This is a genomic window from Streptomyces sp. NPDC049837 (assembly GCF_040674455.1).
In the GTDB taxonomy this organism is placed as follows: Bacteria; Actinomycetota; Actinomycetes; order Streptomycetales; family Streptomycetaceae; genus Streptomyces.
The window spans coordinates 1-41,576 of the sequence record NZ_JBFAMP010000022.1 but is presented as its reverse complement, the minus strand read 5'-3'; the positions used below and the strand labels follow the sequence as shown (position 1 = coordinate 41,576).

At 70.0% G+C, this 41,576-nt stretch carries 31 protein-coding genes and 2 pseudogenes; 17 read left to right on the top strand and 16 right to left on the bottom strand.

Annotation, left to right across the window (positions count from 1 at the left end):
* Nucleotides 1-373: 373 nt before the first annotated feature.
* The 5 genes from AB0J57_RS34295 to AB0J57_RS34275 form a co-directional block, all read right to left on the bottom strand.
* Nucleotides 374-598 carry a hypothetical protein gene (locus AB0J57_RS34295; protein WP_366132330.1) on the bottom strand — a complete coding sequence of 75 codons (225 nt, stop codon included), beginning with the start codon at nt 596-598 and terminating at the stop codon, nt 374-376.
* A 104-nt stretch (nt 599-702) separates the two neighbouring features.
* Entirely contained in the window at nt 703-1,371 is a 669-nt protein-coding gene (locus tag AB0J57_RS34290) for a DUF5825 family protein (protein WP_366132328.1), read from the bottom strand.
* A 26-nt stretch (nt 1,372-1,397) separates the two neighbouring features.
* A complete protein-coding gene (locus AB0J57_RS34285) occupies nt 1,398-3,323 on the bottom strand; it encodes a RiPP maturation radical SAM C-methyltransferase (RefSeq protein ID WP_366132327.1) in 1,926 nt (641 codons plus the stop codon).
* Between the two features lie 143 nt (nt 3,324-3,466).
* Nucleotides 3,467-5,404, bottom strand: coding sequence for an alpha/beta fold hydrolase (locus AB0J57_RS34280; RefSeq protein ID WP_366132333.1), 1,938 nt, complete (start codon nt 5,402-5,404; stop codon nt 3,467-3,469).
* A gap of 62 nt (nt 5,405-5,466) precedes the next feature.
* Nucleotides 5,467-6,708, bottom strand: a complete 1,242-nt coding sequence (locus AB0J57_RS34275; RefSeq protein ID WP_366132326.1) for an MFS transporter — start codon at nt 6,706-6,708, stop codon at nt 5,467-5,469.
* Between the two features lie 1,807 nt (nt 6,709-8,515).
* Here AB0J57_RS34275 and AB0J57_RS34270 point away from each other — a divergent pair.
* Nucleotides 8,516-9,100 (top strand): DUF4232 domain-containing protein, encoded by a 585-nt coding sequence (locus AB0J57_RS34270; protein ID WP_366132325.1) that lies wholly within the window; start codon nt 8,516-8,518, stop codon nt 9,098-9,100.
* Nucleotides 9,101-9,442: 342 nt separating this feature from the next.
* Here AB0J57_RS34270 and AB0J57_RS34265 read toward each other — a convergent pair whose 3' ends face one another.
* The 3 genes from AB0J57_RS34265 to AB0J57_RS34255 all read right to left on the bottom strand — a co-directional run bounded on the left by AB0J57_RS34265 (nt 9,443) and on the right by AB0J57_RS34255 (nt 14,314).
* Nucleotides 9,443-10,150 carry a DUF4344 domain-containing metallopeptidase gene (locus tag AB0J57_RS34265; protein ID WP_366132324.1) on the bottom strand — a complete coding sequence of 236 codons (708 nt, stop codon included), beginning with the start codon at nt 10,148-10,150 and terminating at the stop codon, nt 9,443-9,445.
* 872 nt (nt 10,151-11,022) lie between these two features.
* Nucleotides 11,023-12,615, bottom strand: a complete 1,593-nt coding sequence (locus AB0J57_RS34260; protein WP_366132323.1) for an alpha/beta fold hydrolase — start codon at nt 12,613-12,615, stop codon at nt 11,023-11,025.
* A 1,087-nt stretch (nt 12,616-13,702) separates the two neighbouring features.
* Nucleotides 13,703-14,314 (bottom strand): DUF4232 domain-containing protein, encoded by a 612-nt coding sequence (locus tag AB0J57_RS34255; protein WP_366132322.1) that lies wholly within the window; start codon nt 14,312-14,314, stop codon nt 13,703-13,705.
* A 597-nt stretch (nt 14,315-14,911) separates the two neighbouring features.
* Here AB0J57_RS34255 and AB0J57_RS34250 point away from each other — a divergent pair.
* Entirely contained in the window at nt 14,912-15,751 is an 840-nt protein-coding gene (locus AB0J57_RS34250; protein WP_366132321.1) for a hypothetical protein, read from the top strand.
* Nucleotides 15,752-15,894: 143 nt separating this feature from the next.
* On the opposite strand, the gene AB0J57_RS34245 is transcribed toward AB0J57_RS34250, so the two are convergent.
* Nucleotides 15,895-16,098 carry a cold-shock protein gene (locus AB0J57_RS34245; protein ID WP_366132320.1) on the bottom strand — a complete coding sequence of 68 codons (204 nt, stop codon included), beginning with the start codon at nt 16,096-16,098 and terminating at the stop codon, nt 15,895-15,897.
* Nucleotides 16,099-16,299: 201 nt separating this feature from the next.
* Between AB0J57_RS34245 and AB0J57_RS34240 the strand changes: the two genes are divergently transcribed.
* Nucleotides 16,300-16,956: a maleylpyruvate isomerase family mycothiol-dependent enzyme gene (locus AB0J57_RS34240; protein ID WP_366132319.1), complete on the top strand. Its 657-nt coding sequence runs from the start codon at nt 16,300-16,302 to the stop codon at nt 16,954-16,956.
* A gap of 451 nt (nt 16,957-17,407) precedes the next feature.
* Here AB0J57_RS34240 and AB0J57_RS34235 read toward each other — a convergent pair whose 3' ends face one another.
* Nucleotides 17,408-17,545, bottom strand: coding sequence for a hypothetical protein (locus AB0J57_RS34235; RefSeq protein ID WP_366132318.1), 138 nt, complete (start codon nt 17,543-17,545; stop codon nt 17,408-17,410).
* Nucleotides 17,546-17,824: 279 nt separating this feature from the next.
* Between AB0J57_RS34235 and AB0J57_RS34230 the strand changes: the two genes are divergently transcribed.
* Both AB0J57_RS34230 and AB0J57_RS34225 read left to right on the top strand, forming a co-directional pair.
* On the top strand, nt 17,825-18,847 hold the full coding sequence (locus AB0J57_RS34230; RefSeq protein WP_366132331.1) for an alpha/beta hydrolase: 1,023 nt from the start codon (nt 17,825-17,827) through the stop codon (nt 18,845-18,847).
* A 76-nt stretch (nt 18,848-18,923) separates the two neighbouring features.
* Nucleotides 18,924-19,148 carry a hypothetical protein gene (locus tag AB0J57_RS34225; RefSeq protein ID WP_366132317.1) on the top strand — a complete coding sequence of 75 codons (225 nt, stop codon included), beginning with the start codon at nt 18,924-18,926 and terminating at the stop codon, nt 19,146-19,148.
* Between the two features lie 183 nt (nt 19,149-19,331).
* On the opposite strand, the gene AB0J57_RS34220 is transcribed toward AB0J57_RS34225, so the two are convergent.
* Nucleotides 19,332-20,189 (bottom strand): hypothetical protein, encoded by an 858-nt coding sequence (locus tag AB0J57_RS34220; RefSeq protein ID WP_366132316.1) that lies wholly within the window; start codon nt 20,187-20,189, stop codon nt 19,332-19,334.
* Nucleotides 20,190-20,902: 713 nt separating this feature from the next.
* Here AB0J57_RS34220 and AB0J57_RS34215 point away from each other — a divergent pair.
* Entirely contained in the window at nt 20,903-21,061 is a 159-nt protein-coding gene (locus AB0J57_RS34215) for a hypothetical protein (RefSeq protein ID WP_366132315.1), read from the top strand.
* Here the strand turns inward: AB0J57_RS34215 and AB0J57_RS34210 are convergent.
* Nucleotides 21,031-21,849: pseudogene (locus tag AB0J57_RS34210) on the bottom strand (IS5 family transposase). The gene AB0J57_RS34215 and the pseudogene AB0J57_RS34210 sit on opposite strands and share 31 nt — an antisense overlap.
* A 438-nt stretch (nt 21,850-22,287) precedes the next feature.
* Here AB0J57_RS34210 and AB0J57_RS34205 point away from each other — a divergent pair.
* The 3 genes and pseudogenes from AB0J57_RS34205 to AB0J57_RS34195 form a co-directional block, all read left to right on the top strand.
* Nucleotides 22,288-23,589 carry a hypothetical protein gene (locus AB0J57_RS34205; protein ID WP_366132314.1) on the top strand — a complete coding sequence of 434 codons (1,302 nt, stop codon included), beginning with the start codon at nt 22,288-22,290 and terminating at the stop codon, nt 23,587-23,589.
* Between the two features lie 75 nt (nt 23,590-23,664).
* Nucleotides 23,665-24,282 (top strand): hypothetical protein, encoded by a 618-nt coding sequence (locus AB0J57_RS34200; RefSeq protein WP_366132313.1) that lies wholly within the window; start codon nt 23,665-23,667, stop codon nt 24,280-24,282.
* A 71-nt stretch (nt 24,283-24,353) separates the two neighbouring features.
* Nucleotides 24,354-25,156, top strand: a pseudogene (locus AB0J57_RS34195) (IS5 family transposase); the annotation flags it as partial.
* Between the two features lie 116 nt (nt 25,157-25,272).
* Here the strand turns inward: AB0J57_RS34195 and AB0J57_RS34190 are convergent.
* A complete protein-coding gene (locus tag AB0J57_RS34190) occupies nt 25,273-25,563 on the bottom strand; it encodes a hypothetical protein (protein WP_366132312.1) in 291 nt (96 codons plus the stop codon).
* Nucleotides 25,564-26,488: 925 nt separating this feature from the next.
* Here AB0J57_RS34190 and AB0J57_RS34185 point away from each other — a divergent pair.
* Together AB0J57_RS34185 and AB0J57_RS34180 are read left to right on the top strand one after the other, a co-directional pair.
* Nucleotides 26,489-26,686, top strand: coding sequence for a hypothetical protein (locus AB0J57_RS34185; protein ID WP_366132311.1), 198 nt, complete (start codon nt 26,489-26,491; stop codon nt 26,684-26,686).
* A 694-nt stretch (nt 26,687-27,380) separates the two neighbouring features.
* The gene (locus AB0J57_RS34180; RefSeq protein WP_366132310.1) at nt 27,381-28,910 is read left to right on the top strand and encodes an APC family permease; all 1,530 of its coding nucleotides are present in this window, start codon (nt 27,381-27,383) and stop codon (nt 28,908-28,910) included.
* A 203-nt stretch (nt 28,911-29,113) separates the two neighbouring features.
* Here the strand turns inward: AB0J57_RS34180 and AB0J57_RS34175 are convergent, their stop codons facing one another.
* On the bottom strand, nt 29,114-29,311 hold the full coding sequence (locus tag AB0J57_RS34175; RefSeq protein ID WP_366132309.1) for a hypothetical protein: 198 nt from the start codon (nt 29,309-29,311) through the stop codon (nt 29,114-29,116).
* 666 nt (nt 29,312-29,977) lie between these two features.
* On the bottom strand, nt 29,978-30,601 hold the full coding sequence (locus AB0J57_RS34170; protein WP_366132308.1) for a hypothetical protein: 624 nt from the start codon (nt 30,599-30,601) through the stop codon (nt 29,978-29,980).
* A 235-nt stretch (nt 30,602-30,836) separates the two neighbouring features.
* Between AB0J57_RS34170 and AB0J57_RS34165 the strand changes: the two genes are divergently transcribed.
* The 6 genes from AB0J57_RS34165 to AB0J57_RS34140 all read left to right on the top strand — a co-directional run bounded on the left by AB0J57_RS34165 (nt 30,837) and on the right by AB0J57_RS34140 (nt 40,975).
* A complete protein-coding gene (locus AB0J57_RS34165; protein ID WP_366132307.1) occupies nt 30,837-32,321 on the top strand; it encodes a helix-turn-helix domain-containing protein in 1,485 nt (494 codons plus the stop codon).
* A gap of 238 nt (nt 32,322-32,559) precedes the next feature.
* Nucleotides 32,560-33,129, top strand: a complete 570-nt coding sequence (locus tag AB0J57_RS34160) for a hypothetical protein (protein WP_366132305.1) — start codon at nt 32,560-32,562, stop codon at nt 33,127-33,129.
* A 296-nt stretch (nt 33,130-33,425) separates the two neighbouring features.
* Complete coding sequence (locus AB0J57_RS34155) at nt 33,426-34,805, top strand: hypothetical protein (RefSeq protein ID WP_366132304.1); 1,380 nt, start codon at nt 33,426-33,428, stop codon at nt 34,803-34,805.
* 327 nt (nt 34,806-35,132) lie between these two features.
* Complete coding sequence (locus AB0J57_RS34150; protein WP_366132303.1) at nt 35,133-39,296, top strand: CHAT domain-containing protein; 4,164 nt, start codon at nt 35,133-35,135, stop codon at nt 39,294-39,296.
* The gene (locus AB0J57_RS34145) at nt 39,293-39,898 is read left to right on the top strand and encodes a hypothetical protein (RefSeq protein WP_366132302.1); all 606 of its coding nucleotides are present in this window, start codon (nt 39,293-39,295) and stop codon (nt 39,896-39,898) included. The genes AB0J57_RS34150 and AB0J57_RS34145 overlap by 4 nt, the downstream gene beginning before the upstream one ends.
* A gap of 21 nt (nt 39,899-39,919) precedes the next feature.
* Nucleotides 39,920-40,975 carry a hypothetical protein gene (locus AB0J57_RS34140; protein ID WP_366132301.1) on the top strand — a complete coding sequence of 352 codons (1,056 nt, stop codon included), beginning with the start codon at nt 39,920-39,922 and terminating at the stop codon, nt 40,973-40,975.
* Nucleotides 40,976-41,184: 209 nt separating this feature from the next.
* On the opposite strand, the gene AB0J57_RS34135 is transcribed toward AB0J57_RS34140, so the two are convergent.
* A partial coding sequence (locus AB0J57_RS34135) for a TetR-like C-terminal domain-containing protein (protein WP_366132300.1) occupies nt 41,185-41,576 on the bottom strand: 392 nt, incomplete at its 5' end.

Here is a 41,576-nt window from a genome sequence, read left to right as displayed (position 1 = left end):
CGGAACCCGCGCCGCGGGTTCCGCAGCGCTGCGCGCTGCGCCAGCGAACTGCCCCGCTTCGCGGGGCAGTAGGACGCCTCCGCTTCGCGGGGCTAAGGCCACCTCGCTTCGCTCGGTGGCGTGGCCCCGCTTCGCGGGTGGCCGGCTCGCTTCGCTCCCCGGCCAGTGCGGCCCTCTGACTGGGCTCTTCTCCCATTGGTGGTGGGTGGTTGAGCCTACGTCAGGTACCCGGTCCGCTTCGCTCCCCGGGTGTACCCGCTGACGCGGGTAGCAGCGGAGCCAGGGGTGACTGCTGGCCGGTTTCAGTCCTTGGGTTGCGGAGCTCTCGAGTAGCCTTGGAGTGACGGGTTGCTCGTCGCTCAGAGAGCGTGCTTCATTTTTGTAGTTCGGATGGATTCTGGGGCCCGGCGGGCGCAGCGCTGGCGGTGAGCCGGGCCCAGTTTCGGAAGTTGCGGTGTGCGGCGTGCCGGTCGGCAAAGGCGATGTCCGTGGGATCGGCTCTGGCCCAGATCGGGTGGTCGAGCGGGATGACCTGCTGAACCTCTTCCAAGGTGAGCTTGGTGATGCGCTGCCAGATAAAGGAGCGGGAGGAGAGCATCGGCTCCTTCCGCAACACGGTGCGCGCCCCCTCCCTGTCGGCACTGAAACCAAAACACCGACCACCGAACACCACCTGCCTGCCGCAGCGCGCCGCGTGCGGCGTCAGATCGCCATCGACTCCTGGAGCCAGCGGCTGATCCGGTACGGCAGCCACCAGGCGAGCGGCCCGACGTCCAGGACGAGCTTCTCGCTCCGGAAGTCGTCGATAACGGCGCGGGGCACCGCCGGCGCCGGCACTCCGTACGCGAGCCGCTCGATCGCCTTCTCGTACTCCGGTTCGTCGGCGGTGAACCGGCGCAGCTCGCCCCAGCGGCGGTCCCGGATCTGGACGAAGTCGGGGCCCTTGCGCCACACGCACTTGCACAGGTAGTGGCCGCGTCGCCAGGCGGTGAGCGCCTCGTCGGAGCCGGCGGGGCCGTCGAGATTCCGGGGCGGCTGGAGGTGGCTGAGGGCCTGCCAGTCGTCCACGGCCGCCGCCGGGTCGAGCCGGAGGTCCCACTCGACGAGGACGGCGCGGGCGGTCAGGTCCCGCACCAGGCTCAGCGCGCCCACGGTCGCCGCGGCGCGGGCAGGGTCCGCGCCGCCCGTGAGGTCGACCGGCCCGGAAAGCCGTACGCGTCGGGCGCCGAGGCGCCACACCTGGTCGCTCGCGCTCTCCGGCGGTCCGGGCAGGGTTAGTTCGCCGAGGAACATGCCGGGCAGCTCGCAGGCGGCGGGGTCGTAGTCGCGCCAGGCGAGGACGGCGGGCGGTTTGAGGGCGGTGGTGCTCATGGGGCGTACTCCTCCTGTGAACGCGGTCATACGTGGACGGGCTCGGCAAGCGTGGCCGTCTCCGCGTGCGCGTGGCGCATGAAGTCCAGCCGCAGCAGGTCCTCGTTGACGGCGGCGGGGGCGATGTGGACGTACTGTCCTCCGTCGGTGAAGACGAGCCCGAGGGCGAGCCAGGAGTCGAGGAGCCGGCGCACGGCACCCTCGTCGCGGGCGGGGCCCGGGACCGTGCCGGTGGCCTCGCGGGTGGTCTTCCTCGTGAGGGCGGCCGGTGTGTGCGGCTGGTCGAGGAGGCGGAAGACGGCAAGCTCGAAGGGGTCGGTGAGTTCGATGGCCCGCCAGTCGAAGGCGCGGCGGCGCGAGACGAGGACGATCCGGTCGCCCAGGTCGGCGTGGGTGAGCCGGGCGCCGGCGTGGTGCTTCTTCCAGGCGGCCAGCGCGTCGTTCAGCGCGGTGACGGTGGGCTCGCCGATGCCCCGGGCCGGGGCCTCGAAGACGTACGCGAGGTCATACAGCTCCTCCTCGGGCAGGTCGTAGGTGAAGCGGTAGTGCTCCTCGGGCCGCAGTCCGGTGAAGCCGAGCTCGGGGCGCTCGAAGTAGGGGCTGAAACGTTCGATGGCGATCCGGGCCGACAGGTCGACGGGCGGGTCGAGGTGCTCCAGCGCCGGGATCTGGGCGATCACGGGCTCGTAGTCCTGGGCGGTCTCGCCGGGGAAGCCGTGAAGGTAGTTCCAGGCGACGGAGAGCCCGGTCTCGGCGCCGTCGCGGAGCATGCGGACGTTCTGGCAGCCGCTGACGCCCTTGTCCATCAGGTCCAGGACCCGGTCGTTGAGCGACTCGATGCCCGGCTGGACGTAGATCATCCCCGCTTCGGCGAGCGTCCGGAGTTGCGCCCGGCGCATGTTGGCCTTGATCTCGATGTGCAGCCGCAGGTCGTACCCGCTGTCGATGATCCGGGGCAGCACGGTGGTGAGGTAGCCCATGTCGAGGATGTTGTCGACGACGTACATGTCCAGGACCCGGTGGCGGCGGGCCAGTTCCATGATCTCGTCGTAGAAGGTGTCCGGGCTCTTCGAGCGGAACTCCATGAAGGAGCCGTTGAGCCCGCAGAAGGTGCAGTGGTGCTTCTCGCCCCACCAGCAGCCGCGGGCGCCCTCGACGACGAGTTTGGGCTCGACCCAGTGGCAGGCGGCGGAAGCGGCGAGGCGCTCGAAGTAGCCGCTGTAGTCGGGCGGCAGGATCGCGGCGGGCGGCAGGGGGCGGGTGGCCATGGGATTGGCGATGCTCTCACCGCCGGGCCCTCGGTGGCACAGGCCGGGTACGCCGGAGAGATCGGAGCCGTCGGTGAGGGCCGTGAGCAACTGCGGGAAGGCGGCCTCGCCCTCTCCGCGTACGACGTGGTCGACGAAGGGGAAGTTGCGGTGCACGGCGGCGCCCTGAGCACCGTCACAGTTGGCGCCGCCCATGACGGTGACGATGTGCGGGGCGAGTTGCCGGACCCTGCGGGCGGCTGCGAGCGCGGCGGTGTTCTGCTGGAAGGTGGAGGTGAACCCGACGACGTCGGGGGCGTACTCCACGATCCGCCGGGCGATCTCGTCGACGAACTCGGGTACCACCTGGTGCAGCGCCCGCGTCATGGTCATGCGGGACTTCTTGAGCTTCCCGCGCATCACCGCGGTGAACTCCTCCTCGCGCCAGTGCGGATCGTCGTAAAGGGCGGAGGAGAACACCCAGTCGCCGCAGCCCAGGAAGTAGGACGACAGGGCGTAGTACTCGTAGTCGTCGGCGGTGAATCCGGTGCGCGCGGTGATCCAGTCGGTGAATTCGAGATTGGCGTGCAGGACCTCGGCCTCGGCGCCGGGCACACGCTCGTCCACGCTCCGTTTGAGTATTCCCAGCGCCAGGGAGGGAAGGTCGATGGGCGACCAGGGCATGTTGACCAGCAGGACACGCATGTCGGCTCCTCGGGGATGGGGACCGGCCGGCCCGGCGGTGCACCGCCGGGCCGGCCGGCGGGGGTCAGTCCTCTTCCGCGTCCTCGGCGTTGCGGAACGGGACGGTGACGGTGATGCCGATGCCCGGCTTGCGGTTCTCCTCGTCACCCGCGAGCGGGTCGTTGTGGATGATGTCCTTCTGCATGGGGCCTTCTCCTCTCCGTGGTGCCTTCGGCGGTGTGGTGCTCCCCGCTCCGGGTGGGGCGGGGCGTCTGGGGGCGGCGGCGCGTCGGGCCGCGCAGTTCCCGGTCGAGGAAGACCACGGCGCGGCGCAGTACGGCGACGTGGTCGCCGCCGTCGTAGCCGTCGTGACCGGAGTCGAGCCACATTGCCTCGTGGCGGACCCCGGCGGCGCGCAGGGCCGCGAGGTAGCCGTGGACCTGGCCGGGCGGGCATTTGTCGTCGTGGGTGGCGGCGGCCACCAGCAGTGGGGCGCGAACGGCGGCGGCGTACTGGATCGGTGAGCTGCGCGCGTACCGTTCGGGGACCTCGGCGGGGGTGCCGCCGAAGAGCCGCTCGTCCAGGGCGCGCAGGGCAGGGGTGGTCGTACGGTGTGCGGCGGCGCAGTCGGCGACCGGCTTGACGGCGACCCCCGCCTGCCACAGGCCGGGGCGGGTGCCGAGGGCCAGCAGGACGAGGTAACCGCCCCATGACGTGCCCCACAGCCCCACCGCGTCGGGCCGGACCAGCCGGCGGGCGACGAGGTCGGCCCGGACGGCGGCCAGGTCGTCGACCTGGGTGAGCCCGACGCCCCGGCTGAAGGCCCGCCGCCAGCGCGGCCCGTAGCCGGTGGAGCCGCGGTAGTTGACGCGGGCCACGGCGAACCCGGAGGCCACCAGGGAGTGGACGGCCCCGTCGTAGGCGTCGCGGTCGTGGTCGGCGGGCCCGCCGTGCACCAGGAAAACCACCGGTGGCGGCAGGCCCGGACCGCCGGATCCGGGCACGCTCAGCAGGGTGTGCACGGGGCCGTCCGGCCCGGGCGTCCACAGGTCCCGGTGGGTGCCGGGGACCGGGTCGGCGACGGTCGGGAGCGGGGGCAGCGGGGTGCCGCGGGTCGAGTACGGCCTGGGGGGCTGTCCGGTGGCGGTCCACAGGTAATGCAGGTCGCCCCCGGGCCGGCCGACGGCGTCCAGCAGGGTGCCGGCCGGAGTGGGGATGGTGGTGAGGGTACGCGCGCTGAGGTCGGCGCGGTGCAGGGCGGAGCGGCCGTGGCGGTCCTGACGGACCAGCACGGAGCGGCCGTCGGCGTCCCAGCGGGCGGTGATCTCTGTCGCGAAGGCGCACCAGTCGTGGGTGACGGTCCCGGTGCCGGGCCGCCAGGTCGCCAGCACGTAGTGGTCGTCGCGCTCCCGCACGAGGAGCAGGTGCTCGTCGTCCCCGGTGGGCGCGAAGCCCAGGCACCACAGCCGGCCGCTGTCGCCCCCGGGGGGCGGGACGGCGGGTAAGGCTCGGGGGTGGGACGGGGCACCATGCCCGGCGCGGGGGTGGGGCGGCGAGGCGAGGACAGCACCACGGTCGCGCGGCACGGCGGGGACGGCAGCGCCGCCGGGCGGCACGGCGGGGACGGCAGCGCCGCCGGGCAGGACCGCACGTACGGTGCCGTCGTGTGTCAGGACGGTGACGGTACCGGCCGCGGTCAGGGCGAGCAGGCGGCCGCCGGGCGTGATGCCGGTGAGCGTGGCGTGGCCGTCGACGCGGGCCACATGCCGGACGGTGCCGCCTCGTTGTCCGAGATGGACCGTGGTGGCGTGGCCGTCACCCAGCGCCATGGCGACCGTACCGTGGTCGCTCACGGCCAGGCCGCGTGGGAGCCCGGGCGGTACGTCCGTCAGACCGGGCCGGTCGGTACCGCCGGCGAAGGGCTGGAACCGCCAGTGCCCGTAGCCGTTTTCGTCCTCGTCGAACCACCACACGTGCGCGTCACGGTCGATGGCGCCGTGCAGGGTGCCCCGTGGCCGCCGGGTGACCTGGCGGGCGCGGCGCACGGCGGCGTCCCAGGTGAACACCTCGCAGCGGCCGTCGGCGTCGGCGGTGAAGACCATCTTGGCCGGGTCTGCGGCGCACACCTCGGGAAGGGCGGCCCGGTACACCTGGTAGCCGCCGGTCACCGGCCCGCCTCCCCCGCGAGGACGCCGCGCACCGGCCGCCGGGAGGTGTGCGCTGCCAGCGGGACCAGCGCCGCGCCGCAGAGGAGCGCGGGCGCCGCCATGGAGACGCGGTCGGCGAGAAGCCCGGCGAGCACGGGGGCAACGGCGGCCGCGCCCGTCGTGGCGGTGGCCAGTACCGCACCGGTACGCGCCTGCAACGCGGGCGCGGTGGCCTGGAGGGCCCGTGCCTGGAGCACCACGGAGGCGAGCGGCATCAGCAGGCAGACGAGGCTGAAGAGCACCCCGTACGCCCAGGCGCCGGTCGCCGTGGCGAGCGCACCGGTGAGTGGGACGAGCAGCCAGGTCACGCCGGTCACGACACGCGGAGCGCCGAAACGTTTCGCCACCCGTGGCGCCGCCAGCGCCCCGGCCAGACCGGCGGCTCCCGACGCGGCGAGCACCGCGCCCAGCACGGCACCGTGATGACCGCCCTGCTGGAGGGCGAAGACGGCCGTGAAGTAGAGCGCCACGACGACGAGGTTCACGGTGGCGCTCCAGACCAGGACCAGTCGCAGCGGCGCGGAGGAGCGCACCAGCCGCAAGCCGGCCGCGCCTTCGCGCACCAGCCCCTCGCCTCGTGAGCGCGGTCCCGGTGCGGTGAGGTCCGTACGCATCGCCCGTACGCACAGGGCGCTGACGGCGTACGAGAGGGCGTCGGCGAGGAACGGAAGCGCCCGCGCGGCCTGGTAGAGGGCGCCGCCCAGTGCGGGGCCGACGATGAGGGCCCCCTGGTCGGCGGCCGACAGCCGGGCGACCGCCCTCGGCTGCTCGGGACCCGGGCAGACCAGGGCGACCGTGCCGCGTGCGGCCGCCTCGAAGCAGGCGGTCGCGACCCGTTCGACCAGGACGGCGGCGAGGACGATGCCGAGCGGCGGGTCGCCGGCCGCCAGGGCGAGGGTGACGCCGCCCATGGCGAGTGCGGCGACGGCGGCGGACCCGAGCATCACGCGCTTGCGGGCGCCCCGGTCGGCGGGAACGGCGACGAGCGGCCCGAGCAGGAGCCCGAGGGCGGTGGAGACGCCCGCGATCACACCGACGGCCTGGGGCGAGTGCCCGAGCCCGAGGAGGAGGAGCGGCAGTACGGCCCCCGACGCTTGTGAGCCGAGGCCGTCGACGGCGTTGGCCCACCACAGGAGCCTGAAATCGCGCGTTCCCGACCGGAGGTGGGACGGTAGTGCGGTTGACGCGGGCCGTTCCACGAAGCACCTCACCAGTTTTGGCGAAACTGTGCAGAAAGCGTGGGGGAAACGAAACGAGCGGGATCCTAATCACGCACAAACGCGTCCTACAAGGGCCCGAGGCGCGTGGCCGGATCCATATGGTGAGACGCGAACGACGGCACCGGTCGCGGCCCCTGGAAGTGACGCAAGATCATTCCACTGACCGGGCGGAAACCGTTCGTCGACTCCAGGACAGACGCGCCGGAACGTGCCCCGCTGGCCGAAAAAACGTCTCGCTGGCCACTCGGGAGAAGACGGACGACATCGACACCACACTCCGCAAGGCCGCCGCTTTCGGCTGAGAACGCTCGCCGTGCGACAGGCCGCCAACAGCCCGGGTTTTCGCACGATGCACCTCGCAGAAGGGAAGCAGTCCCTCTTTTGAGTGAGAACGGGTTCTGAGAACCGATCCGGGTTCCGGAGGGTGTTCCCGGCCCTTAAGTGATCTTGCTCGCGCAAGGGATCGTTTGTGAGAACCGGTACGCCGGAAGCGAGTTCGAAGGGCCACCCGACCACTCACCGCCCAGGCATGCCTTTGCGGCCGAGTCGGTCGCAGGGAAGAGGAGAGGCTGTCGGAGACGGCCGGCCGCGGAGCTGTACGTGAACGACGCCTCGGACGGCGACCTGGCGGCCGTGGACCGTGTGGTCGGCGTGGCTGTGCGGCGACCACCTCGTGTCCCAGCGGCACGAGATGCTGCGGCAATTCACCAACGGCATCGGACAACCGGCGTGTGCACCGCGTTCCTCGCGTCCGCGCGCGTGTTCCGGAGAACAGGACGTCACAGGCGAACGTGGAGCGCCGTGCTCCAGGGCTCGCGCTCGCACGATGAGCGCCTGGTCGAGCAGGTCGCCTCCCGCACTCTCACCGGCGGCAAGCACAAGAGGCGCGTCCGGCGCGATGACGACGGGCGCATCGTCGAGGCCGGAGGTGAGGGTGACGGCCAGGACCAGCAGGACGACGCCGCCGCCGAGCAGCCCTGCTCCGCTTCTCCACCCCCCGATCGCCGCCACGATGGCGGCCCTTGTGCGCACGCGGGTGTGGTTCCTGCATGGAGAACCACGGGCGTCCTTCGAGTGCGAACTCCGCGAGCCGCTCGGCCGTCGGGACGTCGGGACGCCGGGACGTCGAGTAGATGGCCGTTCGTCGTCATGGCGCCTTGGAAGCGGAGCCCTGGACGGCGGCGGAGCGACTCGACGACATGCGAAGAGACGTCCTCCGCCACCGGCCGGGCCAGGAGGGGTTCGCCTCCTGGACCAGGACACGCTGAGCTGCCGCAGGCCGTCCATTCTGCGGTCGAGCAGCCTCTTGACTCCCTGAACGGTGTCAGCGCCCATGCGCCCGGCGGAGAAGTCCTCGTAGCAGTAGGTGCAGCGGAAGTTGGCTGTGGGGCAGAGCGTCCACGGCACCGTCGGGCACCGTCGACCCGTCGCGTACCCGCAGGACTGGCCGATGCTCCAGGGCGGACGGAGTGGCCGGGAGCCCAGCCCACCGCCGACCGGCGCTGAAACACTCGGCACCGTTGTGTCCCGGATCCGCCCGCGCTCCATCAGAGGGACAGGGACACGGTGGCTCATGCAGCCTGGCGGAGCCCAGTGCCGCGTCGCTACCCGTACGGTCCATCCGGACGGGTACGGCAGCGCTGGGGCCGCTAGCGTTCGTAGCAGCCTGCTCAGCAGGACGCTGCCGGGCCTGTGACGGCCGCTTCCGTGAGTGGCTCTGTCGTACGTGGTAAGCACCGGTCCGACATCCGGCCACCCTGCACACTTGGACAATTCGGAGCAATCAATGCAGTACTCATATACTGCGCGCATCTTCGCCTCGGCGATCGTGGTCGCTGTGCCACTGGCAGCATGTCAGTCAGGCAGTGGAGATGTGGTAACGCAGGCGTCCTCCCGGGCCGAGGCCGCTGCTGCTGCTGCGGGCACGGGGGCGGAGTGTGCTTCGGCGGCTCTGAAGCTGAAGGCCTACCAGGCTGCCCGTCGACCCGCCGGCACCGGTACCGGAGCGGTGATCGTCGAGTTCACCAACGTCTCCAAACAGCCGTGCATCCTGCGCGGCCATCCGTCCGTGGCCGGGGCCGGAAACGGATCCACCCAGCGCAGCACCGCGCTGAAGGTCACTCGTACGGGATCGCCCTCGACCGTACGGCTCGCGCCGCGTGCCAGGGCGTGGGTGAAGCTGACCTTCGTGCAGGTCCAGGGCGAGGGCCCCGGCTACTGTCTGTCCGGCGCGGAGCCTTCCGTGTACCCGGCGCTCCTGATCGGTCTGCCGCGGTCGGGGACGCATCGAGTCGCTCTCACAGACGGCCGCATCGCCGAGTGCGACAACAAGGTCACCACGACTGCGGTCTCGGCGGTGAAACCCTCCTGAGCCCGACTCATGATCGCTCACAAAACAATCAACCGCCACCGGAGCACGTCCCACGACCGCAATGCGAGGCCGGCGCCACCCATCGACCACGCTGGCACAGGCGGGCAGTCCATGTGCGGCCCGCTCGTGCAGCAGCAGCAGCGGGTGCCTGCTCGGGCGCCGGGCTGGGACGCACTCCTGCCGCAACGGGCCTACTTGGGCGACGTGTTCAGCGATCACATCGGCCGTCAGGCCGGTGGTCAACCGGTTGCCGGTGATCACTGCACGAGTCGCGTTCCCGACCACACGACCGTGGTCGAATATCAGAGAGTGACGTCTCACCGCCAACCATGCACGAAATCGTTAGCCCTTCAGGTGCGGTCCCAGCAGGCGCAGCCACGCCGACTCAGCCTTCTCGTACTCCGTGGCGCACCGCTCTGCGCGCTCCTTGGGCAGCGGGTCACCCACGAGAGAGGCGTATTTCTTGGGGTGGGCGCCGTACTGGTAGCAGAGCAGGTTGTAGTAGCGCTGCTCGCTGAGGGAGTGCTCGTTGGAGTACCGCTGCGCGGGTTTCATCGCCTTCTCCTCCACCTGGGCGAACAGGCCGAAGAAGTCCGCCATGTAGTCGAGGTACTTTTGCCCCTGGTTCCCGTCGTTGATCAGGATCACCGCGGCGAGCTGGTCGACCGCGTCCTCCTCCCGGCCTGTGGCGGGCAGGTTGTATAGGTCGATCATGGCGTGCCCCACCTCGTGGAAGAACATCCCGGACAGTGCGCCGATCACGCGCTGATCCCCGGACTCGGGGGAGGGGGAGCGGCCCTCGTTCTTGTCGACCGCCGCAAATGTCTCACGCAGCATCGTGGTCATCTCATAGCAGGCCACGATGGCCTTCTCCTCAGAGGTCCATGCGAGGTTCGGCACGCCGCAGCTCTTGCCGGCCACCGGGATGTCCTGCGGCAGCTTCACCAGGTCGGTCGCATACGCGCTGAGGTCTTCGAGCACAGCGGCGCCGCGCATCATCTGCTCAGCCGACCGGTCCTCCTTGGTCTCGCCCCGGGTGTAGGTCGGCACGAAGCGATGGTTGTCCTGCTGAGGTGCCACCCTATGCTGCGGAAGCTGACGTTCATCCGACTGGGACGAGCAACCCGTCGAAGTCACGGTCAATGCGAGTACGGCTGCCGCGGCCGCACGGTGTAGCCGGTTCATGCTGCTACTCCTGAGTGTCGCCCCTCGCGTAACCCCGCTCAGCCTCATCCGCCGATGGAAAACCCCGGCCATTCGGGGTAGCCAGAACGGCGTACGGGACAGAGGTGCACCCGGCGTAAGGCCTGGAGCGAGCAGCTCCAGGACAAGGGGAAAATCATTCCCCAAGGCCAAGCCAGTCACGTACCAGGTGAACGTCTTCTGCGATGTGACCAAGGGAGTCACCGCCAAGGGCTCGCTCACCGTCACCGGGCCTTGACGCCTGATCTTGGACACGTGAGACGTGGATCTTGAGGATTTGAGAACGCGGGCCGGGTCGACCAGCGTCGCGACGAGCTGCTCGTCCGACGCGGCCGACGGCATCGCACGACCGTCCGGCTCCTCGGCGGACCCGGGCTCGATCGTCGTCTCGCTCACTTGGCGTCTCTGCTTGATCAGCAGATCCGCCGTTGATTAGACACTCCCTCTTCCGGTCCGAGGATGTGGCCGACCTTCCCAGCCAGGCTCCGGTGCCGTGGATGCGCTCGACGGATTCCTCGAGCCGGCATCCTCGCCATGGTCGGAGGTATTGGGGAGCGCCAGACCGAGGACGGCTGCCGCCGTCGTTGCTCGGCATCCAAGCGGCGCCGCCACCACCACCGCCGTGCCGGTGGTGGTGCCCTGCCACTTCCCGGGTGGGGCAGGCGGGCTCACCCTGCGGCTGCTGACCGGGTTGGGTGCAGCCGCAGGGCGGGCGCCGGTCAGTGGAAGGGTGTGTGATCGCCGTCCGGGCAGACCGCCTCGCCGGAGGGGGTCCGGCCGTGCAGCAGGTAGTCCTCACTCCTCGAGCGACTGCAGGGCGTCGCAATCCCGTGCCCGAAGCCGTCGATGACGACCAGGCCACGCTGATCCATTGCGTCACGCATGTTGCGCGCCCAGTTCAGCGGGGTCGAGTGGTCGAATTCCTGGTTCATCAGCAGGATCGGAACCTGCGCCCGGTCCCAGGGGCCGGTGTAGCGGGGGGTGGCGGCACGGAAGTCGTCCGGCCAGTCGCGGCATGCCTTGTTCCTGAGTACTTCCGCGGGACCGAAGATGGGCGCCTGGGCGCGCGCCTCGCGGAACCACTCCAGCCATGGCCCAGTCTGTTCCGGGAGCGGCGGCGTGTCGAGGCAGTCCGTCGCGACCAGCACGTCGTCAGCGTTGCTCTCCGACGTCTGGGCGGCGCGGTCGGACGGCTGCGGGGACCCGAACTCTTCAACGTAGAGGTCCTGCAGGTCCTGTGCGGCCTGGCGGACCTCGGCCTTGTTCCGCGCGTCTCCGTTGAAGGCCCGGGCCAGGTCGACGAAGGAGTCCCAGTCTTGCCGGGGTGCGGGGTGAGATCGGTGGGTGTTGCGGAGGTGATCTGCCAGCCTGTCGAACTTGGCTTTGGCATCGCCGGCGAAGGCGCAGTGATCTGGGTCCTGGTCGCAAGCGGCCAGCCGTGCATTCAGGGCGTACTCCTGGCCCATGGCGTCGGTGATGCTGTACGTCGCTGTGTCCTTCATCTGAGTGTTGACGTCGACGACGCCGTGCAGGATGAGGGAGCGGATGCGTCCGGGATAAAGGTTGGCGTAGACGGCTCCGATGGTGGTCCCGTAGGAGATGCCGTAGTAGCTCAGCTTGCGGTCCCCCAGGGCCTGGCGCAGCTTGTCCAGGTCACGGACGTTGTCGACCGTGGACATGTAGGGCACCAGCCGGCCCGCCTTCTTCACACAGTTGGCACCGCTTTGGTCCTTGTCCTGGAGCTGCTCGATCATCTCCCGGCGATTGCGGGGATTGGGACTCAGGTTGTCATCCTCGTCCTGCTGAGCGCCGGACGTGGTCTGCGAGCAGTCCAGCGCAGGGCGGCTGTGCGCGACACCCCGGGGGTCGTAGGCGACCAGGTCGAAGCGTTCCTTCACCGCGTTGTTCACCTTGGCTTCCCAGCCCGTCCTGTTGGCGAGGCTGATGCCGGAGACCCCCGGGCCGCCCGGGTTGGTCAGCAACGACCCGATGCGCTTCTTGGGGTTCTTGGCTGGCAGCTTCGCCACCGCCAGCTCCAGCGTTCCCCTGCCCGGGTGAGCGTGGTCGAGCGGGGTGGTCATCGTGCCGCACTGCCAGCCCGGGCCCACCTCCCAGTCCTCGGGGCAGACGTGCCAGCGAACCTTGGGAGCCGGCTCACCGTAGCCCCGGGGGGTCTCGCCCTGCGCCACCGCCGGGCCTGGAGCCGCCAGCGCAGCAAACGACGCCGACACGGCAAGCGCCGCCGACCACGACCATGCCTTGCGAACCCGCGGTCTCCCCCAGCCCGTAGGCGTCCTCAGCCCCTGCGTCACGTGTCTCCTCCAATGTCCTCCGTCTGGCCGCTGATCCGGCCGCCACCACCCTGAGGGACCAGCCATCAGATGAATTCCCGGACACGATCAGTCAGGGGAAAGACCACCCGGACAGGCCCGTCAGGCGTAAAACGCGACCGCTGCCATGCCGCTGCCAACCCGTCTTTGAGGCAAATCACGAGCAGTCAGCCTTCGGCAAGGCAGCACCGGCTGCAGTACGGAAGCGAATGGCACTATTACGCCAGGTCCTTATTCAGACAGCAGCGCGGAAATTGCCGTTCGACAAAGGCATGGTTGGGCTCCCGGCCATGAATATCTGGCCAGAGTCGGTCACACCGGCGCCCTGCCGGGCCGGGCTGCCCAGCAGCCGGTGATCAGCAGTCTGGCCACCATCGAGATCAGGCCGGCACCACGCACCGGCTCACCCTTTCGCCGCGCCGTGCTCCTCGCACCAACGCGGTTTCGCGATCACCCAAGGTTCCGCGGGCCACAACCGTCCGGCGTGATCAACGGGCCCCAGCAGCACCGCTCAGCCGGGCGGTTCAATCGAAAGCCCTTGTCACCCATGTCATGGTCAGGCCGTACCCGCGGCCGCCCCAGCCCGAGGCGGGCACCCATATCGCCTCCATCCCGCGGTGACCTGGGTGCAGTCGTTGGCGTTGCCGCCCGTGACCACCAAGGTGAGCGGGCCGCCCAGATCGTCGTAGGCCAGGGGGATATTACTGGTCAGCCCGCCTCTGGAGCGCCCGAGGGCTGGGGGCGGTTCCCCTGTTCGGGGGCCGGCTGCGTGCTGGTGGGCCTGGATGATGCTGGCGTTGATCGACACCAGCCAGTCGATGGTTTCCGGCCGCATCCGCCCAGCCTGTGCAGCCTGCAGCATCCGGTCGAACGTACGGTCGGCAACCCACCGTCAGACCCGGTGTGCAGGCTCGCCCAGGAGCCGCCCCATCGACGCCGGGGGGGCAGCAACGGCCATGTCCACCAACCAAGATCACAAAGACGACAGGCCCTAGGACGCGGGGTGGCGGGGGGTACCGCCCGACGCGCGCGCCCGCACGGCAGGACGTCGACGCACGCGCCTGGTGCGTCAGGGGAGGCGAACGCTTTGGGTTGAGGGTTGCAGTGATCCGGTCGTGAAGCCGTCAGCCCCTACCTCGAGGCCGTTCTTCACCGGCTTGCCGTCCGTCCCCAGCACGGTCGCGATGATCCGGGCCTTGTCCCCAGGCGGCATGACGATCACAGTAAACAGGACTTCGCAGTTCTCGTCAGCTCTGTTACACGTCGTCCACTTCAGCCCCGAGAAGGCTGTCTCGCCTGGCTTGAGGGTGGACAACACCGGTGGGCCCGGGTGAGGGACCCGGCGGGTCGATACGCTGATGGGTGTGTTGTCAGCCCCCAGCCCGCCATACGTGGCATAGCCCTTGACGGTGCATGTGCGGTTGCTCTTGTTCGTGAGCGCCACTAGGGCGGCCCCGTCCTCCTGGAGGGTGATGTCCGCCTTGAGGTGTGCCGAGCGGCAGCGCGGGGGCCGCTTCCCCGCGGGGGACGGGTCGGCGGGGGCGCGCGCCGCAGCAGCCCGGTCGGCGCCGGTGCCTTCGGCCGACTCACCGGTGTTCCCGCATCCGAGCGCGGTCATGGCGAGCATGGGGGTGAGGACCAGCCCTGCCGCTTTCGTTGTGCCTTGAGCAAGGACACGCATGTCTTCCTCCTGAGATAGTCGGGCTGTTCCTGGCAGACTTGCCCAGGCACGGTCGGTTTTCAGCACCGATTGCTTCTCCCGGCGGCGATAACCACGCCTTCAGCCCATACAGGTGATGGGCTCCTTCATTGACAGGCGCCTGTCGGCTCCCTCCGCGGGCCTGAGGAGCCGACGAAACCGTTGACCTGCTATAACGAGGGTCGCAGCAGCGCAGATCCCGATGGAGCATAAGGCTGCCCGCAGACCTCCGGTGGCGGATGCATCGTCCGCTGCCGTGTTCGCGGCAGTGGGGTGAGCCGTTCCCACTGCTGGGTGGTGCGTGCGCCGTTCGTCGCCGCCGGACCCACACGTCGGATCGGGTGACCGCTGGTGTTCTCGGGCTTGGGGGTGCACAGCCGAGTTCCTTCTCCGCGCCCTGATGGCGTTTGTGGGCGGCGCGGCGCACCACGTCGGCCACCGCCAGGGCCGGCGGATCGACAGGGCGGTGGGGACTGGGTTGCTTCGCTCCCAGCGAGCCTGATCCGGCACAAGGGTCACCGGACGCGCCGCATGGCGTCTTAGGCGCGTGGAACCGGGGTTCCTCCTACGGTGTGAATCATGATGGTCGGCCTGCTTTGCGCGCTCCTTGCCGCAATCCTGACTGGTTTCGCCACCGTTCTGCAGGCGCTGGGAGCGCGACGGGCTGCCGGGAGGACGGCGGCGTCCGTGGTTTCCGCCCTTCGGCAGTGGCCCTTCGTGTGCGGGGTCGGCATGGACATACTGGGCTTCGGTGCTGAGCTGATCGCCCTGCGCCGGCTGCCACTGTTCGTCGTCGAAGCAACCCTTGCCTCGGCACTGGCGGTCACAGCCGTCGGCGCCTCCCGCATGCTGAAGGTGCGGCTACGGGGTGTGGAATGGGTGGCCGTGGCAGCGGTGTGCGCCGGGCTCGCGCTCCTGGCACTGACCGGCGGCCGGGAGGGGACCGGAAGAGGTGACGAGCCCCTCAGAGTGGCCGCACTGCTGGCCGCAGTGGGGCTGGCTGTGCTGGGGTGGGCGGCGCGGTCCGCGCCCGGCGGCGCTCGAGGAGCCGTACTGGGCTTCATCGCGGGCCTCGACTTCGGCCTCGTGGGCCTGAGCGTGCGCATTCTCCCAGAAGGCGCTGTGGGGGAACTCCTCACAGAGCCGTCGGCCTACGCCGTCGTCATCGCCGGCGTCACTGGCTTCGCCTTCCTCATCCGCGCGATGCAATGCGGCTCGGTCACGGCCGCAACCTCAGCCATGGTGCTGGGAGAGACTCTCCTTCCCGCGGCCGCCGGGGTGCTGCTCCTCGGTGATCGGACACGCCCCGGCTTCATGCCGTTCGCGTTTGCCGGCTTCGCGCTCTCCGTATTCGGTGCGGTGGCTCTCGCCCGGTTCGGAGACGTGGAGGAGCAACAGGACGAGCGGCGTCCTGCGTGACCGCATGTTCTTGGACCCCTCGCCCTCAAGCGGTTTCACAGAAGTCGAGCCAGAACCATTCTCATCGAGAAGCCCAGACGGCCTCGAAGCCCCACACCCGTGCTGCTGAACGGGTGAGGGGCTTCGGCGTGCTCAGACGACACTCACTGCGGGGTGACGTTCTCGGCCTGCGGCCCCTTCGGCCCCTGGGTGACATCGAAGGTGACCGCCTGGTTCTCTTCCAGGGAACGGAATCCTGAGGCGTTGATGGCCGAGTAGTGGACGAAGACATCCGGGCCGCCGCCTTCCTGGGCGATCCAGCCGAAGCCCTTCTCCGCGTCGAACGATTTCACTGTCCCAACCGCCATGGTGGTTCCTCTCCGCCAGACGGACCCTGCTCGGCCCGTTCCGAGGCCAGCCATACCCTCGGGCTCATCACCAGAACCTTGCCCAAACGGGTGGCGCCAGCCCGATCAGCCAGTGCCGCGTCAGGCAACATTTGCTCTGTCGATGAGTTTGGGCGGCGAGAGCAGTCTGATGGAGGACACCCGATCTCTGGAGGCTGCCCTATGGCTGAACCACACGTGCCGGAAACTCGGAAAGCTCTGGAACGGGCGATCCACGTCGAACGGTTGGCACTCGCTCAAGACCTCGCCGAGCTCAGCGAGGCCCAGTGGGCGAAAGCATCACTGTGTGAACGCTGGACCGTGGAGGAGGTCGTAGCCCATCTGACGGCAGGCGCCAGCACGAGGATGTGGCGCTGGCTGCTGAGCATGCTGGCCGCGCGGTTCGACCCCGATACGCACAACGACCGACGACTCGCAAAGCACCGTGGGGCTACACCTGAAGAGACCTTGCGGCGATTTGGCGACGTTGTCGCCGGGCCCGCCGGGCCGACAGGACATACTGCGGCCTGGCTGGGCGAAATAGTCGTCCACAGCGAGGACATCCGCCGGCCATTGGGTCTTGTGCGGACACCCCCGGTGGCCACCACGACCGCCGTGGCCCGGTTCTTCGCCAGCCGCGATTTCACCGTCGCGAGCAACACTGCAATCGCGGGCTTGCGGGTCGAGGCCACAGACGGACCGTTCACCACCGGCTCTGGGAATCTGCTCCGGGGGCCGACCCTCTCGCTGGTGATGGCAATGGCGGGCCGCCCAGCGGCCTGCGAGGACCTTGAGGGGGACGGTGCGGCAGTCCTGCGCGCCCGACTGCGATCAGGTTAAAGAACAAGCTCAGTGGATCCGATTGAGTCATGGACTCCTGAGGCGGGGTCCTTGGATCCGCTTCTAACGCCTCTGTGACCACCGGCAGTGACGCACGCGCCCCAGCGTAAGCACCGGGCCACGGCACCGCTGGTCGGTGTACTCGCCGCGCTCGCGTACGCGCGCCAGGAACTCGTCGTGCCTCATCGGCTCTCCCGTGGCCAGGACGTTTCGGGCACGGCTGGCGGAGGGGTTGGAGGTTCCCGTACAGGGCGGCGTGCAGCGCGGCGGCCAAGTCGCGGGCCCGCTCCTCTCCCTCCACGTCATAGAAGACGAAGTAGACCGGCCCGGCGGAGGAGTCCGGGCGGATCTGGCGGGAGCGGATCAGGCGGATGACGGCGGCGCGGATCGCGTCGTACGCCGCGTCGTCGACGGTGTGCTGCTCGGCGGTGAACGCGTCGGCCTTCACCGTTCAGCGCGGGCCGTGGCGTTCGACGGCGACGAACACGGCGCGCTGCTGCTTGGCCTGCTTGTAGGCAGCGTTGAAAGCCTCCGAGCCCGTCGCGTCGGGGACGAGGTCGGCTGGGCAGGGAACCGGCAGCGGCTGCATGAGGCTCATCGTGCCAGGACGGGCCGGTCCCGGCGTTGACGCGGCCCGTGTCCTTCGCCCGTGCGGGACGTTGTACGGTGCGACGCGTGCACTGGCTTGATCCCCCACGGTGGGCCGGTTGCCGCCCGCGGCCCTGGTTTCCGCGCCTGGCATCCGAGGCCGCGCCCACGCTCCCCGGTTTCCCCCTCCGGCCGGTGTGGTCGAGCGCCCTGGTCTCCCCTCGGACCAGGGCGTCGTGCTGCCGGGCGCCGTTTGTGCGCCCCGGCCGGCAGTGGTTGACTGGCGGGGCTGCCGGACCAGTGGGCTGGGCCACGGTGTTGCCGCTCCGGCAGCCGGGAGCGCGGCGCCGACGGGCGTTCGCGGGCTCCGTGGGGGTGCGGTGAGGGCCGCGCCCGCACCGCGCGGTCAGCCGTCGGGCCAGGGGTAGCGGCGCGCAAGGATCGTCCACTCCTCATCTGGCCGACCGGGCACGGTCCGGCCGGCGCTGGCCCACCGGGCAGCCCGGCACGGCGCGGCGGCGAGCGTGACGAGGGACGGTGCTCGTGGAACGCCCACAAGAGCTGGCAGCCCGCGATCGAAGCCGACCTTCGCGCGTCCTTCACCGTGATCACGTACGACCGCCGCGGCCATGGCCGGAGCGAGACGGCGCCGGGCCAGGGCACCCGAAGACAGGACGAGGACGACCTCGCGACGCTGATCGAACAGCTCGGCCCCGCCCCCGCGCACGTCGCCGGAAATTCCTTCGGCGCATCGATCGTCCTCGGCCTGGCCGCACGCCGGCCCGAACTGTTCCGCAGCATCACCGTCCACGAACCCCCGCTGATCGGGGTCGTGGCCGACGACCCGGACTCCATGGCACAGCTACAGCCGACGATGACCTCGTTCGACGCGGTGATGGACCACCTTCGCAACGCCGAGAACGAGCAGGGCGCACACCTGTTCGCGGAGGAGGTGGCCATGGGCCCCGGCATGTGGGACCAGTTGCCTGCTTCCCTGCGCGAGACGTTCGTGACCAACGCCCAGACATGGCTGGACGAACAGACAGACCCGACCTGGGCCGCACTGGACCTCGACGGGCTCTCCGCCTGCACCGCTCCGGTACTGCGGAGCCGCAGCAGCGCCAGCCCCACCTGGTTCTCGACGGTCCTGGAACGGCTGGCCATGGCCATGCCGCAAGCACAGCGCCAGACCTTCGAAGGCGCCGGCCACATCCCCCACATCACTCACCCACAGGAATACGCCACTGTCCTCACCAGATTCATCCGGGCAGCAGGACCCCACGCACCCTCGCCCGGCCAGTGAACGTCGACACCCCGCGAGTCGGCACCGCTGCGCGGGGTCCAATGCCCGCTACCAGCTCGGGCAACCGGCACAGGCGGTGGACATCGCCCGGCGGGCGGAGTCGCTCGCCCGATCCGCGAACGACCTGGAAGGCCGCGCGGCGGCCTTCCTCATCCTCGGCCTTGCCCTGCACGACACCGGCGAGCCGGAGCAGGCATCCCGGGCCTGGAGAAAGGCCCTGGACCTCTCCCGGAAGGGCGACGACCCCTACGTCTTCTACAGGACGAGGAACTTCCTCCAGGACATTGGCTTTCCCGTCTGACCGCTCACGACTCCACGGGCATCGAAGGACGACCGTCCGGATGCTCCCTCGACCGGGGCGCCTGTCTCCACGAAGACCACGCTACGAGTCCACGCGTGACCGCGCCCCCGGGTGGCCGGTGCGCCGCCGCGAGCAGACATCGCGGCGGCGCACGTTTTCATAGCCGCACCTGCTGCGGTTTCGTCAGCGCTGGAACGCCACGTCGTAGTAGGTGTCCGACAGTGCGCCTGCGGCCGAGTAGCAGCGGACCTGCACGCCCGTGCTGGGTGTCCAGTGGTCCACCTTGCAGTGCCTGGAGTCTGCGCCGTAGGCGGTCACCTGCACGTTGCCGTTGCTCAGCGGCATTCCGGAGGGCCAGAATCGGTACGTGCCGACGCCGACCCGTGAGATCCGGTTCGCCGCGCCCGTGGAGTTGTACGAGTAGGCCGCTGCGGGATTGTACGCGGCCGTGGTCGGCTGGTTGGCCCACGCGTAGGCGGCCGGCGTGGTGCGCTGGATGCCGGTGCCGCGCACGTAGGTCAGCGTGTACCGGTTGTCCTGGAGTGCGCCGCCGAGGGTGAAGCAGCGGACGTTGACCATCTGGGCCGTTCCCGACACGTACCAGTTGACGACCTTGCACCTGGCCCTGACGTCGCCATACGCGGTCACCTGCACCTGCCCGGCCGCGGACCCGATCGATGGGATCCGTACCGTGTACCGGCCCACGCCGGAGCGGGTGATGGTGTTGGTCGCGCCGGCGGAGTTGAACTGGTAGCTCGTCGACGGCGTGTACGCAGCCGTGGTCGGCTGGTTGGCCCAGACGTAGGCGAACCGGCCGCCGAGGCCGACGGTGTTCACGAAGCTCGCGGTGAACGCGGTGTTGACCCGTAGCCCGCCCGGCGTGAAGCACCGGACGTGCGCGTCCAGTCGGTCACCGACCGGGGCCCAGTAGTAGACGCCGCAGGAGTTCGCGTTGGCGCCGTAGGCGTTCACGTGTACCACGCCGCCGACCCGGCCGAGGTTGGGCATCCGGACCGTGTACTGGCCTGTTCCGGTGCGCACGACCGAATTCGTCCCCCCGGTCGAGTTCCGGCTGTAGGCCGCCGATGGTGTGTACGGCGTATTCAGCGCGGCGTTGGGCGAGTGCGCCCAGACGTAAGCACGGCCGAGGCTGGGCGCCGCCTGGGCGGTGGACGGAGTCAGGGCCGCCACTCCAGCGGCGAGGGCCAGCGTCGTTGTGATGGCGAGCCCGCGAGCGCGCCACTTCCTGAAGGATATCGATACGTTCACGTACGTTCGTCCCCCCTTACGCACAGGGCGATCCGGTGACCGGCCTGGGTGAGTGCTGAGGAACCTATACATTTCTGGCCACGCCGACTACGTCGCCGCAGGGGGATGTGGTGGCACCTGGTAGTGAACAGGGGGCACTCATCGCAAACGGAGCGCCCTCGCCTGTGTCGTTCCGGGGGGCGGTACTGACTTCGGGTTTTCAGGGTGATAGTGGTGGAGATCGAGGACGAGGCCGGTTGCGGTGAGGAGACCGTTGAGGAAGTCGGCGCGGTACTGCAGCAAGTTTGAGCAGGCTGCGGACAAGGGTGTCGGGCTGGTCGAGGGCGAGGCCGGCGAGGCGGCGCTTGACGGCCCCACAGGCACTCGACAGGCTGCGGCGCTCGCCACTACCCGTCGTCGCGGCTTCGCCGACGAGGCACACTGAGCCCGTCACGTACCGACTCGTCTCTTCCTAGTACGGGAGGGCCCGTTCGAGCGAGAGGGGCGTGGTGGCAGATTTGGTGGTGCTGGCCCCGCACATGGACGACGAGACGCTCGGCTGCGGCGGGATGCTCGCCCTTGCCGAGGACCCGCTGGTCGTCTTCGCGGTCGCGCCGAGGGCTAAGACGGTGTCCTATGTGGTGAGGCGGAGCAGTCGCTTGTAGCAGCACAGGGCTGCGGCGAGGCCGAGAAAGGCCAGGTAGTTGCGGGAATGGCGTTCGTAGCGGGGGCTGAGTCGGCGGTAGCCGGACAGCCACGAGATCGTCCGCTCGATCACCCACCTGCGGCGGCCCAGCCGTTCGCTGGACTCGATGCCTTTGCGGGCGATGCGCACGCCGATGCGCTTGCCTCGTAACCATTTACGCAGACTGCGGGATGTCGTACGCCTTGTCGGCATGCAGGCGCTGAGGCTTGAGGTGGCGACCGCGCTGGGGGTCGTGTCTCCTTTGGTGACCCTCGACCATGGGCTTCAGTGCTTCGCTGTCGTGGGTGTTGGCGGCCGAGACGCCGACGACCAGGGGCAGTCCGTTCGCGTCCGACAGGACGTGCATCTTGGAACCCGGCTTGCCCCGGTCCACGGGGCTCGGACCTGTGAGTTCCCCCCCTTTTTAGCCCGCACGTGAGCGGGGTCGAGGACCACGCGCGAGACGTCGATGAGCCCTGCGTCGTCGAGCTTGTGCAGGACGGCCTCGTGCAGCCGGCCCCACACCCCGGCACGCGACCAGATCAGGAACCGGCGGTGCGCGGTCGACTTCGATATCCCGAAACACGGCGGCAGAGCCCGCCAGGCGCAACCGCTGACCAGCACGTAGATGATCGCTGCGAACAGCGTCTCATCAGGCGTGTCCGGCGTTCCGCCGCCCTGTGGCCGCACCTTCGACGGCGGGATCAGCGGCTTCGCGATCTCCCACAGCCCGTCCGGAACAATCCAACTCCACGTACCCCGCCCCATACGCAGGCCAACGAGCGATCGCCACATAGGACACCGTCTAAGCGGCCTTCGTGGATCGTTGTCGTCGATCTTCGGAGAGCTGTTGTGGCGGTGGAGTCCCTGACGGATGAGTGGGCGGCCCGATACGGGCGTTTGCCGGGGCGCCTTCGCGGGCGGAGCTGGAGCGGTACTTCTTTTTGGACGACGTGGACCGGCGTGCACGAGGAACGCCCGGCGAAGGGCCGTGCCGCGCAAGGGGAACTGAACGCGGACGGGGCCGTTGGCGCCTCACGGTGGCGACATACAGGCCGCAGGCCCGGCGGACGGAGTGGACGGAGTGGACGGAGTGGACAAACAGCGGGCGTGATGCGCTTGTGCGGAAAAACCCGGCGGTAGAACGCCTGCGGAATCCGGTCACCGGGTTCTTCCCAACCACCCCCTCCACAGGAGACGATCCGCATGCGCACACACAACGGAGCGAACGGCACACTCCGGCGCGCCGTGGCCGCCGCGATGACCGTGGCCGCCCTGACCGGCGGTGTCCTTGCCTCAGCACCACCGGCGGTGGCCGCACCGCCGACCGTGGACTGCACGGCCACGCCCGCCCAGTGCCCAGAACTCGCCACAGGCTTCAGCGGCTACCCGCACGAGATGGCGCTCGACGGCCACGGCAGGGGGTACGTGCCCACCTCGGCCGGCAACCTGTACGAAGTGGACGTCAACACCGGACGGTTGACCGTACGGGCCACCGGACTGGGCTACGCCACCGGCGTCGCCCTGGACGGGCAGGGGCGTGCCTACGTCCTCAACCTCGGAGGCGTGCTGCACGAGGTGAACCTGGCCAACGGCGCCACACGCCAGGTCACCGCCGGGCTGGGCGCGGGGTGGAAGGTAGCCCTGGACCACCGAGGTCACGCCTACACCACCGACCACACCGGCAGTCTGTGGCGGGTGTCGCTGACCGACGGCGGCAAGACGAAGGCCGTCGGCGGACTGAGGTCTCCGGTCGGGGTGGCACTGGACGGCAGGGGCCACGCCTACGTCTCCACCTCAGAGGGCGTGCTGTACGAGGTCGACCTGAACGACGGCTGGTCCCGGCGGGTGGTGGCCGACTGGCTGAACGACGCGCCGGGCGTGGCCATGACGGGCTCGGGCACTGTGGCCGTCGCCACGCGCCAAGGCCATCTGTACGAGGTCGATCCCCGTACCGGTACCGTCCGCGAGGCCGCCCGGGGCCTGGGCGACGGATTCGGCGTAGCCGTCGACGCCGAGGGCAACGCCTACGTCGTCCGGGCGGTGCAGTTCGCCGTCTGGAAGGTCCCCGGCGCCATCCAGCCCGCGCCCGCCCGGGGACTGGAGGTCACCGCCGTGCCCGGCACCACCGCCGTCCCGGGCGGCACGGCCGTCCCGCGTGTGAGGGTCACCAACCACGGCTCCTCCACCATCGGCACCCAGGACATCCGCCTCACCCAGGGCCCGGCCCATGTGGGGTGGCACTTCAACGTCATCTACCAGGACCGCCAAGGCCGCACCATCGAAACCCCCTGCACCGTCGACCCCGTCGACCGCACCAGCTCCCTGTGCAAGGACGTGCCGCTGAACCTCGCCCCGGGCGAGTCCGCCGAACTCCGCACCGAAGTGCGGGTCAGCCCGCAAGCCCGGCCTTGCGAACTGCCCTCCATCACCTGGCACATCGCGGACAAGCAGGCCAAGTCCGACTGGCTCGTGCTCAACCCCGACGGTTCGCGACCCCACTGCTGACCCCCTCGTCCGATGGGGAATGACACTGTTGGCGAATCCAATGCCTGAATGTGACGTCGGCCTTCAGGACCCGTTGTGGTCGTCAAGGCCGACGTTGTGCTTGGGCAGGGTGTCGGGGTGTCGCTGCACGCCAAGAGGGTTCAACGTCCCGCCTCACCACATAGGACACCGTCTAAGGACATCGAAATCGAGGCGGTGGCCGGGCTGCTCGGCTTCCGTCACGTGGTGCTGTACGGCCCGGAATGGGAGGCCAGGCTGCTGTCGCTGGACCGGAGGGAACTGGTGCGGCGGATGGAGGGCTTTCTCCACGACGAACGACCTTCACGGGTTTTGATTCCGGCCCGTTCTCACCACCAGGACCATGCCGTCGTCTTCGAGGCGGGCCTCAGCGCGACCCGGCCGATGTCCCGTAACGGTTACATCGCCCGCTTGGTGGCCTCATACGAGTACCCGGGATCCGTCTGGGGGAACGACGGCCATGAGCATGAACTGAACTACTACGTGGACATCTCGGATGTGCACCCGAGGAAGATGGAGGCCGTGAAGCGGTATCAGGGCTCGCAGACTGGTCGTGCCGTCGTCGCACCCGATGTGGTGGAGGCGTGGGCGAGACTGCGCGGCAGCACGATCGGGGTTCCGTATGCCGAGGCGTTCCGGATACTGCGCCTCATCGAAGACGGGCGCCCCACATGAGGGTGGCCATGCTCCAACCCACTTAGAGGATGTCTCACGTGGTGCTGGGTGGTGCGGCATGATGCTGCACCGTGAAGGCTGATCTGTCGCGTCGGCTGGTTCCGGACGAACTGTGGGAGCGGACCGCTCCGTTGTTGCCGAGGTTCACATCTCGCCCGCAGGGTGGAGGTACTGCTCCGGTGGACGAGCGGACGGTGTTCACGACCGTGGTGTACGTGCTGACGAGCGGGTGCGCGTGGCGTTATTTGCCAGAGTCGTTCGGGGTCTCGCCGGCCACCGCGCACCGTCGGTTCACCGCGTGGACCGAGGCCGGGGCTGTGGCGCAGGCTACACCGGGCGGTGCTGGACGAACTCGGCGCCAGGGGCGGGCTGGACTGGTCGTCCGCGATCGTCGATGCCGCTTCGGTGCGGGCGAAGGGGGGGCACGCTGACCGGATCGAATCCGGTCGATCGCGGCAAGCAGGGCAGCAAGCTGCACGTGCTGTCCGATGCCCAGGGCCTGCCGCTGGCCGTCGCGGTGTCCGGCGCGAACGTGCACGACAGTCAGGCGTTCAAGCCGTTGGTTCTAGGCATTCCCGCCGTCCGCTCCCGGCGCGGACCACGTCGGAGGAAGCCGGTGAAGGTCCACGCGGACAAGGCGTACTACTCCGCAGAGCACCTCCGCTGGCTCCGAAGCCGGAACCTCATCGCACGGATCGCCCGCCTCGGTATCGAGTCCGGCGAGCGGCTCGGCCGGCACCGCTGGAAGATCGAGCGGTCGATTTCCTGGCTCTTCGGCTACCGCCGCCTCACCGTCCGGTACGAACGAAAAGGCAGCCACTTTCTCGCCTTCCTCGGCCTTGCCGCCGCCCTGACCTGCTACAAGAAACTCACCAAACTCACCTGTGAGTCCCGTTCCCAGGAAACGTTCAAGGCGAAGCTGCCTTCACGCAGGGCGGACCCCGTCAAGGACGTGGCCACTCTCAGCTCGTGCGTTCCTGCACCTGGCCCTCAGCCTTCTTGAAGCTCAGCAGTCTTCCGCGGATCGTCCGCCAGAATGCGGGCCGCAAGCTGCCGTACCTGCTCCTCCAGGGGCTGATCGTGGGTGACGAACAATTCGTACGCGTAGGAACATGCACGCTCTCCCGGTGCCTGGACGTGGTGGAACTCGACATCGACCCCCTCGGGACTGGTGAGTTCCTCGGGGACGTCGGGCTCCTCGCGTCGTGGCCAGACGCCCGTGAGGACGCAGCCCCACTGCTCGAACCAGCCGCTGCCTGCAAGGGTCTGCTCTAGCCGCATACTCATTTCCTGGGCGTGATCAGCCTCGGCTGGTCGTGTTAGGGCAGCCATCACTCGTGATCGAGAAGCTTACCGAAATCACCACGTGAGACACCCTCTTAGTGGGGCTTCAGCAGGGTCTTTAGCTTGGCCGTGAGCGCAGGACCGAGGCCTGTCTTGGCCTTAGGCATTAGGCCGGTGAGCGCCGACGGGTCATATTCGGCGTCGGACTGGAGGGGCGCATCAGCTCCGCCACACTGATTCAACGCTCCCCCCAGCGGCAGCTTCCCAAGGTTGCTGCTGACGGTCCCGCTGCCTTCGGTGGCAGCTCCGGCGGCTCGGGCCCCCGTGTGATTGGCACACAGTGTGCCGAACGCGGGCAACAGGAGGCCGCCGACCCCCGCCCGCCCACGCCGAAGAGGCAGGAAGCACCGTACACATCAGCACGACGCAGCTCGACGCGGCAACGCAGGCGGGAACTCGAAAGCTCACGCCCCGACAACGATCCTGTCACTGCCACGACACGCCGACTACGCCAACAACGCGAGAGCCGCCGTCTGCGGCGGATCGGTTGGCTGCGGTCCGCACCGTGCCCAATCAGGCGGTGGTGGAAGACCCAACGGGTTCAGCAGGCGGTCCGGTCAGCGGGAGCTGACCTACGACGGACTGCCGGCCGCCGAGCCCAAGGGCAACAAGGGCGGCCGGCGCCCGGCCGTGACGGCCGGGATGACCGACGCCGTCCGCACTGCATACCTGGACGGCCGATCCATTGCCGCCCTGGCCCGCGAGTACGGCGTCAGCCGGGGTGCCATCCGCGCGGCCGTCGCCGACCTCATGCCCGAGCACACCGCGGCCAACCACACGGACACACCGGCCCCGGAGCAGTCGGTCACTCTCGAGATGCCAGGCAAGGTCGCCGACTTCCTCCGCGCGACCAAGCTGGACGATGCCGCGGGCCGCGCTCAACCAGGGAGTGACCGTACGGCGCGGCCAGGGCTACACGCTGCGCATCACCGCCGCGCCCGCGGTTCACCGCCAACTCCTCGCCCGCTGCCAGCCCCTCGATGCCGCCCAGGGCGCCCCGTGGATCCCGGCCCAGCCCACCGCGAGTACGAGAGGCCTGGAGTCCCCTCCCCGCTGGTGAGCTGAGCGCGCCCCCCGTCAGCAGTCGTTACCCGGGTCAGGGTGTCAGATCAGTGGCCTCCAGCCCCGACAGCCGCAGCCTCGCCACAGCCGGCTTGCCGCGCCCTCACTCCCCAGGAGCGAACGGCGTACCTGCCTGATCAGGCATCAAGCCGGGTATTCCCGAAGCGGATGAATCCCCTACCAGGCCGTCCTGCTCCCCTCCCCCGCACGCCGTTGCTGTGGCAGGTCGCGCGGCCGACTGGGACCGGCGCCTGGAGAAGGTGACGGGAGCGCTCGGGCTCGTCGCCGCATGCCGGCTCGTCGCGTCCTGGCATATGAACGGCATGGGCACGGGCGCTGCGCACCGGCCCGGTTGGTTCGCGCTTCTGTCGCCCTGCGGGTTTCGGTGTTGGCGGCGGTGATGCTGCCGGGCGCGGCTCCGGCCGTCATGGGATGCGCGATCGCGGACGGCTTCACGGCTCCGTTGTCCACCTCGCGAACAACGAGGTCGCGCTCTGCGCGGTGTCGCGGGCTCCGCTCGCGACACCGCAGGCGTACACGGTGACGTATCCCTATGACTGCCGGCCGCGGCGCCCGGCAGACGGTGCGGTCGACGTCAACGGGCTACGTCACGACGGCCAGGCAGAGCGCGAATTTTCGCGCAAGCACGAGCCGTTCCGGATTATCCGGTCGATATCGATCAAACTGGAGGGATGGAGCAAGGCGCCGCGCCCACCGAGGATCATGAGGATCTCAAGGCCAAGGGTCTGAGCCGGGACGCCGTCGGCCTGCTGGGTGGCACGGTGATCGGTATCTCCACCGTAGCCCCCGCCTACAGCCTCACCGCAACCCTCGGGCCGACCGTCAGCGAGGCAGGACTGCGGATGCCGGGCATCTTTCTGGCCGGGTTCGTGCCGATGCTGCTGGTGGCCTTCGCGTACCGGGAGCTCAACAAGGAGCTGCCCGACTGCGGCACATCCTTCGCCTGGTCGGTCAAGGCGTTCGGGCCGGTGATCGGCTGGATGTGCGGCTGGGGCCTCCTGATGGCGTCCATCGTGGTGCTCTCCAACCTGGCTGGGGTGGCCACCGAGTTCCTCTACCTCTTCCTGGGGGAGGTGACCGGCAGCCCCGACGTCACCGAACTCAACGACAACAAGGCCATCCACATCCTCACCACCCTCGCCTTCATCGCCACCGCCACCTGGATCAGTTACCGCGGCATCACCCTCACCGAGTGGCTGCAGTCCGTACTGGTCGGCCTGCAACTGGTCGTACTCGCCCTGTTCATCGGCATGGCGATCTCCACGTCGGGCGAGGCGGAAGGTTCGCTCAACTTCTCCTGGTCGTGGTTTGACCCATTCGGCGTCGAGTCCTTCACCGCTTTCACCGCAGGCGTCACCCTGTCGATCTTCATCTACTGGGGCTGGGACACCTGTCTCACCATCAACGAGGAGAGCACCGGCAGCGAGCGGACGCCCGGGCGCGCCGCACTGCTCTCCATCGTCGTCATCGTCTGCACCTACTTGCTCGTCGCCGCTGCCGCCCAGATGTACGCGGGCATCGGGACCACGGGCATCGGCCTGGGCAACCCGGAGACCGCCGACAACGTCTTCGCCGCGCTCGCCCATCCGGTCATGGGCTCCGGCCCCGGGGTGCTGCTCTTCGTCGCGGTCCTGACCAGCGCCGCCGCCAGCCTGCAGACCACCTTCATCCCGGTGGCCCGCACCGCCCTGGCGATGAGCGCCTACAAGGCCCTGCCGACGACGTTCGCCGCCGTCCATCCGCGCTTCAAGACCCCTGCCCGCGCCACCGTCGCGGCGGCCGTCGTCACCGGCTCCTTCTACACGCTGATGACCCTGGTCAGCGAAGACGTACTGCTGGACACCGTCTTCTCCCTCGGCCTCATGATCAGCTTCTACTACGGGATCACGGCCTTCGCCTGTGTCTGGTACTTCCGCCGCCGGCTGCGCCGCTCACCGGGCAACCTGCTGCTCAAGGGTCTGCTGCCGGGCCTCGGCGGCCTGATGCTCACCGGCGTGTTCCTCCGCACCCTGAGGGACACCTGGGAGCCGTCCTACGGCAGCGGCAGCTCGGTCGCCGGCATCGGGAGCGTCTTCGTCATCGGTGTGGGCCTACTGCTCCTCGGCGCCATGGTCATGCTGCTGATACGGCGTCATAATCCGGAGTTCTTCCGCGGCGAGGTGCTGCACCGCTCGACACCGCCTCTCATCATGGAGGACTAACCCGGCGCGGGGGGCCCGTCCCGCGGCCGCCTCCAGCCGGATGCGCGTTCGCCTGCCGGTCGGTGCGCACCTCGGCTCGTACATCCGTGGCGTACGTGGTCGTCATTCATGCCGGACTCGATGCGTCGGAATACGCCGACCGGCTCTGTGATTCCTCGCTACCGATGGCCCCAGGCCGGGGCCCATGGTGCCTGACGGAACGGCTACCCGGCCTCGTCACGAAGCCAACCCGGGTCGAGCACGGTGATACGGCCCCGGCCCAGACGGAGGACGCCCCGGCCGGCCAGCTCGCGCAGCACCTTGGTGACCGGCCAGCGCGGTGCGGGCGCCGCTGTGGCGAGAAGGGTTGCGGCTCCCCGGTGCGCGGGTGCGCGGGTACGCAGGTGCGCGACGAGCGCCACGGTCGCACGGGCCTCCCTGCGATCAGCAAAGGCAGCCGTCGCCGGGATCGTCCATCAGCAGACGGACGTCGGTCACGCCGGGCATCAAGCCGGGGCACCGACGGATCACGGGGGCGGCTCGACCCACACGTACCCGCCTGGCGCACCGCCACTCGGATCAGTTCGGACCGGGCCGTCTCGTACTCGTCCAGCTCCAGACCCGCCCGCCCGCCGCAGGAACCCCCCAGGTCGGCGAGCGCGTGCGCCAGCCCCGGGAGTCCCCGTCAACGCGCACCCGCCGACCGCCCATGGGCGAGGGCGGATGGACGATCACAGGCGGAAGCGGCGGCATGCCGCCCTCACCGGGATCATGCTCAGTGGGGCACGCGGCAGTCATGTCGAATCGTCAACAACCTGGTGTTCGGCCACGGGAACTTGGACGGCGGGCCAGGGGGCGGGCGCCTGAGCAGTGCGACGGTGGCGGGGAGGGGACCAGAGGGTAGCCGGGTGACTGTCGATCCCTGCGTACGCGCCGAAGGGCTGGGGGCGGTCCCCCGGGCGGGGTGCCCGGGGGACCTTGGCCGTACGACGGTACCCGCCCCGGGGCATGACGATTCGGGGCCGTCCTTCCGACCCCCGTGACGGGAGGACGGCCCCGCCCTTTCCGGCTTTGCGGTGGCCGCCCGGTCAGTACAGCTTTTCTACGGCCGTGCTCGTGGTCTTCTTGAAGGCGGCCACGGGCGCGTTCCCGAAGTCGCCCATCTGTCCCCACTTCACGACGGTGACGGTCCTGCCGTCCCGCCCGACCGACAGCAGGGCGATGTCGCTGGCGCCCCAGGACGTCTCGGTGTGCAGGCCGCGGACGCGGGCGCCCTCCTCGACCGGCAGCTTGCCGTAGTCCCGGCCCTCGGCCTCGACGTCGGGCGAGGACTCCTCGATGCGGTCGGCGCAGGTGCGGATCAGGTCGTCGTAGTGCTTCGCCAGGGCCTTGGCCTGGGCTGCTGTGCCCGTGACGACGGTCAACTGCACGGCGCTGGTGTCCAGGTCGGTCCGGAACTCCCGGTGCCGGTAGTCGTAGGAGGGCACGCCCTCCGTGCTCACGCAGAGGCCGAGTTCCTCCGGGAACCCCTCGGTGACCGGCCCGGCGGTCCAGGACGACGTCGGGTGCGGCGGCATCTGGGACGCCGACAGGAACTTGGGCGCGGCGGCCTGCGGCGCGGCGCCGGCGGCAGGTGCCGTGAGGACCGTGCCCGCCGTGAGGGCGGCGACGGTAAGTGCCGTGTAAGCGCTCGTTCGGATGCGCGTGGACATGGGTGTTCCCCCCGTGGATGAGTGCGTGGACGTGGATGCCGCGGCGAGGCCGGCTGGTCGGCCCGGGCCCTGGTCGGCGCGGCACCAAGAGCATCAGCGGTCACAGCGGCCGGGCGCAACAGCCGACGGCCGATCGGGCACGATGGAACCATCCCAGCCCGTCTGACGTGCAGTTACATGGGTGCCTGGGATACCGTCCCGGGCCGGGTGGGGTCGTACGAGGGCGGGGGGACCTGTGTCGGCACAGGACGACGGCGACGGAATCGACGAGGTGGCGGAGTTCGCGGCGCTGCTGCGGGCGCTGAAGGAGCGCACGGACCGGAGCTATGGCTCGCTGGCCCGCCGCCTGGGCATGAACACCTCGACGCTGCACCGCTACTGCGCGGGCGACACGGTGCCGCTCGACTTCGCCCCCGTGGAACGCTTCGCGGCCCTGTGCGGGGCGACCTCGGAGCAACGCCTGGAACTCCACCGCCGTTGGCTCCTGGCAGTGGCAGCCCGCCGTCGGCCTCGTACGGCGGGGACGGCGAAGAGCGCGCCCGACGCCACGGCTGCGGAAGCCGTGATCGACGCGGCGGACGGACCGGACACAGCGGTGGAGGGCAGCACCGAATCGGACACGGCGCCGAAGGCCGACGGCGGCCCGGTCGCCACACCGGACACGGCGCCGAAGGCCACCGGCAGCCCGGTCGCCACACCGGACACGGCGCCGAAGGCCACCGGCAGCCCGGTCGCCGAAACGGACCCTGCGCCCAGACCGCCCGGCGCGCCCTCGCCCCCGCTCCCGCGCCGCTCCTGGTACCGCCGTAGACGTCTTGTGGTGGGGCTGGCCTCAGTCTGTGCCGTGCTCGCGACGCTGGGGACCCTCTCCGTGCTGCCGGACGGGCGGCGGGTGTCCGCCGACGGGCCTGACCGGGTCCTCGGTCCGACGTCGTCCGGTACGGCGGCGGCCAGGGCGCCGGAGCGACTCGGCGCCTCCCCCAGCCCGAGCGGCACCCCCACCTCCGTGCCGCCTTCCGGGTCCGCCACCCCGCAGAAGAAGCCGGGCGCCTCTCGCCCGTCCGGCGCGACATCCGCCCCGCCTCGCGGCGAACAGCCCGCCGGGCTGCCACTCACCTGGTCCGTCGACTCGCAAGCTTGGCAGCTCGGTTGCGGTCACGACTACGTCATCGCCAAGCCGCCGGGCCAGGTCCCCCCTCCCCCTGCCCCGCAGGACGCGGCGCCCTGGGCGGCGACGCAGAGCGCGGTGCACGGCGGCGAGACGCTCGTGCATCTGTCGGTGCAGGGGCGCGGCGACACGGCCGTCGTGCTGGAGGCGTTGCGCGTGCGCGTGGTCGGCCGTACGGCGCCGGCCGAGGGCAACGCCTACTCCATGGACCAGGGTTGCGGCGGCGCGATCACTCCCCGGTACTTCGCCGTGGACCTGGACAAGGACCGCCCCATCGCCCGCGCAGTCGCCGGGAACGACTCCGGCACGCCGATCCCGGCCGTGCGCATGCCCTACCGCGTCTCGGTGAAGGACCCCGAGGTGCTGCTGGTCACGGCCGAGACCAGCTCGTGCGACTGCCGCTGGTACCTGGAGCTGGACTGGTCCTCCCAGGGGCGCAGGGGCACCGTGCGCATCGACGACGACGGCCGCCCGTTCCGCACCAGCGCCATCGAGGCCCTGCCCCGGTACGCGTACGACACCCTGGGACGCCGGTGGGAGGCCTACAGCTAAGGAAGGGGTACGTTGCGGAGGGGGCTCTCCGGACGTGCGCGATCTCGGTGCGGCTCCGCTGCGCCGCTCGGAGCGAGTGCCAGGTCGACGAGGGGCGCGGACCGGATCGTCGGTGCGCAGCAGCGCGCCGCGCAGCTCGAACAGGGCGTCGCTTCGCGCGGTCAGCCGCGGCCTCTCACGCGTCGGTGCCCGCCACTTCCCCGGGCCGCGGTCAGGGACTGATGCGTGGGCTGTCTCCATGCGCTTCCGGCTGGCAGACTCTTCGATCATGGCGAATAGCGGACTGTGGGTCGGCGTTCTCACCGCGCTGACCGCGCTCGGAGCCAGCTACATCACCGCGCGGGCGACCTCGCGCGCGGCGCTGGCCCAGGCCCGGACGACCACGACGGCAGAAGCACTTCGCGAGCAGCGCGACCGGCGTCGATCCACCTATCGGGAGATGATGAGCTGCGCGCATGCCTTCTTCGAGGTCACCTGGCAGATCGACGAGGTCGACGCAACGAGCGACCGTCAGGCCAAGGACCGGCTCCTGACCCAGATGTACGAGCGCATCGGCCCGGCCATCGGGAGCATGAACCGGGCCAACCACGAGGTCCGGCTCGACGGCCCTGCCGAGGTCTCCGACGCGTCGGAACACGTACGGCAGATGGCGCGACGCGTGCAGCCGCTGCTCAAGGCGCTCATCGGCGACGACGGTCCCGAGCGCAGGCGCGCCTACGACGCCGCGTTCGTGGACTTCCGGGACGCGCACCTCACTTTCATCAGCCTGGCGAGACAAGCGTTGGAGGTTCGGGATGAGGCAGAGTGACTGTCTCAAGCGGTGCCTTCGATGCCCGGGGACCCAGTGGCGATTGATAGCAGGCTGGGCTTCCGTCACTGTTCCGGGGCCCCAGTGTCGGCACTTGCTTTGTACGCCGCCGCTTCGGGCGGGGAGTGGGCGGCATCCGGTACGGGTGGCTCGGGCACGGGCGCGCGATGCCACACCGTGCCCTGACGGGAGCCCACACGGGAGATAACCGCGGGCTCAATGTCAGTGCGGATCAGTACTGTTGCTCCGCCGGCCACGCCCACGCGGCCGGGTCCGTTCTCGAAGGAGGTCTCACGATGCGTACACGAAGACGTGCGGCGGGGGTCGCGCTGGCCCTGGCGGCCGCGTCGCATCTGTTCGTCGTCCCCAGCTCGGCGGTGGCACAAGCCCAGGGCGGCATCGTCCTGCCCGTGCGATCGCATTGGCAGACCCTCGCCGACAGCCGCCACGTGTACGTCAGCGCACCCGGTGACGACGCGGTGGTGGCCACTGACCACGACGGGCAGGTCGTAAAGAAGGTGGAGGGTCTCGACGGGGCACGGGGCATGGCCGAGTCGGCCGACGAGTCGACCCTGTACGTGGCGCTCCCCGAGGCCGACGCGATCGCCGTCATCGACACCGCGACCCTGACCGAGACACGGCGCATCTCGACCGGGGCCGACACCCAACCGGAGAGCCTCGCTCTCGCCGGCGGCCGGCTGTTCTTCGGCTACCAGGCCACCGTCTTCGACGCCGGCATCGGGTCGGTCGACATCGCGGAGGCGACCCCGACCGTCACCCTGGACGACCACCCCGTCTGGTCCGGCAAGCCGCGACTCGCCTCGTCTCCGGGCGCGCCCGACCGGCTCGTCGCCGCGGAGAGCCAGGGCGCGTTGGGCATGCGCGTGTACGACGTGCGCTCCGGCACGCTTCAGGAGACCGCCTACAGCGACGCCGTCGCCGATGTCGAGGACGTGGCGGTGACGCCGGACGGCAGCACTGTGATCACCGCGAACGGCTCCACGTACTACCACCAGCGGTGGCGCCTGCCGGACCTGACGGAGGTGTCGCAGTACGACACCGGCCCCTATCCCAACTCCGTGGCTGTCGACTCGCACGGCACGGTCGCCGCCGGGATCGTGGCCGGAGGGGAATGGGACGTCCACGTCTACCGCCCCGGAGAGACCGCTGCGTACCGCACGGTCGCGTTGTCGCCGGGGTACGCGGATCTGCTCGCCCGGGGCCTCGCCTGGGCGCCTGACGGGAACAGGCTTTTCACCACCCGCTTCCCCTACTCGGGCGAGGTCGTTCTCGACGTCGTCACCGACATCGCCAAGGCGTCCAGCACGATCACTCTGTCCGCCCCGCCGACCAACCCCGTCGGCACGCCGGTCACCGTGACGGGGAAACTGACCTCGATGGTGCCCTTCCCCAAGCGCAGAACGGTCACGGTGACGCGCAGCGGCGTGGAGTTGCCGGATGTGAAGGTCAAACGGGACGGCACCTTCAGCTTCAGTGATACCCCGCCGGACTGGAACACGTATCCCCAGTACACGGTCACCTACGCGGGCGACGACCGGCATGTGCCCGGCACGGCGACCGTCATGGTCGAGTTCGTGCCCTCACCGGTTGTCGGGGGGACAAGCGGAACCGAATCCGGGCCCAGGCCGGACCACCGCTTCGCAGCAGCCCACTGAACAGGCCGCAGGACTGCGTGACCCTCGCCTGATCTCGGTGCCCAGAGGCATCGCGCCGGCCTGACCCACCTTGCCCGCCTGGTACGTCCAGCGGGCGGCGGGCGTAGGAGGCGGTCCCGTCGCTACCGGTGCCGGTGGCCCGCGGCCGTCACACGACTGCCGCCGGGGAAGCACTGGCGACGGTGGCGCCGGACGCGCGCAACTGAGGGGGACAGGGAGTCGGTGGTTGCGCATCGTGGTGCCGTCACGGACAGGCTCCGCCCATGAAGGGGCGGAAAAAGCTGAAAATAGGCTCAAGACCTCCACTGCGGCCCATACAGTCGGTCTGTGCCCACACCCACGGTGCTCCGGGAACTCCTCAAGACCGTGTTCGCGAGCGTTCTTTGGGCTGCCTTGGCCTGGACCGTGGCCGCGCAGACCGGTGCGGACGATACGGTCCGGTGGACGGCGGCCGGGCTTCTCGCCGGTATGCAACTGGCGGCGCTGGTCCGGCTGGTGCCGGACCAGCGCCTGCGCGCCTGGCTGTCAACAGCCGTCACATCGGCAATCACCCTGGTCGTCTGGGCCGTGATCGGGTGGGTCGTGCTTCGGCTCATGGGTGATCGGGTCCATGGCGCGGCCGCCGCACTGGTGGTGGCCGGCGCGGTCGCGTGCGGGTTCCTCTGGCGCTCGGTTGTGCGCCGCCTGCTGACGCCTGCCTTCGTGGTGTTGCTACGGCTCTGGATGGCCGGGGCGCGGTACGGACCTGCCAGGGTGGCGTTCTGGGCCCTGGTCGGCTGGCTCCTGAGCGGTCCGCTGTGTACGCAGGTGCAGGTCACTCATCCGGTCGTGCTCATGGGCCTGGGTCTGCTGCTGGGGCTGTTCGGTGTCCTCGCTGCCGGCGTGGGCGCCGGAGCGGTGCTCGCCCTGGCGGGTGCCGGTCCCGCTCTCCTGTGGTGGCTGGTGCCGCTCGTGGCCGGAGCCTGTGTCGGCTTCGTCCGCGCCTACCGGCAGGCGCGGCCCGGATGGTGGCGTTACCCCGCGTACTTCGCCGGGCGGACGGGTGGAGAGCCCGGCCCTGGCGGGCGCCTCGTCGACGCGGCGAATGTGCTGGCCGGTCTGGCGCCCGTGGCAGCCGTCGTCGCGACGGGCAGGCCTGGGGGGCTCGGCTCCCTCATGGCCGCCGCCGCGCTCACGGCACTGCATTGGTACGTGTACGCCGAGAGTGGGCGAATGACCCGGGAGAACCGCCAGGAGCTGCGGTTCGCGTCGACTCTGTGGGTCGTCCACCTCACCGTCCTGTCCACCGGTCCGGTGGGAGACTGGTTCGTACGGGCCTGGCGGGATCAATCGCTGCTGTACACGCACGCCGTCGCCGTCGCCCTCCTCGGCGCGGGGCTGTTGCACTTCCTCCAGGTCGCCTACACCGCCACGCTGGCTCGCGCCCTGACGGTGTTCTCCGGTCCGCGCCTGCGACTGGCACTGGGGGCGTCCTACGGTCTCTTCCCCGGTCCGGCACTGGCGCTTTTCCTGGCCGCAGGCGTCCACCACCCGGACGAGCGACTGCTGGAGGCCGCACAGTGGCTGATCGGCTCCGCCGTGGTCCTGTCGCTCTTTCTGGTCCGGCGCACCGGTGAAGCGCAGGCGAAACTCGATGCCTCGATCTTCGTACACATCGACCCGGTCATGCGCGCCCGTACCTTGTCGGCGTGGCGGCACGATGCGATCGTCGCCAGACCCGGCTACCCCGACCTCACACTGCCTCGCACCCTCATCCGGGAAGGGATCGGACACGCGCTCGGCGACCGGTCATTCCCGCCGGTGCGTCTGACCAGGTCCTGGCCGCAGGCCGGCCGCAGCACCTGGCAGTTCAGGCTCGACGAATGGCTCATCGCCTGGATCGACGACGCCGCGGAGCTGCTGCGCGACGCGGACAAGGAGGCCCGGGCACGGCTCAGCGGCAAGCACCTGGACCAGTTCCGCGCCGAGCACACACTGCTCCGCGGATACTGCGCCAGGACACTGGCCGAGGTCTATCAGATGCTCGGTTTCCGTGAGGAAGCGGCGGCCTCCTTCCTCGACGCGGCAGAGATCTGGGGTCAGCCGGACAACAGCACTCTCGCCGCCGCCTGCCGGCTGGAGGCGGCGATGACGGACTACCTGACGCCGAGCAGGGCCGTGGCCGCACTCGCTCCCCTGGTCGAAGACCCGTCGGTACTGCCGATGCTGCGGCGCCGGGCCATCATGCTCACCGGAGCGTTCCAGCTCCGGCTCGGCGACACCGAGGCGGCCGAGCGGTCCCTTGCCGAAGGCGCGGCGATCAAGGTCGGGCAGGGCGACTTCTCCCACCTCGGTTTCATGGAAAGCCGGATCCAGGGCCGGAGCGTGACGTTCAACGTCAGACCGGACCATCGCGAAGACCACTGGCTCCTCGCGGCGCTGGACCGGGTGTCCCCCGCGGCCCTGTCCATGCTGGGCCTCGAACCCGACGATCCTGACGCGCCCGTATCGCTGCGCGGCGTGGACCTGGACCTCAAACCCGTGTCGTCGACACCGGCCGGCCACGGCTTCGCCGCCGCGCTAGGACACTGGCACAGCCGCCGGTACCGACGCGCCATCAAGCATGCGGTCCGGACGGCGCGGACACTGGAGTGGCTCGGACTGATCCAGGCGGCCTTCACTCTGTACGGTTGGTTCGGGTTCGCGCTGCGCCGCGTCGAACCCCGCGCCGCGCGCGCGTTCCTGATGAGCGCGCTCGACTGGTACGAGGAACTGCGTGTACGCGTCACTGACGACGACCTGCGCATCGCACTGTTCGAACAGGTCGGGGAGATGTACGAGGTGGCGGTACGCCTGACGACGATTGAGTCCCCTGGCAGTGCGGATACGGATACGGATACGGATGCGGACCGACCCGCCGAGACCGTCGCCTTCGAACTGACCGAGCGCGCCAAGTCCAGGGTCCTCGCGGAGCTCATGGGCAGCCGGGTGCCCGCCCCGCGTGACCCCGCGCACAAGAAGCTGATCGGAGAAGAGCGGCGCTCGGCCCACCGCTTCGCCCAGGCCCGGGAACGGCTCCGCACGGACGGCGCGCGAAGGGAGGCCGTGGTCGAGCTGCGTGACGCCCAGAGCGAGCTGACCCGCTGCTGGACGGAGATGCTCGCGCACGAGTCGCTGGCCGAGTACGCGGGGCTGCGGGCCGGCGCGCCGGTCGGCTACGACGACGTACGCCGGCTCCTTCGCCAAGAGAAGCCCCCCACCATCCTGGCCGAGTACCTCGTCACCAAGGAGAGCACCCTGCTGTTCGTCTGCCGGGCCGACCTGGACCGCCCCGCTGTGGTGGACATACCCCTGAGCCGCGCGGACCTCCACGCACTGTGCAGCAATGTGTTCACCGGGCCCCACGCGACACGGCGGCTCCGGCATACCCGGCCGGACACGTGGCAGGACGCGCTGCGCCCCCTGGTCGCTCCGCTGGCCGACTGGTGTGCCCCGGGCGACACCATCTGGTTCGTGCCGCATGACGAACTGCACCATGTGCCCCTGCACGCCGTACGGATGGACGAGCGCACGTGCGTGGCCGATCGCCACCCCGTCCGCTACACCCCCAGCGCCTCGACCGGCCCGCACACGGCGCGCAAACCCGACCCGAAACGCGACACCGTGCTGATTCTCGCCGACGGCCGGGCCGACCGCCCGCTCATCCACGCCCGGCAGGAGGCCGCGGCGCTCGCCCGCCTCTTCGGCCACCGGGTGCGCCTCCTCGTGGGCGAGGTCGCCACCACCCGGCACCTCACCCGGGAACTCACCCGGTCCGCCCGGGCGATCGACGTGGTGCACCTCGCCTGCCACGGGGAGTTCGACCCGGAACAGCCCATGCGGTCGGGGCTGTTGCTGGCACCGGACGGAGCCGACGATGGCCGGCTCAGCGCCGCGGACATTCTCCGTCTCCGGCTGCCGGCGAACCTCGTCACACTGAGCGCCTGCGATACGGGGCGCAACGACCGCCGCTCCGGTGACGAGCTGATCGGCCTCACCAGAGCACTGATGTACGCCGGCGCCTCTGCCGTCGTGGCGTGCCTGTGGTCGGTGGACGAGCTGTCCACCAGCCTGGTCATGCGCGGTTTCTACCAGGCCCGGCTCTCCGGGATGAACGAGGCCGCGGCGTTGCGTCAGGCCCAGCTGGACGTGCGCCGGGTCACGGCCGCGGACGTGGTCGAGTACTGCGCCCAAATCCGGTCCGAGCAGCGGGACATGGCCCCCACCCTTGACCTCGACATCGCCACGGCACGGTTCTGGGCACGGGACTACCGAGCGGCCGCGGAGGCCTTCGCGGCCGTGACCCGGGAGCAGCTTCCCGGCTCCCCGGTGTGGGTCCGCGCCCGGGGCGGGGCGGTACAGGCCCGCCGTGCCGCCGCCCACGCCGCGGGCGCCGAGGTCGACTACGACCGGCCCATGTTCGACCACCCGTATTTCTGGGCGCCATACCTCGTGATCGGGGGCGGACCGTGACGATCGACCCATTGACCACCTTCGCCCAACTGGCCGACCCGGCCTACATCACCATGGAGGTCACCACCAGCAGCGCCCCTGCCGCGCCGGCGGATGGATACGTGATCGTCACGGCGAACGGTGTGCCGTTCGCCCTGGCCGAGGCCGGCCAGGTGCGCCGGCTCACCTGTCCGCCGGCGGACCCCGAGGCGGGCCTGCCGCCACTTGTTGTCGTCGACGGCGCGCGTACCGTCCCGGACCTCCTCGACGGCCGCTCGCTGACCCTGCTGGACCTACCCGTCACCGCCATTGCCGTGTCCCGGGAGAACAGCCTCCTTCGCAGCGTCGGCGAGGGCGGCACCGAAGCCATCGTCGGCGTCGTCCCCGCGACCGTCATCGACCAGTACATCGTCGATCAGGGGGCCGGCCTGCAATCGGTGGTCAAAGGCCCCGGATGGTGGGGAAGTCCCCCCGACAAGCTGGGGGGACCGCCCCAGACGGGCCTCGCCACCGTCCGGTGCAGGCGGTGCGGGACGATCAACCGGAACATCCTCGTCTATAACCGGGACGATCCGCAGCAGTGCGAGAACGACACCGACGAGCATCCGCTTGAGAGCGGGTGACCGGACGCCATGCTCGGAACCGTGATCAAGGGGAGCGCCGGTCTCTTCGACCGTCGCTTCTTCCTCGGCGCGCTCCTGCCCACCCTGGCCTTCCTCTGCGGTGCCGGCGTACTCACCACGGTCGTGGCACGTGGTCCCGGCGGCGCCAAGAAGGCCTGGTCGGCCCTGCCGTTGCTGGACAAGTCCCTCACCATTGCCGCGGTGATCACCGTCGCCGTCATCGTCGCCACGCTGCTGAGCGGCTCCGCGCTCCACCTGGTGCGCTGGTACGAGGGCTACTGGCCGACTCGACTCGGCAGGCTCATGGCCGAGCTCGGCAGCACCTGGCATCGGCGCCGGCGCCGGACCCTCGCGGAGGCGGCGCGTACCGACCCGGTCGCACGGGGCATCCTCAACGACTGCTACCCCCCGGCGACGCCGAACGAGCCCGCGTTGCCCACCCGGCTCGGCAACGTTCTGCGGAGCGCCGAAAGGCACCCCCGGTTGCGGTACGGAATCGACACGGTGACGGTATGGCCCCGCCTGTATCCGCTGCTGCCCGACCGGGTCGTCGCGGGGCTGAACGCGGGCCGGGCGACGATGGAGGCCGGCCTCGTCACCGCCACGCTGTTCGCCGCCTTCGCGCTCTACGCCGGCACGCTCCTCATGCTCGGCCGGGACCGCTGGTGGCTGTTCGCCTGCTGCTTCGGCGGCGGCATGCTCGTCGCACGGCTCTTCTACCGCACCGCGGTCAGCGCGGCCATTGGCTACGCCGAGCAGTTGAAGGCCGCCTTCGACGTCTACCGGCTCGACCTCCTGCGCCAACTGGACGGGGCCGCCGCCCCGGACGGAGCACCGGGAACCATCCCGCCTTCCTGGACCGCCCCGGCCGACCCTGCGGAGGAGCGGCACAGATGGCAGAGCCTTTCCCTGCTGTGGCTCACCGGCGTTCACGACGGCATCGAGGAGTCTCCACAGCCTCGCCCCCCGGTCGACCGGGGCACCCGGTTCATGATCGTGCCCCTGAGTACCTGGCTCATGGGCGCCGTCGCCCTGGTCTGCCTCACCGGGGCGCTCATCCTGGGCAACCCGGCCTGACCCGGCAACGTGGGCGGGAGGTGCCGCTCCAGGGCGTGTATCCGGCCGTGATCAATGATCATTGCAGCTTGCGGGGCGCGCGGCCCGTCTGGCCTACGGGGCCGGTGGTCTGCGGCTGCGCCGTGTGGGCGCGAGTGACCGGACGCGATGCCGCAGGCAGGCGCGGCGGGGCCCGAAGGCCCCGGCTACGTGCCCGCCGGGATGGCGTGTCAGACCACGGCGAGCCGTTCCACCAACAGCTCCACTCTCGACTCGGTGTCCTCCGGCAGCAGTCGTCCCGCTCGAGTCAGGGTGGCCAGCCCGTGCAGGGCCGCCCAGAACACCTCGGTGAACATCCCCGGGTGGATGCCGTCGCCAGCGACTTCGGCGAGGCATTCGAGCAGGGCGGCGAAGGCGTCCTTCAGCGGTTCGGAGGTGTCCTCCTGCGCGTACGCCAGGCCGCCGTCGAGCTGGAACAAGGCGTCGTAGACCGCGGGGTTGTGCTCGGCGAAGTCGAGGTAGGTGCAGGCGAGGGCGGTGACCCGGTCGCGTGGGCTGTCTGCGGCGGCGGTCGCGGCCCGCACGGCGGTGGCCATCTCTGTGGCGCCTTGGAGGGCGACGG

What these genes read in the sequence shown, in the direction of transcription:
- AB0J57_RS34270 (WP_366132325.1), top strand. Translation starts at nt 8,516, where the DNA reads ATGCAGTACTCATATACTGCGCGCATCTTCGCCTCGGCGATCGTGGTC.
- AB0J57_RS34250 (WP_366132321.1), top strand. Translation starts at nt 14,912, where the DNA reads ATGATGGTCGGCCTGCTTTGCGCGCTCCTTGCCGCAATCCTGACTGGT.
- AB0J57_RS34185 (WP_366132311.1), top strand. Translation starts at nt 26,489, where the DNA reads ATGCCGCGGGCCGCGCTCAACCAGGGAGTGACCGTACGGCGCGGCCAG.
- AB0J57_RS34280 (WP_366132333.1), bottom strand. Translation starts at nt 5,404, where the DNA reads ATGGTCTTCACCGCCGACGCCGACGGCCGCTGCGAGGTGTTCACCTGG.
- AB0J57_RS34235 (WP_366132318.1), bottom strand. Translation starts at nt 17,545, where the DNA reads ATGCAGCCGCTGCCGGTTCCCTGCCCAGCCGACCTCGTCCCCGACGCG.
- AB0J57_RS34290 (WP_366132328.1), bottom strand. Translation starts at nt 1,371, where the DNA reads ATGAGCACCACCGCCCTCAAACCGCCCGCCGTCCTCGCCTGGCGCGAC.
- AB0J57_RS34160 (WP_366132305.1), top strand. Translation starts at nt 32,560, where the DNA reads ATGCGCTTCCGGCTGGCAGACTCTTCGATCATGGCGAATAGCGGACTG.
- AB0J57_RS34180 (WP_366132310.1), top strand. Translation starts at nt 27,381, where the DNA reads ATGGAGCAAGGCGCCGCGCCCACCGAGGATCATGAGGATCTCAAGGCC.
- AB0J57_RS34205 (WP_366132314.1), top strand. Translation starts at nt 22,288, where the DNA reads ATGCGCACACACAACGGAGCGAACGGCACACTCCGGCGCGCCGTGGCC.
- AB0J57_RS34240 (WP_366132319.1), top strand. Translation starts at nt 16,300, where the DNA reads ATGGCTGAACCACACGTGCCGGAAACTCGGAAAGCTCTGGAACGGGCG.
- AB0J57_RS34255 (WP_366132322.1), bottom strand. Translation starts at nt 14,314, where the DNA reads ATGCGTGTCCTTGCTCAAGGCACAACGAAAGCGGCAGGGCTGGTCCTC.
- AB0J57_RS34245 (WP_366132320.1), bottom strand. Translation starts at nt 16,098, where the DNA reads ATGGCGGTTGGGACAGTGAAATCGTTCGACGCGGAGAAGGGCTTCGGC.
- AB0J57_RS34295 (WP_366132330.1), bottom strand. Translation starts at nt 598, where the DNA reads ATGCTCTCCTCCCGCTCCTTTATCTGGCAGCGCATCACCAAGCTCACC.
- AB0J57_RS34155 (WP_366132304.1), top strand. Translation starts at nt 33,426, where the DNA reads ATGCGTACACGAAGACGTGCGGCGGGGGTCGCGCTGGCCCTGGCGGCC.
- AB0J57_RS34170 (WP_366132308.1), bottom strand. Translation starts at nt 30,601, where the DNA reads ATGTCCACGCGCATCCGAACGAGCGCTTACACGGCACTTACCGTCGCC.
- AB0J57_RS34190 (WP_366132312.1), bottom strand. Translation starts at nt 25,563, where the DNA reads ATGCGGCTAGAGCAGACCCTTGCAGGCAGCGGCTGGTTCGAGCAGTGG.
- AB0J57_RS34285 (WP_366132327.1), bottom strand. Translation starts at nt 3,323, where the DNA reads ATGCGTGTCCTGCTGGTCAACATGCCCTGGTCGCCCATCGACCTTCCC.